Raw genomic sequence first — 57,671 nt, 5'->3', positions numbered from 1 at the left:
CTGTAAAATATGTTGCTATTAATGCAGGTTACTGGATAATAACTTTAGCAATTATGGGTGGTATTTTATGTGAGTGGGCATAGAATAATTCCTTTTTTAAAAAATAAAACCACGCATTTTGCGTGGTTTTTACAAAATTAAAAATAAGTTTAGTAACCAATTTTTGCTCGAACCCTTTTTAAAACTCCATTAGCAACTATTGTTGCTTTTTCTGCTCCAATTTCTAAGGCTTCATCAATTTCATTTTTGTTTTCCATAAAATGATTATAACGTTCTCTTATTGTAGAAAACTGTTCAAGAATCAACTCATATAAAGCTTGTTTAGCATGGCCATAACCATAATTTCCACCTTCATAATTTGCTCTCATTTCGGCAATTTGCTCATCCGAAGCCAATAATTTATAAAGTCCAAATACATTATCTGTATCAGGGTTTTTAGGTTCTTCTAAACCTTTACTATCTGTTTTAATAGACATTACTTGTTTTCTTAACTTTTTGTCTGATAAGAAAATATTGATAATATTATTTCTAGATTTACTCATTTTTTCACCATCAGTTCCAGGAACTAATTTTGTGCCTTTTTGAATTTCTGCTTGTGGCGGAACCAATGTTTCACCAACAATATTGTTAAATCTATTAGCAACATCACGCGTCATTTCTAAATGTTGTAATTGGTCTTTACCAACAGGCACAATTTCTGCATCATACAATAAAATATCTGCGGCCATTAACATTGGATAAGTAAATAAACCTGCATTTACATCTCCTAATCTGTCTGCTTTATCTTTAAAACCATGTGCTAAAGTTAATCTTTGATACGGAAAAAAACAGCTTAAATACCATGTTAATTCTGTTGTTTGTGGTATATCACTTTGTCTGTAAAATATTGTTTTACTAATGTCTAAACCGCATGCAAGCCAAGTAGCAGCAACACTGTAGGTGTTTTCTCTTAATAAATCTCCGTCTTTAATTTGTGTTAAAGAATGCATATCTGCAATAAATATAAAAGATTCATTTCCTGGACTATTTGCCATTTTTATTGCTGGTAAAATAGCTCCTAATAAATTTCCTAAATGTGGTGTTCCTGTACTTTGGACTCCGGTTAAAATTCTAGACATTACGTTATTTTTATCTTTTTTTTTGATTGAGAGATTCTAATTGTTCTCTGCAAGGGCAAAAATAAGGTTTTGTTTAAGAAAATCAATAAACAAAAGAATATTACTACTTTTGCTCATTATTTTAATTACTATTTAATTCTATCTGTGAAGTTTATAAAAATTCCTTTTCTATTAATTTGGCGAATTTGGTTTTACATTTTAATGATTGTAACCATTTTAATTTTGTCTCCTTTTTTGTTGATATTCACTTTTAAAGAAGAACAATATCATAATTTTTGGAAAGTTGCCAGAATTTTATCTAAAATTTTAATTTACGGAATGGGATTTCGTTTAAAGGTACAAAATGATCAGATAACAGAAAGTGACAAGAGTTATATGTTTTGCCCAAATCATGCATCATTAATGGATGCTTTTGTGTTAATTGCTTTGAGTAAAAACCCAATAGTTTTTGTTGGAAAACATGAGTTGGGTAAAATACCAGTTTTTGGTTATTTCTACAAAAAAGTAGTTATTGTTGTTGATAGAAATAATCCTGAAAGTAGAAAAAGAGTGTATAAAATGGCTAAGAAAAGATTGCATGACGGCACAAGTATGGCAATTTTTCCTGAAGGATTAGTGCCAACTGAAGATGTTGTTTTGGCTCCTTTTAAAAATGGTGCTTTTAGTTTGGCTATTGAGTTTGAAACACCAATTGTACCGCAAGTTTATTACGATTGTAAACGCTTGTTTTCTTGGGATTTTTTTAAAGGAAGTCCTGGAGTTTTTAGAATCCATCAACATAGATTTATAGAAACTAAGGGTTTAAAAATGGAAGATATGGAGAACTTGAAACAAAAAGTTTTTAAAATTATTGAAGACGATTTATTGAGTGATAAAAAATTTATGAACGATACAAATAGACCAAATAATGAGCGAGAGTTTAAATCACCGTTATAGTAATACCGAAGAGAAGTTAAATGTAATTTCTCATGGTTTTGGCTTAGTTTTAAGTGTTATTGCTTTTCCTTTTATAATATTTAAATCTATTGAATTTACTGGTTTTTGGAAACCCGTAAGTTTTATTATTTACGGTTTAAGTTTAATTATTTTATATGCTGCGTCTACTTTTTATCATGCAGCTAAAAATCCGAAGAAAAGAAGAAAACTAAATATTTTTGATCATTCTGCAATTTATGTGCTAATTGCTGGTAGTTATTCTCCGTTTTGTTTAGTTGGTTTAGATTCTAATTTAGGCTGGTATATGTTTTTATTTGTGTGGCTTTTTGCTTTAACAGGCGTTATTTTAAAACTCTTTTTTACAGGTAGATTCGATAAAATTTCTACAGCAATGTATTTATTAATGGGTTGGCAAGTAGTTTTTTTTATAAAACCATTAATGCAAAGTTTAACGCCAGAAGGTTTACAATTTTTAATTGGTGGAGGTGTTTTTTACTCAATAGGTGCTATTTTGTATTCCATTAAAAAAATACCTTATAATCACTTTATTTTTCACGTTTTTGTTTTACTCGGTAGTATTAGTCATTTTATAGCGATCTATAATCTTTAAAAATTACCAGTTTTTAAAAGGATTTTTGCTTAAACTAGAATTGTAATATTTTATGTTTCCTGTTACTTCTTTGCCTAACCAAGAAGGTTTTTTAAATTCTTCGTTTTCTGAAGTTAATTCAATTTCAGCAACAATTAATCCTTTGTTATCGCCGTAAAATTCATCAACTTCATACATATGATTGTCGCTTTTTACATAAAATCGTGTTTTATCAATTATTGAAGGTTCACATAATAAAAGTAATTGTTCTGCTTCAAGAATATCAATTTCTTTTTCCCACTCAAAACGTGTTGTTCCTGTTTCGTTAGATTTTCCTTTGATGGTTATAAAACCTTTATCATCAGCAATTCTAATTCTAACAGTTCTATTTTTATCAGAATTTAAATATCCTTGTTTTACCAATTTTTTCTGATAACATTCTTTTTTAAAATCTTCATTTTCTACTAAAAATTTTCTTTCAATTTCTAAACTCATAAAAAGGGATTCATTTTTGTACTAATATACCTGTTTTTATCGTTATTCTACAATAATTAAATATCTTTGAATTTATAAACACAAACATGAAAAAGTTAATTTTTCTTTTCCTTTTTTTAAGCTCGATATCTGTTTCTGCTCAAGTAGATTACAGCGATTCTTGGGAAGATTTCTATTCTTACAACAACGTAAAAGATTTTGTAAAAGTTGATAATATTATTTACGCTTTGGTTGATAACGCCATTTTTACTTTTAATGAAACGACTTTAGAGACTAAAAAACTTTCATCAATTCAGGGTTTATCAGGCGAAACTACGTCTTCAATTCATTATAATGCAACTTTTAATAGGTTGGTTATTGGTTATCAAAACGGATTAATTGAAGTAATTGATGAAGATGACAGTGTTACAATTTCATCAGATATTATAAATTTTAATCAAACGGGAGAAAAAAGCATCAATCATATTTCTGAATTTGGAAATACATTATATTTATCAACACCATTTGCAATTGTAGAATATGATATTGAAAAATTAGAATTTGGTGATACTTTTTTTATAGGCAACAGTTCAACATCATTATTAATAAATAAAACTATTATTTCTGATGGAAAAATTTATGCAGTTACAGAAGATGGAATTTTTATTGCAACTGTTTCTAGTAATCTTTTAATTGATTTTAAGAATTGGGACCAACAATTTAATGGTCGTAATTTTAGTAATATATCTGTTTTTAATACTAAAATTTATGTTACAGAAGGCTCTAGGTTATTCTGGCTTAACAATGGTGTTCTAACTCAAATTAGAGATTTTTCCGAAACCATAATTGGTTTAAAATCGTCGAGTACTAATTTAACAATTGCACTAAATAAAAAAGCAATTGTGCTTGATGTAACAGAAAATCAAATTGCAGAATTTATCTCAAATGTAGATTTCGATTTTACATTATTAAATGCTTTTTTTGAGAATAATAACATCTATTTAGCAACTAAAGAATTCGGAGTTTTAAAAACGAGTATAAGTCAAATAAATTCGTTTCAAGAAATTCATCCAGAAGGACCTTTGTCTAATGATGTTTTTTCAATAGCAGTAAAAGATGATAATCTTTGGGTTGTTTATGGTGGTTATGATGTTACTTATACGCCAATACAAAACAAACAAGGATTTAGTCATTTTAATGGAGAAAATTGGATAAACACAAAATTCAATCCAGATTTTCCTCTTATGGATTTAAATTACATCACTATAGACCCTAATGCAGAGAATAAAGTTTATATAAGTTCTTTTGGAGATACTGGCGCTATAAATAGTGTTTCAACCGGAGGATTATTAGTAGTAGAAAATGATGAAATTGAAACATTCTATAACCATTTAAATAGTCCTTTAGAAGATATACGATTAAGCGATCCAGGTTCTGTTACTATTAGAATAAGTGGTACTGCTTTTGATAGCCAAGGTAATTTGTGGGTTACTAATATTGGTGTTACAAACGAGTTAAAAAAACTTTCGCCTTCTGGGCAATGGTCTAGTTATGATATGTCATCTGTAAAAACAAGTACTGCTTTTGGTTTAAGTGAAATGGTTGTAGATAACTCTAACAGCATTTGGTTTGGTTCAAGAAGAAGTGGAGTTTTTGTTTTTAACGAAAATGGCAGTAGAAAAAAGGCGTTAATTGCAACGGAAAATCTTGGTAATTTACCAGATACGGATGTGTTAACTGTAGCTGTAGATAAAAGTAATAGAGTTTGGTTAGGTACAAGATCAGGAATGGTTGTGTACAGAAATGCTTCCGGAGTTTTTGATGCTGATGTGCTAAATGCAGAACCAATTGTTATAGAAGAAAACGGAGTTGGAGAACGTTTATTAGGAGATCAAAGAATTAATTCTATAAATGTTGATGGTGCAGATAATAAATGGTTTGGTACAGATAGTGGAGGTGTTTTATATACTAATCCGTCTGGGCAAACTACTTTAGCAAATTTTAGTAAAGTAAATTCACCTTTACCATCGAATCAAATTTTAAAAATTAGAACAGATACTTCTAACGGAAAAGTATATTTTGCTACAGAAAAAGGCATTGTTGCTTATAATAGTAAAGTAGCAACTTTTGGTGAGGTTTTAGGAGATGTGTATGCATATCCAAATCCTGCTTTAAAAAATCACGAAACTATTACTATTGATGGTAGAAACGGAACACATTTACCAAACGGAACCAACGTAAAAATACTAGATGTTGCTGGTAATTTAGTTTATGAAACCAATGTGGTAGAAGGGCAAGAATTGCAAGGAGGTAAAGTAGTTTGGAATAAAAAAAACTTAGCAGGTAAAAAAGTAGCCTCTGGTATTTATATTGTGCTTTTAGTTAACGATGATGGCTCAGAAACGTCTACAACTAAAATTGCAATTGTAAATTAATGGCAATTGTAACTACAAAAGCAATTGTTTTAAGTGCACTAAAATTTGGTGATACAAGCTTAATCGTAAAATGCTACACGCAAGAAGAAGGTGTTAAAAGTTATTTAGTAAGAGGTATTTTAAAACCCAAAAAATCTGGATTAAAAGCAGCGTATTTTCAACCATTAACACAATTAAGAATTGTTGCAAATCACAACAATAAGAACACTTTAAATTCTATAAAAGAAGTACAAGTAATTCATCCTTATAAAACATTTCATACAGATATTGTAAAACAATCTGTTGTACTTTTTTTATCAGAAGTTTTATCTAGCTCAATTCAAGAAGAAGAACAAAATTCTGCACTTTATAAATATTTAGAAACCGCTTTTATATGGTTAGATATGCATGATAAAGTTGCCAATTTTCATTTGTTATTTTTATTAAATTTAACTGGTTTTTTGGGCTTTTATCCTGATACATCAGAAATAAATAAAAAAGGATTTGATTTGTTAGATGGTGTTTTTTCTGATAATATTTATGAAAAAAATGTGATTTCGAAGAATGATTTTAATCAATTTAAAAAGCTATTAGGCATAATTTTTGATACACTAGAAAATGTTACTTACAGCAAAGTTGAAAGGCAATTAGTTTTGCAAGTAATTATACAATATTTTAAATTACATTTGGGTAATTTTAGAACCCCAAAATCTTTACAAGTCTTAGAAACCGTTTTTAGTTGATAATGAAGTATATTTTTTTAGTATTTATAGTTTTTTTTAGTAGTACAACTTTTGCACAAGAAATAAAAGTTTTAGACAAAAAAACAGGTAAGAAAATAAATAATGTTACTATTTTTAATAAGGATAAAACTATTAGTTTAACCACAAATTATTTAGGTTTAGCTGATGTTTCCTCTTTTAAAAAGGATGATGTAATTCTTTTTTCTCATTTATCTTATGCAAATTTTAGCTTAAAAAAATCAATTTTAAAGCAACAAAATTTTATAGTTTATTTAACCAAACATTCTGAGCAATTAGATGAGATTGTAATTTCTGTTTTTAAGAAAGAAGAAAAATCGAAAAGAATTGCAGAACAAATTGCTGTGCTTTCATCAAAAGATATTCAAAAAATTTCTGCACAAACTTCTGCGGATTTATTAGCTGAAATTCCAGGAATTAAAGTTCAAAAATCACAATTTGGAGGAGGAAGTCCGGTAATTCGCGGAATGGAATCTAACAGAGTTTTGTTAGTAGTTGATGGTGTTAGAATGAATAATGCTATTTATAGAAAAGGGCATTTGCAAAGTTCAATTACCATTGCGCCAAATTTATTAGATAAAACGGAAGTTGTTTTTGGACCTTCTTCTGTAATTTATGGTTCTGATGCTTTAGGTGGCGTGATTCATTATTATACAAAAACGCCTAAATTATCCGAAGAAAATAAAGTTTCTAGTCAATTATTTTCTAGGTATTCTACCGTAAATCAAGAAATTACAACCAATGTTTCTTCAGAATTAAGTTTTAAAAATTGGGCATCTTTTACAAGTATTTCGTATTCAGATTTTGGCGAGTTAACAGCTGGTAAAAACAGAAATCATGGTTTTTCTGATTGGGGAAAAGTGTTTTACTATTCAGAAAATGTAAACGGAAATTATAATGAAAATCCAACTAAAAACGCTAATCCAAATACATTAAGAAATACAAATTATAATCAAACAGATGTGTTGCAAAAATTCTTTGTTCCGTTATCTAAAAACACAGATTTAAAAATTAATTTACAATATTCTACTTCATCAGATATCCAAAGATTTGATCGTTTAACGGAGTTAACAGATTTAAACGATGTCTCTTCTTTAAAATTTGCAGAATGGTATTATGGCCCACAAAAAAGGTTGTTAATATCTTCTAGATTAGATATTAAACCTTCTGAAAATTGGTTAGAAAGTGGTTCAATTACCGCTGCTTATCAGAATTTACAAGAAAGCAGAATTCAACGAAAATTTGGTAGTTTAGATCGTTCTTATAGAGAAGAAAATGTAGATGTTTTTAGTGTGAATGGAGATTTTTCTGTGCCTTTAACAGAAGATAAAACAAGAACTTTATCCTATGGTTTTGAGGTTGCTTATAATGAAGTTTCATCCAACTCATATGGTAAAACTTTAAACATTTTAAACGGAGAAATAAATGGTTTTTCTGATGATTTTAAGGTGCAATCTCGTTATCCAGATGGTGGAAGCGATTATTTAAGTTCTGCATTATATGTAGATTACAGGCAAGATATTAATCCTAAATCAACTTTAAATTCAGGAATTAGATTTACAAATACAAACTTACATGCAATTTGGATAGATCAAACCTTTATACAGCTTCCAGAAATAGAAATTAGCTCAAACAACTCGGCAGTTACAGCAACTTTAGGTTACGTTTATAAACCTTCTAAAAATTGGCAATTAAACAGTGTTTTATCTTCTGGATTTCGCTCGCCAAATATTGATGATGTTGGTAGAGTTCGTGAAAAAAGTGGAGATGTAACAGTACCAAATATTGATGTAAAACCAGAATTTGCGTATAATGCCGAAATCGGAATTCAGAAATATTTTAATAATAGGAAATTTCGTTTAGGAGCAAATGTATTTTATACGTTATTAGATAATTATATTATTAGAGACAGTTTTACAATCAATGGAAGTGATCAAGTTTTATTTGATGGAGAATATGGCAACGCAGTTGCAAATCAAAATAGAGGAAATGCGTTTATAACAGGATATACAATTAGTTATTTAGGTAAACTTTCTAATACTTTTAATACATCAGGTTTTATTACGTACACAAAAGGAAGAACTTATGATACAGAAGAACCAATGTCATCAATTCCGCCTTTATTTGGGCAGTTTGAAATCAATTATAAAAAAGAAAAAATAGAAGTTGGAGCAGCTTTAAGATTTAATAGTAAAAAAGATATTTCTGATTTTAATTTTACAGAAGGAATTGATAATCATGATTTAACACCAATTGTTGATGCAAATGCTACGGATGATGTTGATATTTATTTTGGTACGCCAAGTTGGGTTACTTTTGGTGTAAATAGCCGCTATGCTGTAAGTGAAAATTTTTCTGTACAAGCAAGATTAAGTAATTTATTTGATGAACATTATATAGAATTTGCTTCTGGTGTTTCTTCTCCAGGAAGAAATTTATCGGTTTCTTTTGTTGCTAATTTTTAAATAAAATAGATAATTTAAAATAATTGATATTTTCAAGTTATGATAAGGATCTTACTTTCTTTTTCCTTCTTCGGTAAAATTATCAGATAAAGATCTTTCTGTTTTTATAATACTTACTAAAAGCGATAACATAACTAAAACCATTGGTTGCCAAGTTAATTCTTGCACAGAAATAGTTGCTAAAATTAAGGCCGCTAAAAATGAAATACCTGCATAGATAAGGAAATTTTTGTTAAATGTGCTGTTAGCAAATTTCCAAATATCATCATTTTGCATTGCCTTAAAAGTTCTATAACCATAAATGTTATTGATTTTTTTTGGCGGAAATTTCCAAAAAATAACACTCAATAAAAACAATAAACCATTTGTGGTTAAAACATATGTAATTGGATTCATTTTTTTCTAAATTTTTTAATTTTACTACTGCTACTGCTTACTTTTTAATCGGCCTTAACAATCCTTCTTGAGCAACCGAAGCAACTAATTTACCATCTCTTGTAAAAATATTTCCTTTGGATAAACCTCTTGCACCAAAAGCATTTGGAGATTCTACAACATACAACATCCAATCATCAAAATCGAAATCTCTAAAAAACCACATAGAATGATCTAAACTTGCCGTTTGTGTATTGCCAAAATTATATTCGCTTGCATTTGGATTAAATGCTGGATTTAGAATATTATAATCAGAAATATAGGTTAGGATTTCTTGTTTTGTTCTAAAATCCATTGCTTGTTTTTCGCCTTTTAAACGAAACCAAACTTGCTCATTTGGCGGTAAATTTTCTGGTTGTAAAGGATTCGGAATTCTAACAGGTTTAAATTCTATAGGTCTTTCTATGCTTAAAAAGTATTTCATAGGTTTTGGTAAAAAATCACCAAATTGTGCTAACATATCATCCCAACTTAACAGTTTTTCTGGCTGTTTTATGTTTGGATCAAATGTTGTTTGATGCTCAAAACCATCTTCTTTTCTGTGAAATGAAGCTGCTAAAATAAAAATAGTTTTTTCATTTTGACTTGCAGTAACTCTTCTCGTAGAAAAACTGCCACCATTTCTTACTTCTTGCACATTGTAATTTATAGGAATCGTTAAATCGCCTGCTTCTAAAAAGTAGGAATGTAAAGAATGTAGAAAACGATTTTCTGGTATTGTTTTATAAGCAGCATTTATAGCTTGTGCTAATACTTGACCGCCAAAAACATGCGGACTTCCAATAGTTACACTTTTACCGCTAAAATTATGGTTTCCTAAATCGTCTAAGTCTAAAAGGGCAATTAATTCTTTAGTGTTTTTCATGAGAAATTTCTAAATTTTTAAATGGAAATTTTTGTTGAAATGGAGTTGGTTGAACTCTTTGCAAAAATAACTTTAAAATTTTGTTTTTAATAGTTTTCTTGTGACGAAGATACATGGTTAAATCTTGCGGAACTGCGCCAACCGAACTTTTTATTTCGCTAGCAGTTCTACCAAAATTAATAATTTTCAGCTTTTTACTGATGGCAATTTCTATATAATCGTACAGCATTCTTTGGTAAATGGCGTGTTCTCTATTTAGTTGATAATCGATACCAACAAAGTGAGCGTCTAAAGAGTTTTTATTGATAATGCCCGAAATAAAACCTACAACTTTGTCATCTAAACAGTAAGATTTTAAAATGTAATTATCACCAAAATTTTCTTTTAGATTTCTATAAGTTTCTAAATTAAAAACACCTAAATTAAAACCAGCATTTAAAGCAACTTTTGTATACAAAGCTGTCATTTTTGGTAAAATTTCATCAAGATTTTCTAAAGTGATTTCTTTAATTATAATTGATGAACTTTGTTTAAAAGCTTTTTTTGCTTTTACTCTAAACTTTGTTTTCATTGAAGCCAAATAATCATCAAAATTTTGCCAATTTTCATGGATTTGAAGCTTCATGTTTGGTTCTACAGAAAATGGGTGATAACTAAAATCCTTTAAAGCATCCGTAATAAATAACGATTCTTTTGCAAAATCTTTTACAAGAAAAGCATCAATTTGTTTTTTTAGTTTTTTATCAGAATTTACAAAATGATTCATACTTTCTGCAAGTTCTTTAACAATGGCTTTTTTATCTTGATTTTCCTTTATAAAAACACCGTGTTCTCCACTCACAAATGTGTTTCCACAAATTAATAATTTTAAGGGTTTTTTATCTGGAAATACATGTAGTTTTCTACCAATATCTTTTAAAAATTCGAAATCATTTTTAATAGAATTTATATGGAAATCAATTAGTTTTAAACTAGCAAAAGCAGTAGGTTGATTTTCGTTATCAACCAAAACAATATAAGAAAAGCTGATTTCTGGATGGTTTTTTTCTAAGGATTTTAAAAAATCAGGATGAAAATAAATGTTTTTTGTACAACCTAAAGTCTCCCAAATTTGGGAAGGAATTTCATCAATTGAAGAGAAAAATAACGCGGTATTTGTGTTTGTGCAGCAAATCAAATTAATTCATATAATGTTTTAAGTTTTCTGGACCTTCTAAAACGGTTCTTTTTATTTGCAAAGTTCCGTTTTCTAGAGTAATAATATGCCATTTTATCAAACAGATTTCATTGTTTTCAATTTCTATTCCTGTAATTGATCTTGGATGCACACAGCTTCCATCATTAAAAAAAGGAATTTCGTTTTTAGCAGGAAAACGAGGTCTGTGTGTGTGTCCTGTAATCATCATTTGATTATTATTTTCTTGAATCCATTTTTCTAATTTATATTCTACTTTTATGCGTTCTTTAAAGTTTTGAGCGGGACTTGTTGGATCTGAAAAACCTAGAATTTGTAAGGGTTTCCAAAGTACTTTTACTAAGAAACTGCTAAATTTCCAAAAAACATAATTAAACCAATCTGCTTGATGACCATGTAATAAAAAAATCTTCTTTCCAGAATTTTCATCCTCTAAAATAATTGCTTCAGAAAATGATGCGCCAACTAATAATTCTTTTTTGGTGTCTGATATTGAGTCGTAATAATAGTGTAAGTTCTTACGAATTGTTTTGGGATATTTATATTTCATGTCATGATTTCCCCAAATGAAGTGTAATCTGTCATTTTCATGAAACTTTTTAAGCCACATATAAATATGTTTATTGGCCTTAAAAATATTTGTAAAGTTTCTGTTTTCCCATAATTCATCTCCATCACCTAATTCTATATAGGTAAAATCGTTGTTATAGTAATGTTCTAAAGCATGTTTAAACATGTTTCGGTTGTGCGCAAAATCGTCTGCAAAACCATTGTTTCCTCTGTGAGAATCGCTAAAAAATACAAACTTAGAATCAGTATTAAAACAAATTCTTTTGGCATTTTTAAAAGCACGAGAAATTCTGAAATTAGAAGACATCTTTATATTTTTTTGAAGATATAAAGATGCTAAAAAAAAGTGGTACTATAAATTTTACTTTATAGTTGGTGTTTTATTCTTCTTATATTTTCTTCCAAACCACAATAAAACGCCAGTTACTGGTAAAGTAGCTGTTAGTAAACTAACAAAAAAAGCAATAATTTTTCCTGTAATTCCGCCAATTGCACCAATATGAATGTCATAATTCATTCTTAATATTTTATCAGGAATTGTAGCATTTTCATATTTACCATAAATAGCTTCTGTTTCTATTTCTTTTAAAGAGTTTTGATCAAAAAAGCGAAAATCAGAATCATAAAATAAACCTTTACTTTTAGATACTTCTACGTAAATACTTTCTTCTTTTGTTTTTGGATAATGAAGCTCAAAACCATCTGCATTTGGACTCTCCTTTTGTAACCTAGGAATTAATAAATCTATTGGTTTTGTTGTGCTTGCTATTGCAATTGAATCTCTATTTTCGGGTACTTTAAAAACTACTGTTCGTTGTCCTCCAGTAGATTTATAAACCACATATTTAAGCCAGTCATAAGACATAAAAGAACCTGTAAATGCAATTATAAAAGCTAGTGAGCAAATGTAAAAACCAGTTACAGTATGCAAATCAAAATTTTTGCGTTTCCATTTTGTAGTTTTTTTCCAATCGAATTTTATGCGTTGTTTTAGGTTTTTACGTTTTTTAGGAATCCATAAGATAAAACCAGAAATAATAATTAAAATAAAAATTAAGATAGATGCTCCAACTACATTCTCACCAATTTTTTTTGGCAACCAAACACGCATGTGTCCTTTTAAAATAAAAGCAAAAAAACCAGTTAAATGATTATCAATTTGTATGATTTCTCCAGAATATGGATTTAAGAATACACTTTGATAAAATTCTGGTTCTGCATCATAAAAAATAACTTCTACAGCATCATTTTGCTTTTTAAAAACAGTGCCATGAACAGTGTTTTCAGGGAAAATTTTTTGCGCAATTTTTTTAGCTTTTGTAACGGTAATTATTGTCCCTTCTTGTTGTGCAACAGTTTTATAATCATCGTATAAACTTTCAATTTCTTCTCTAAAAGTCCAACAACAACCTGTAATTGCCACAATAAAAACGACAATACCTGTTGTTAAACCTAGTATTTTATGAAGCTGAAAGATTATTTTTTTTGTTTTCATAGAGTGTAATTATAACCACAAAAGAGCATCAAATAAATGATGCTCTTAATTGTTGATTTTTTTAAAATGTATATGTAAAGTTTGCTAAAACTGCTCTTGGAGGTTGTGGGTTTATCGTTGTCCAACCTTTGTAATATTCTTTATCAAATAGATTGTTAACTTTTAAACTAAGTCTGTATTTTTCTGCTTGATAAAAAATGGTTGAGTTTGCAATTGTATAACTTGGCAACATAAAATCGCCCGTTGAAACATAGTTGATAGCAAATCGTTCACTTGCGCCGTTGAAGCCAAAACCAATTCCAAAACCTTCTAAATTTCCTTCTTGAAATTCATAATTTGCCCAAAGATTATATAAAGTTTCAGGACCCGCTTCTAAAGGTCTTTTATTTAAAATTTCTGTGTTATCAGATTTTGTAGTTTCGCTATCATTATTGCTAAAACCAGCTCTAATATTTAGGCCATCAACAGGATTTGCATTTAATTCAATTTCAAAACCTTTACTTTCTACTTCACCACCTTGTATTTTGTTAAAAGGCGAAGAAGGATCTGTTATAACTCTGTCAATTACCTTAATATTATAGTAACTAATAGTTGCGTTTAATTTGTTTTTAAAAAGATTTGTTTTAATTCCGAATTCAAATTGATTTGCTTTTTCTGGTGTAAATGTTTTTAAAGTTTGCGCTCCAGCACTAGGATCTCCAACTAATTGTGGCGCTACATTTGTAAAACCATTTTGATAATTTGTAAAAAGAGATAGTTTTTCTTTTATCGGCTGAAACAACAATCCAACTTTTGGAGATAATGTAGTTTGATTATAATTATCATCATCCGTTGTAACATCGCCTTCGTTTACAAATCTATCTAATCTTAAACCAACCATTGCCGAAAAATTATTTGTTAAATCGATAACATCCGAAGCATATAAACTATAAATTTCGTTTCGAGATTTTGAATTGTTAACGCCTTGTGAAGCTAAGGCTGCATCTACACCAGAAGTTGATAAAGGATAAGCAGTTGTTTCTACAGCAGCCGTAAAAGGATGATCTCCATTTGTAGTTCCATCAGGATTTACGTTTCCATAAAAAGCATAACCAGTTCCATTATCTGTTTGCGTTGCAGAAAAATAATCTAAACCAATAACCATTCTGTTTCTTAAAGAAGCTATTTTAAAATCGCCAATAAAATTTTGTTGAATATCAGTAGTTTGTGTGTTTGCATTTTGCTTGTTGATGTATCTTGAAAAAGTATCTGTAGCAAAGGTCCCAAAATCATAAACATAAGAGTAATATCCTTTTGTAGAAGTTGTGCTTTTAGATAATAAAGTTTGTGATTTCCAGTTTTCTGATAATTTATAATCCATTTCTACTCTATAATTCTGATTCGGATTTTCTAGAGTTAAATCGTTACTTGTAAAGGATAATGAATTGTTGTATCCTAAATCTTCTAAATTTGTATTTTTTTGTGGAGCAGCCCTATTTAAGAACAAAAATGTAGGATTTGTTTGTTCTGCTTGTGTAATTTCTGCATAAAAAGAAAATGATAATTTATTATTTACTTTATAAGAAATTGAAGGAGCCACAAAAAAAGATTTCATAAAACCAGCATCTTGCCAACTTTGTTGAGAAGTATAAGCTGTGTTTAATCTAAAATAGATATTATCTTCTTCACTTAAAGCGGTGTTAAAATCTCCAATTATTTGATTCAATCCAAAAGAACCAGAAGTGAAAGAAATTTGTCCTCCAGTGCCAACAAAAGGCTTTTTAGTAACCACATTTATCAATCCTCCGTAAGAACTTACTGTGTTACCAAATAAAGTTGCAGAAGGCCCTTTTAAGACTTCAATTCTTTCAATATTAGCAGGATTTATTGTTCCGTTTGTTAAGCCGGGCAAACCATTTACTAATTGTGGTTGAACAGAAAAACCACGTAAAGAATAATATCCAGCGCCATCGCCACCACGTCCTGTAGAAGTCCAAAGTTGTTCTACACCAGCAGTATTTTTTAAGGCATCATCAAAATTTGTAACTAATTGAGATTCTATTAATTCGCTTGTAATTGTGCTGTAAACTTGAGTATTTTCTATATCTTTAAGTGGAAGTTTAGCAACATAAGCTGTTTTTTTTCGCGAGAATTTATTCGTTCTTTTACCTTCGATAATTACTTCGCTTAGAATTTCATTTCCTTCAAAGAGTATAATTGTTCCTAAGTTTTTAGTTTCTTTTTTTAAGATTGAAATTTTAATTTCTTTTGTTTTATAGCCTAAGTAAGAAATTGATAGAGTATAGTTTCCGTTTTCAATATTTTCTAATTTAAATTCTCCTTTTTCATTTGTTTGTGTTCCTTTGGTTGTTCCTTTTGCTGATATTGTAACTTCAGACAAGGCGTTTTTAGAGTTGTCTTTAATGATTCCTGTAATTGTTGAATTCTGACTAAATGTTATAAAAGTGGTTAAAAGTAATAGTGTGGTTAGTAATTGATATTTCATTTGTTTTTATTTAGATTAAATATAAATAACTTTTTTTTTGGCAAATATATTTTACAATAATGATGTATGCAAGTTATTTATAATAAATCTAAATAATATTTTTAAAGCTTGTGTTTTGAGGGAATATTGCCAATGTAATTTTCAAAAAAAGAGAAAAGAGTATATGATAGAAAAAATGCAAATGTTAAAAAAAGTGCTCCATTCATAAGACTTGGCTAAAAATAAGGAATTATAACATTTCTTTAACAATCTTGTCTTATAACTATCCAACATTCTCTATGTCATAAAACTATATTTGCAAAAATCATTAAAACTTCTTTTTTAAAGAAATTTAAACGAAACCAATTTATGAGAAAAATTATTCTTGCTAGTCTAGGAATTTTAACAATTATAGGCGCTATTTTTTTAGGAAAATATCTTGTTGATAAAAATCAAAAGCCAAAGCCTACATTTAAAAGACAAATAAAAACTGTTTTTGTAGAAAATGTTATAAATAAAGAAATTCCTATTATTTTAACTGCAAGCGGAAATTTAACTGCAAAAAATAAAATTGAAATTTATTCTGAAGTTTCTGGTGTATTAAAAACATCTATTAAACTATTTAAAGCAGGTACAAATTATAACCGTGGCGAAACGTTATTAAGTATTAATAGTGATGAGTTTTACGCTAGTTTACAATCTCAAAAAAGCAATTTAAATAATTTAATAACTGCTATTTTACCAGATTTACGTTTAGATTATCCGTCAGACTTTAAAAAATGGGAAAACTATGTAAATGAGTTTGATATGAATAAGTCTACACCTAAATTACCCAATTTTTCTTCGGATAAAGAAAAGTATTTTATAAACGGTAGAGGTATTGTAACAGCATATTATAATGTTAAAAATTTAGAAGTTCGTTTGTCTAAACATCAAATAAGAGCTCCTTTTACGGGAATTTTAACAGAAGCTTTAGTAAGCCCAGGAACTTTAGTAAGAGTTGGTCAGAAATTAGGAGAATTTATAGATCCTAAAGTTTATGAAATGGAAGTTTCTGTAAATTCTGAATTTGCAGACTTATTAAAAGTTGGTAATTCTGTTGCTTTGTCTAATTTAGAAAAAACAAAAAAATATACAGGAAAAGTAGTGCGTGTAAATGGTAAAGTAGACCAAGTTACACAAACTATAAAAGCTTATGTAGATGTTTCTCATAAAGATTTAAAAGAAGGTATGTTTTTAGAAGCAGATTTAGTAGCAAATTCTGAAACTGATGCTATTGAAATTCCTAGAAAATTATTAGTAGAAAATTCGGCAGTTTACACCGTAAAAAACGATAGTATTTTAACATTGGTAAAAATAAATCCAGTATACTTTGGTGCAGAAACAGTTGTTGTAAAAGGATTAAAAAATAACGATAAAATCTTATCTCAAAATTTACCGGGTGCCTTTGACGGAATGATTGTAACCATAAATAAAAAGTAATTAGATGAAAAAAATAATTACCTATTTTATAAAATACCCCGTTGCAGTAAATGTATTTATTATTGCATTTCTAGTTTTTGGTTCTATTGGTATTTTAAGCATGAAATCTTCATTTTTTCCACTTGTAGATTCAGAGTTGATAAATATTTCTTTAACATATCCTGGTGCTTCTCCACAAGAAATGGAAGAAGGCGTTGTTTTAAAAATTGAAGATAATTTAAAAGGAATTTTAGGTGTAGAACGCGTAACATCTGTATCTAGAGAAAATTCTGCTACGGTAAGTATAGAGATAGAAAGAGGAAAAAATATTGATATTGTTTTAACTGATGTAAAAAATGCAGTAGATCGCGTTCCTTCTTTTCCTTCTGGAATGGAACCTGCCGTAATTGCTAAAGTAGAAAATATAAGACCTACTATCAGTTTTACTGTAAGTGGAGATGGTATTCCTTTAAAAGCCATAAAACAATATGCTAGAGGTGTAGAAAATGATATTAGAGGAATAGAAGGAATTTCTCAAGTTTCGCTTTCTGGATTTCCAGATGAAGAAATAGAAATTGCAGTTAGAGAAAGTGATTTACGTGCTTATAACATGTCTTTTGCTGAAGTTGGAACTGCTATTCAAAATTCGAATCTTTTAATAACTGGTGGAAATATAAAAACCGCTCAAGAAGATTATTTAATTAGAGCAAGTAATCGTTCTTACTATGGTATTGAATTGCAAAATTTAATTGTAAGAACAGAAACTAACGGAAACATTATTCGTTTAAAAGATATTGCAGAAGTAAGAGATACTTGGTCAGAAACACCAGATAGATTATATTATAATGGCAATTTAGCTATAGATGTTACGGTAAGTAATACTAATAATGAAGATTTACTTACTACAGCAGATAAAATTAAAGAATACATTCATAAATACAATCAAGAAAATCAAAATGTACAATTAAATATTACGAGTGATTCTTCGATTTCTTTAAATGGAAGAACAAGATTATTAGTAGAAAATGGTATTGTTGGTATCTTATTAGTCTTATTCTTTTTAGCACTCTTTTTAAACTTACGTCTAGCAATTTGGGTAGCTTTTGGTTTACCTGTTGCCTTTTTTGGAATGTTTATTTTTGCTGCTCAATTTGATGTTACCATTAATATTTTATCGCTCTTTGGGATGATAATCGTTATCGGGATTTTGGTTGATGATGGAATTGTAATTGGAGAAAATATTTACCACCATTATTACGATTTAGGAAAATCTAAAATACAAGCAGCAATAGACGGTACGATGGAAGTAATTCCGCCAATTGTATCTGCAATTTTAACTACTATTATAGCATTTTCTACCTTCTTTTTTGTTGATGGAAGAATGGGAAATTTCTTTAGTCAAGTTTCTACTATTGTACTTTTAACTTTAAGTGTTTCTCTAATAGAAGCATTAGTTATTTTACCTGCACATATTGCACATTCTAAAGCTTTAGATAGAAAAAGATTAGAAAAAGGAGAAGAAAAAAAGAAAAATGTTATTGATACGTTTTTTAATAAAATAAACAAATTTGCAGATGGTTTATTAATGAAATTGAGAGATAAATTATACATACCATTTTTAAAGTTTGGTTTAAAATATAAAATATTAGCCTTTTCTATACCAATTGCATTAATGATTTTTACCAAATTTGCTATGGATGCTGGGGTAGTTAAACAATCATTTTTTCCAAGAGTTGCAAGTGATAGAGTTCAGATTGTACTAACAATGCCACAAGGAACAAATGATCAAATTACAGATTCTATTATTTCTTCTATAGAAGAAAAAGTTTGGCTTATTAATAAAGAATATTCTGCAAAACAATCGGGAGATTTACAAGTAATAGAAAACGTAATAAAAAGAGTTGGTCCGGGAAGTGCAAACGCTACCTTAACAGTAAACTTATTACCTGGTGAAGCTAGAGATTTTTCATCACCAGAAATAACAAATTCAATAAGTGATAAAGTAGGAAAAGTACAAGGAGTAGAAAGTTTAGTTTTTGGTTCGGGAGGAAATTTTGGAGGAAGTCCTGTAGCAGTTTCTCTTTTAGGAAATAATATAGATGAATTAAAAGCTGCCAAGCAAGAACTAAAACAAGAATTAGAAAGTAATATACTTTTAAAGGATATTGCTGATAATGATCCAGCAGGGATTAAAGAAGTTAGTATTACATTAAAAGATAATGCATATTTATTAGGACTAAGTTTACAATCTGTAATGGCACAAGTACGTAATGGGTTCTTTGGTATGCAAGCACAACGTTTTCAACGAGGGCAAGATGAAATAAAAGTTTGGGTACGTTATAATAGAAACGACAGATCTTCTATTAAAAATTTAGATGATATGCGTATTGTAACACCAACAGGAGTTCGAATTCCGTTTTCAGAAATTGGAAACTACACCATAAAAAGAGGTGATATTGCTATTAATCACTTAAACGGAAAAAGAGAAATACAAATCACGGCAGATTTAAGAGATTTAGAAACAAGTGCCGCAGACGTTTTAGATGATATTAAAGTACGTATAATGCCTAAAATTATGTCTAAATATCACTCTATTTCTGCGCTTTACGAAGGTCAAAATAGAGAAGCAAATAAAACAAAAGATTCATTAAATATTGTTTTACCAATAATATTATTATTAATTTATATTGTTATTGCATTTACATTTCGTTCTTATAGTCAGCCAATTTTATTAATTATTATGATTCCTTTTAGTATGATAGGAGTTGCTTTAGGACACTATTTTCATAATTTTCCTATTGGTATTTTATCCTTTTTAGGAATCATTGCCTTAATAGGTATTATGGTAAACGATGGCTTGGTCTTAATAGGGAAGTTTAATAATTATTTAAAAGAAGGAATAAAGTTTGATGATGCTTTAATTAAAGCAGGTCAATCTCGATTTAGAGCAATTTTCTTAACATCTTTAACTACAATTGCAGGTTTGGCACCTTTATTATTAGAAAAAAGTAGACAAGCACAATTTTTAAAACCTATGGCAATTTCTATTTCTTACGGAATTGCAATTGCAACCGTTTTAACATTGATTATGTTACCATTATTATTGTCTGTTTCCAATTCTATAAAAGTGGGTATAAAATGGCTAAAAACAGGAGAAAAAGTAAGTAAAGAAGAAGTAGAAAGAGCTATAATCGAATCTAAATTTGACGAAAATGAAGATCATTAAAAATACAATATTAGTAGTCGGTTTTTTATCGACTTTACAAGGATTTTCTCAAGAAATTCTTACAAAAAAGGAAGCGCTAGAAATTACCTTAGAAAATAATTTCGGGATTAAAATAGCAAACAATAATTTAGAAGTTGCAAAGAATAATACTAGTATTTATAATACTGGTTTTTTACCAACAGCTTCTATTTCGTCTGGTGCAAATTATAGTAATAATAATCAAACAAATACTCCGCAACAAGGAGACGCAACATCTACAACTGGTGCTGTAACCAAATCTTATAACGCAAGTATTGGTTTAAATTACACTCTTTTTGATGGTTTGGGCAGAAAATACAATTATCAGCAATTAAAAGAAACTTATAATTTAACCGAATTACAAGCCAGAGAAACAATCGAAAACACATATTTACAATTGTTTACTTCGTATTTTCAAATTGCAAGATTATCAGAAAATAAAACAAATTTAAACGAAGCATTGTCTATTTCTAAACAACGTTTATTGCGTGCAAAATATCAATATGAATATGGACAATCTACCAAATTAGAGTTGTTAAATGCAGAGGTTGATGTAAATAATGATAGTATTACTTTAGTAAATGCCAATCAGGAATTAAGCAACGCAAAACGTAGTTTAAACATTATTTTGGGTGTTGAAAAAGAGGTAGCTTTTATTGTTGAAACTGAGGTTAGTTTTAATAAAATGATGAATTTTCAAGATTTGAAACAAAAAACAATTTCCAATAACTCTACTCTTAAACAAAATGAAAAAAACATTGCAATTAGTGAGTTTAATATCAAAATAAATAAGGCAAATTATTTACCAACTTTAGACTTTAATACATCTTATGGTTGGAATCAGAATGATAATGAAAATCTTGCCAATGCCTTCCAGCCTAAATCTACATCATCTAACGGATTAAATGCTGGTTTAAGTTTGTCTTGGAATCTTTTTGATGGCGGAAGCACAAAAACAAGTGTAGCAAACTCGAAAATATTACTAGAAAATCAGCAAATATTATTAGAGCAACAAAAAATAACGATAGATAATAACTTAAAAAATACTTGGGAAAATTATCAAAACCAGTTGTTTATTTTATCAGCACAAGAAAAAAACGTGTTAACAACTCAAAATAATTTTGAAAGAACACAAGAACGTTATAATTTAGGGCAAATAACTTCTATAGAATTTAGACAAGCACAAATTAATTTACTAAATTCGAAAACGGCTTTAAATAATGCAAAATTTGATGCGAAATTAATAGAATTACAATTGTTGCAGTTAAGTGGAGATATATTAAACGTTAAGCTGTAAATAAAAACAACTCCTTAGATTAATCCCCCAATTAACCTAAGAAGTTGATAATATATTTCAAAAAAAATTCAATAATTAGTAATACGATGCAAATTTAAAGCGTAATAAAGCTATAAAGAATGATTTTTATCATATATTATAAAAACTTAACATATTAATTTTGCATTTTAATAAAAGACTTGATAATGAATTACTTAAACTTACCTTTGGTTTCTTGGATAAATGGAACAATAATGATTGGAATTTTTGCTTTAGTTGTTGTTGGCTTAGTTGCTGCTATTTTTCTATTGATGAATAGTGATAAACCTAAAAAAACTAAAGAATAATTTTATTATCTATCTAAAGTTAGATTCACTTTATTATTAGGTTTTGTTTTCTTAAATTTATAGAAATTATTCTAATAATAAAAATAGACTTAATGAATCAACTTTCTATAAATTTTGGGTATTTATTTGAAGATGCTCTTATCGAAGAAATAAACCAAATAGGTACTTACAAAAAGTTTGTTTCTGATACTACAATAATTGAAATTGGCGATTACATAAAATCAATGCCATTATTACTTAATGGTGCTATCAAAATTTTACGAGAAGATGAAAATGGAGATGAATTAGTTTTATATTATTTAGAAAAAGGAGATACCTGTGCAATGACACTTTCTTGTTGTTTGGGGCAAACAAAAAGTAAAATTAGAGCAGTAGCAGAAACAGATGTTGAGCTATTGATGCTACCGAAAGAGAAAATGGCAGAATGGTTAAGTACTTATAAAACTTGGCAATCTTATATTTTACAAAGTTATCATCATAGAATGGATGAACTTTTAGAAGCTATAGATACAATTGCTTTTTTAAAAATGGACGAACGTCTTTTTAAATATTTAAAAGACAAGGCAATGGTTACACATAATGATGTTTTACATGTAACTCATAAAGAAATTTCTGAAGACTTACACACTTCAAGAGTAGTTATTTCTAGACTATTAAAAAAAATAGAAAACGAAGGTAAAATAATCCTTTTTAGAAATAGTATAAAAGTTTTAGAATTGTAACATAAGTTACAGTATATAAGTTAAATACTTCTTATTTTTGTAATAAAAGATGAAAATATTTGTTCTTTTAGTTGCATTCGTTTTTTTGTTTAGTTGTAAGGATTCTCAAAAACCATCTTATGCTACTAAAAAAGTAACTTCTATTACTTCTGATGAAATAACTACTAGTTCTCAAGATCATTTAGGAAAAAAACTAATGCAAACAAACTGTTATGTTTGTCATAGTGTAACTGCAACTGAAGAAAACAGAATTGCGCCACCAATGATTGCCATTAAAAAACGTTATTTAATGGGTAATACTACAAAACAAGAATTTATCAATTCGTTGCAAAATTTCATTAAAAACCCAACAGAAGAGAATGCTAAAATGTATGGAGCAGTAAAGCGTTTTGGATTAATGCCAAAACAAGCTTTTCCTAAAGAAACCATAAAACAAATTGCAGATTATATGTTTGATTATGATATTGAAAAACCAGAATGGTTTGAGGATCATTATAATGAAGAACATGGAAATAGTAGAGGAATGCAAAATGGCAATGGAAAGCAGAATGGTAAAAGGAAAAAACAGCAAGGAAATGTTATTAAAAATCAATCGTATTCAGAAAGAGGGTTAAATTATGCTTTGTCTACAAAAGCAGAATTAGGCAAAAACTTAATGAGTAAAATTCAAAAAGAAGGTACTTTGGCTGCGCTTAAATTTTGTAATGTAAAAGCGTATCCTTTAACAGATAGTATGAGTGTTGTTCATAATGCAATCATAAAAAGAGTTTCTGATAAACCTAGAAACCCCAAAAATATAGCAAATTCTAAAGAGAAAGCATACATAAATATTTTTAAAGATGATGCAGCATTAAATAAAGAATCAAATCCAATTGTTGTAGAATCTGCAGAGAATGTAAAATTCTATTATCCAATTAAAACAAATAGTATGTGTTTGCAATGTCATGGTAAACCATCATCAGATATTAAGCCTGTAACTTTAGCAGAAATTAAAAAATTATATCCAACTGATTTAGCTGTTGGATATGAGGAAAATCAAGTTAGAGGAATTTGGAGTATTTCTTTCAATAAATAAAATATTCTTAGATATGAGTAATTTTACAGAAATTATAAATAAAGATAAACCAGTTTTAATAGATTTTTTTGCAGATTGGTGTGGGCCTTGTAAAATAATGAGTCCTATTTTAAAAGACGTTAAAGATACTTTAGGAGAAAAAGTTTCTATTATTAAAATTGATGTTGATAAAAACAAACCATTAGCAGCAAAATATCAAGTTAGAGGTGTACCAACTTTAATCTTATTTAAATCGGGTAAGCAAGTTTGGAGGCAATCTGGTGTAGTTCAGAAAAAAGAATTAGTTTCTATTATAAATAATAATTAGGGGGATTAATTGTCTATAATAGTGTTGGTTAGAAAGCATCTGAAATTATTCAGGTGCTTTTTTATTTAGTAATACAATCTAAACTATAAAAACCACCACAATTTTCAGTTCTTTTTTTAGAAAACTGTGTAATTAAATATGCGGTTGTTATAAGGTTTCTTAATTCGCATAAATCTACAGAAAGTTCAGAGTGATCATACAAACGTTTGTTGTCTTCATAAAGTACGCGTAATTTTTTCTCTGCACGTCTTAAACGTTCATTAGATCGCACAATACCAACATAATTAGTCATAATAGTTTTTACTTCATTTCTATCATGAGCAATTAAAATCTTTTCCATGTTTTTAACAACTCCACTATCGTTCCAAACAGGAACGTCTTTAGGTAATTTAGCTTTTTTAAACTTTTTAGAAACATTTAAAAAAGCATTATGAGCATAAATTAAGCCTTCTAACAAAGAATTAGAAGCCAATCTATTTCCGCCATGTAAACCAGTTCTAGTAACTTCTCCACAAGCGTATAATTTTTTGATAGATGTTTTTGCTTTTTTGTTGACATTTACACCACCACATATATAGTGTGAAGCCGGAACAACAGGAATATAATCTTTTTCTATATCTATATTTAAAGAAGCACATTTTTCTGTAATATTAGGAAAATGCTCTTTAAATTTTTTCATATCCAATTTAGTACAATCTAAATAAACATGAGGTTTACCGCTTTTCTTTAATTCATTGTCAATGGCTCTTGCAACAATATCTCTAGAAGCTAGTTCTTCTCTTTCATCATAATTATGCATAAAGAAGTTGCCGTTAAAATCTCTTAATTTTGCACCAAAACCTCTTACTGCTTCTGATATTAAAAAGGCAGGATATTCGCCTGGATTATACAAAGCTGTTGGGTGAAACTGAATAAATTCCATTTCAGAAATTTCTGCTTTTGCTCGGTAAGCAATTCCTATTCCATCGCCAGTAGCAACAGATGGATTTGTTGTAGTTTCATATACCTGTCCATTTCCTCCAGAAGCTAAAATGGTAAACTTACTTACAAAAGTTTTTACTTTGGCATTTTTTTCATCTAAAATATAAGCTCCATCACAAGAAATTTTGCCATTTCGTTTTGTCTTTCTCTTTTTTGTTTGATGTTCTGTAATTAAATCAATTGCATAATGATGCGTTAAAAAATCAATATTTGTTTGTGCATTAACTTGTGCTAGTAATGCGCGTTCTATTTCTGCACCAGTAATATCGGTATGATGTAAAATTCTATTTTGAGAATGCCCACCTTCACGACCTAAATCGTAATCTCCATTTTTGTTTTCATCAAATTCTGTTCCCCAATTTATAAGTTCTTGCAGTCTATCTGGAGCATTTTTTACAACCATTCTAACAACTTTTTCATCACACAAGCCATCACCAGCAATTAAAGTGTCGTTTATATGTTGTTCAAAAGTATCTACAGTTTTGTTGTAAACGGTTGCAATACCACCTTGTGCATATTTTGTGTTAGATTCACTTTGTTCGTCTTTTGTAACGATTGTAATTTTTGCTTCAGGAAATTTTAATGCTGTTTTAAGAGCGAAAGTTAATCCAGAAATTCCAGATCCAATTACTAGAAAATCTGTAGAAATTATATTTTTATCAGGTAACATTTTAAGGCGTTATTTAGAAAGTTCTAACATTCTATTAATAGGAATAATTGCTTGTTTTGCTAATTCTGCTTCCACTTCTATGTTAGGTAGTTCGTGTTTTAAACATAAATACAATTTTTTCATTGTATTCATTTTCATGTAAGCACATTCACTACAAGCACAAGTATTATCTTCTTTTGCTGGCGCAGGAATAATTATTTTATCAGGATTTTCTTGCAACATTTCATATAAAATACCAACTTCTGTTGCTACGATAAATTTCTTTTTATCGCTATTTTTTACATAATTTAATAAACCAGAAGTAGAACCAATATATTTGGCAACTTTAAGCATGTGTGCTTCAGATTCTGGGTGTGCAATTAATTCTGCATCTGGATGTTCTTTGTACAAATCTATCAATTTTTCCATAGAAAAAGCTTCATGAACCATACAAGCGCCATCCCAAAGTAACATTTCTCTGCCGGTCTCTTTATTTAAATAATCACCTAAATTTCTATCAGGAGCAAAAATAATTGGTTGTTCTTTAGGTATAGAATTTATAATTTTTAAAGCATTAGAAGAGGTACAAACGTAGTCGCTTAATGCTTTAATTTCTGCAGAACAATTTATATAAGTTACTACAACATGATCAGGATGTTGTTTTTTAAATGCAGAAAAATCTTCTGGCGGACAAGAGTCTGCTAAAGAACAACCTGCTAATAAATCTGGTAATAAAACTTTTTTATCCGGATTTAAAATTTTTGCAGTTTCTGCCATAAAATGCACTCCTGCAAAAACAATTACATCTGCATCTGTTTTAGCAGCTTGTTGAGCTAAGGCTAAACTATCACCAACAAAATCTGCAATTTCTTGTATTTCATCAATTTGATAATAATGGGCTAGGATAACTGCATTTTTCTCTTTTTTTAGTTTTAAGATTTCCTCAACATAATCAATATTAGGAGTTTCAATATCTAAAAATCCTTTTTCAGTTAGATTTTTCTTTGCAACATCTAAAATTTCCATAAAAAGTGTTTATTTTGAACTAGACTACAAATATAACCTCTATTTTGTAGGTAGTGAAACTATTCATGTTATTCTATGAATTTATAACGATAAAATAAGAAATGTTGAATTTATCTGAAGATTTTTGGGAAAATAAGTACAAAACAAATAAAATTGGTTGGGATTTGGGTGATGTTTCTCCGCCTTTAAAAGCTTATTTTGATCAATTAACCAATAAAGAGCTTAAAATTTTAATTCCTGGTGGTGGAAATTCTTATGAAGCTGAGTATTTATTTAAAGAAGGTTTTAAAAATGTTTTTGTGGTTGATATAAGTAATATTCCTTTAGAACACTTAAAAGAAAGAGTTCCAGATTTTTTAGAATCACAATTAATTCACGCTAATTTTTTTGATTTAGAAGGTGATTTTGATGTGATTATTGAACAAACTTTTTTTTGTGCAATAGATCCTGATTTAAGGGTAAAATATGCATCAAAAATGAAAGATTTATTAAATGAAGAAGGAAAATTGGTAGGATTACTTTTTGATGCAAAACTAAATGAAGATCATCCACCTTTTGGTGGAAATAAAGAAGAATATGTGTCTTATTTTAAACCGTATTTTTATGTTGATATTTTAGACTTATGTTACAATTCTTATCATAATAGACAAGAAATGGAGTTGTTTGTAAAACTGATAAAAAAATAAAAAAGAGCGAATCAATATTTGATTCACTCTTTTTAAAATTTCTTTTATTAAGTTTTTTGATTAAAATTTATACTGTAAAAAAGCAGAGAAATTACGACCAGGTTCTGTTACTGGAGTTCTTCCAAAGTTTGCTTGGTTTGTAAAAGAAAAATTTAAATGACTATTATAACCTTGGTCAAAAACATTTAAAACGGCTAAACCTAAAGTTACATTTTTAAAAGGTTTTCCTCCAAAACGTAAATCTAAAGTTTGATAACCATCTGTTTCTGTTTCTCCAAAACTTTCAGAAATATTATCTTGTTTAGAAACTAAATTATACTGTGCATTTGCCCAAATATTTTCTTTTTCGAAACCAAAAACAAACTTGGTTGTAAAAGGAGGTGTTAATGGTAAAGATTCGTCTAAATCTTTGTTTTTTGTGTGCACATAAGAAAACTCAGTTTTAAAGTTATAATTCTCTAAAAAGTTTAATTGAGTCATTGCCTCAAAACCTGTTTTATAAGCTTTGTCTAAGTTTTGAAAAACTTTTACATTTGTAGGATCTGTAGTTGGGTTAAACTTTCTGGTAATTGTTGGATCTACGATACCAACAATATAGTTTTCGAAAGCAGAATAATAAACAGAAGTTTCGAACTGAAAACTATCAAATCCGTTTTTTAATATTTCTAAACCTTTAATTCCTACTTCAAATTGATTATTTACTTCGGCTTTTAAATTAGGATTTCCAACATATTCATAAGGATCTTGACCAACAGTAAAATGATTTATAAAACGTTCAATCATATTTGCAGTTCTTGTTCCACGTCCATAAGCAGCTTCTAAGGTATAGTTTTCAGACAACACTTTTTTAAAAGAAACTGTTCCGCTAAAAGTGTGTTCTGTACGTTTTTCTAAATCATACATTGCTGCAAAATCTGCTTCAGGATCTTTTATGTCTGATGTTACATTATCATAACGAATTCCTGCTGTTAAAATAGATTTTGGAGATAAATTGTATCTTGCTTCTGTAAAAAAACCAAGGTCTGTAATTTGTGAATCTTGCCAAACTTTGTCGTTAAAAGTAACAGGAGTTGCTAACGTGTTTCCATTCATCATTTTTACAATTCTTGTTCTTCCTCCATCTCTTGCAATGTTCATTAAATCTATTCCAGAAAATACATCTAAATCTTTATTTGGTTGCCAATTCATTTCAAATTTTCCACCAATTGTTGTTGCTTCAACTGCAGATTCAGCTTCCATCATCATAAAAGTAGGTCTGTTGTTATTGCTCATTAAATGATCTACGTAACTATGATACCCTTTAACTGAAATTGATTTTACTACATCAGCAATATTTTCAATTTTGTAATCTACAGAAAGTATACTACTGTTATCATATTCTGTATCCATAGGTAAAGCTGCGTGTAAAACATCGCGTCCAAAAGATTGTCTCCAATCTAATTTTAAACGTTGATTTTTAGTGAAATTATAACCTAATTTAATTCCGTAATCAGAACTTTTAAAAGACGAAGGAATTTCTGTACCAAAACCATCTTTATAGTTTCCAAAATCGCGATAGCCAGCATTGGCAACAATGTCAAATTTCTCATTGATATATTGCAATTCAGCTAAATTTACTAAAGAGTTTCCATTACTTTCAAATCCGGAAGAAACTTTACCGTGAAAACCATAATCTTCATAATTTGGTTTTTGTGTAACCAAGTTAATAATTCCTCCAAAAGTTGCTCCATATCTTACTGTATAGGGTCCTTTTATAATTTCTATTTTAGAAATTTCTTCAGGAATTATATGTGTTGTAATTGGATCCATTCTGTTTGGGCACGCATGCATTGCTTTTGTACCACCATCATATTGAATGTTTAATTGTTCATATTGTGCGCCTCTAAAAGAAGGATCTATTGCATAGTTTCCTCTTTTAATTACTGAGAAACCGTTGATATTGTTAAATAAATCAGCAACATTTTTAGGTTGTACAATTTTCTTAGCATAATTGTTAGATGAAGAACTAAAAACAGGATCTTTTTTTAATTTACCTGTAATTATAATTTCATCAAGTTTTACTGCTTTTTTAATACTATCATTTTTAGTATTTTCTTTTGCTTGACTATAACTTGTAGCAGAAATTAACGCGCATAAAAGCACGCTATAAAATATTTTCATTGTTAATTGTTTTAATTATAAATATTTATTGTTTTATAGGAATTCTATAAAAATTAAAAAACAATTATACGTTTGGCGGATGAAAATAAGAATCTAATAATCTAAAATTATATAGATTTAAATAAAAGAAATTAGATTTTGTTTGAAAAATATTTGTATCTATTTCATGTGAAGAAATGTTTTGATTATATAGTAAAATGTCTTTAAAATCTATAAGTTGTATTGGTTGATTTTTTTCTTCGTCTGTAGTTTTAGTAACCTTTTTTAAGTGGCATTTACCATTACACTGCAATTCTGGTTTGTCTTTGTTTTCGCAATAAGCTTCAATAAAACCTTTGGTGTCTAAATTATAATATAAATACGTTATTGACACTCTTAAACTATTGTATAGTATAAGCGTGCTGAATATTATAGATAAAATTACTTTCCAGTTTTTCACAAATGCAAATTTAAAAGATGTATTTATCTTTTATTATGACTTTTATCATTATTGATTTTTATAAATACTATTTTATGTTTTCTAAAAATGATTTAAATTCATCTGTGTTATAATTTGCCATTCCTTTATGTGTTAATACAATATTTTCTTCAGTATCAATTATATAAGTAGTTGGCAACGCAGATGATTGTAACATTGTAGGTAAGTTTCCAATAAGCGTATAAATTGGTAAATTATAACCTTTACGTTTGTTAAAATTTTTTGCTTTTTCAAAATCTTTATCGAAAGATAAGAGTATAAAAGCCACATCATTGCCCATTTCTTTATGTAATTTGCTGATGCTTGGCATTTCGGCAATACAAGGCGGGCACCAAGTTGCCCAATAATTTAGAAATATTACTTTGTCTTTTAAATCTGATAAAGATGTAATTTTTCCATTGCTATCCATCAACTTTAAATTTAAATCTGCCTTTATAGTGTTAGAAATTGTTTTAGGAGTTTTTGTGTATGTAATTTCCTCAATATCAGGATTCATTAAACCAGTTGCCAATACTCCTCGTTGTACAAAACCAATAACCTCTGTATGTAAACCTGTTGCATAAAGCGTAATTATTATTAAGATAAAAACTCCATTCTGAATCCAAGTTTTCTTGGTGTTTTTATTTTTTTTCATGTTATTGGGTTATAATAAGTCTAATTTTAAATAAAGTATAATTTCTTTTCTCTACACGGTTTTTACAAAAATAATCATATAAAATTTTCTTCTAAGTAACATTTGTTGCATTTATAAAAACTATTGTTTTTTAAATTTGCATAAGTAAAATTAATGTTGATTACAGAAGTTGAAAAAGTAAGTCGAAATTTTAATAGATTAAAAAATAAAGATATGAATGTTATACAATTTGAAGATAAACCATTAGCACATTATTCTTATGCAATTATTAGTGGTAATGAAATGGCTTTGGTAGATCCGTCTAGAGATCCAAAACCATATTATGAATTGGCAGAAAAGCATCAAGTAAAAATTAAAGCCATTTTTGAAACACATCCTCATGCAGATTTTGTAAGTAGTCATTTACAATTGCATAAAGAAACTGGAGCTAAAATTTATGTTAGCAAATTAGTTGGTGCTAATTATAAACATGAATCTTTTGATGATGGTACTTCTATTACTTTAGGTGATGTTACTTTTTCTGCGATAAATTCTCCAGGGCATTCGCCAGATAGTATTACCATAATTGCTGTTGACAAAGAGAAAAATCACGCAATGTTTTCTGGAGATACTTTATTTATTGGTGATGTTGGAAGACCTGATTTAAGAGAAAAAGCGGGTAATATGAAAGCTAAAAGAGAAGAGCTTGCTAAAAATATGTATCATACAATGCAACATAAATTTACGCAATTACCAGATGCAACTATTGTGTATCCGGCTCATGGAGCGGGTTCTTTATGTGGTAAAAATATGAGCACAGATTCTCAAAGTACTTTAGGCAAAGAAAGAAAAGAAAATTGGGCTTTTCAAGATATGACAGAGTTACAATTCGTTAATCATATTTTAAAAGACCAACCTTTTATTCCTTCTTACTTCGGATTTGATGTTGATATCAATAAAAATGGTGCAGATAATTTTAATGCTAATTTTGGTGATATTCCAGTTCAATTTGGTATTACAGATTTTCCTTCTGATGATACATTAATTATCGATGTAAGAAATGCGGATGATTTTAAAAACAATCATCTAAAAGGAAGTATCAATATTATTGCAGAAACAGAAGATGATAAAATAGAAACTTGGTTAGGATCTATTGTAGAGCCAAATGAAAAATTCCATTTGGTACTAAATTCTATTGATGATTTAGATACTTTATTAAGTAGAATTGCAAAAATTGGATACGAAAAGCAAATACAATCCATCATTACTTTAGGAGCTCATAATTTTGAAACGAATAAATCATTAGATCTTCAAGATTTTAAAAAGAATACAGACCAATACACAATTATAGATATTAGAAATAAAAGTGAAGTTGATGAAGGTAAGATTTTTGAAAACGCTATTTCAATTCCACTAAATCAGTTAAGAGCTTCAAAAAATAAAATACCTACAGATAAACCCATTGTAGTGCATTGTGCAGGAGGCTACAGAAGTGCAGCAGGAAGCAGCGTTATTAACAATTTATTACAAAGTGATAACGTGTATGATTTAAGTGATAACGTAAACGATTTTAAATAAATAAAATCCTTTTTTTAGATGTTTTAATTAGCTTATAGATAAGAGAATACGTTAAATTTTTTACCATTAGTAATTGCTATATTAGTATAAAGTTTCGGTATGGCTTAAGTTACAAATGTTACAAAGCAAGTAGCATTTCTAAAGTAATTTTACATCAGATAACAATTAAAATAAACACACAAATTAAATTAAATACATTATGAATACTCAAGAAACAAATCAAGAACAAGAAACATTTGCAATGCCAAGAATTGGAGATAAAGCACCTCAATTTACGGCAGTAACAACTCAAGGAGAAATTAATTACCCTTCGGATTATAAAGGAAAATGGTCTATTTTATTTAGTCATCCAGCAGATTTTACGCCAGTTTGTACATCAGAATTTATGACTTTTGCACATTTAGAAGAAAAATTTGAGAAAGCAAATTGTAGTTTGATTGGTTTATCTATTGATGGTTTATACAGCCACATTGCATGGTTAAGAACTATTAAAGATAAAATTGAATTTAACGGAATGAAAAACATAGAAGTTAAGTTTCCTTTAATAGAAGATATTTCTATGAATGTTGCTAAAAAATACGGAATGATTCAGCCAGGAGAAAGTAAAACACAAGCCGTTAGAGCTGTCTTTTTTGTAGATCCTAATGAAACTGTAAGAGCAATTATTTATTATCCGTTAAGTTTAGGTCGTAATTTTGATGAATTATACAGAGCTTTAATTGCGATGCAAACTTCGGATAAATTTAATGTGGCAACACCTGCAGATTGGAATCCTGGTGATGATGTAATCGTTTCTCCTGCGGGATCTTGTGGAGTAGCAGAAGAAAGAATGACATCAACAGAAGACTTAGATTGTAAAGATTGGTTTTTCTGTACTAAGAAATTAGACAAAGATTTAGTTTTAGATAGTATCCTAAAAAAATAAATTTCCCAATTTTTTTTAAAAGAGGCTGTTTTTTAAAAGACAGCCTCTTTGTAATATAAGTTACAGATAGCTTTTAATAAAGGCTATAAATTTGACAAATAAATTTTTTTAAGATGGCAAAAGAACATTATTATCAAGTAAAAGTAAATTGGCTAGAAAATAGAAAAGGTGCTTTATCTTCTGATGTGTTAGATGAAAAAATAACAATTGCAACACCGCCAGAATTTCCTAAAGGAGAAGCAAATATTTGGACTCCAGAGCATTATTTTGTGGCAGCAATTAATGGTTGTTTAATGACTACATTTTTAGCGGTTGCAGAAAATTTTAAACTAAATTTTGTAGATTTTGAATCTGATGCAGAAGGAAAATTAGAAATGATTGATGGTAAATTTATGATGAGTGAGGTTATTTTAAAGCCAATTGTAACTATTTTTAATGAAGATGATGTAGAACTTGCTAAAAAAGTGGTAGCAAAATCAGAAAAGGCATGTTTAATTTCTAATTCTGTAAATTCTAAAATAAAATTAGAGATTACAATTAAAGTAAAAAAAGGTTAAAAATATAGATTTGAAAAGCACCTATTTCAAGTGCAAATTTCTTATTTTTATTGACGCTTAGAATAATTAATATTTTTATAATAATTTAAAAAGTTTTCTATGGAAGACATGCTCTTTTACGATAGAATGCAGTTTGCATTTACAATTACATTTCACTATTTATTCCCACAATTAACAATGGGATTATCACTTTTGATAGTTTATTTTAAATGGAAATTTCTGAGAACTAAAATTGATAAATACAATAATGCAGCAAAATTTTGGATGAAGATTTTTGCACTTAATTTTGCAATGGGTGTGGTAACAGGAATTCCGATGGAGTTTCAATTTGGAACAAATTGGGCAAAATTTTCTGAACTTACAGGAGGAATTATTGGTCAAACTTTAGCAATGGAAGGAATGTTTTCTTTCTTTTTAGAATCGTCCTTTTTAGGACTTTTTTTATTTGGTGAAAAACTCTTAGGACATAAACTCCATTTTCTCACAGGTTTTCTGGTCTTTTTAGGTTCCTGGGCAAGTGGTTATCTAATTATTGCCACACATTCTTGGATGCAATATCCTGTTGGTTATGAGATTTTAGAAAACGGAAAATTTGTATTAAATAATTTTGGAGCTTTATTTTCCAATCCTTGGTTATTACCTTCTTATTTACACAATCAAGCAGCTTCTTTAGTAACTTCATCATTTGTAGTTGCTGCAATTGGTGCTTTTTATTTATTGAATAATAAACATCATGATTTTGGGAAATTATTTGTAAAAACAGGCATTATTTTTGGTTTAGTTTCTAGTTTATTGGTGGCTTTTCCAACAGGTGATTTAGCTGCTAAAAATGTAGCAAAACATCAGCCAGCTGCTTTTGCTGCCATGGAAGGAATTTTTGAAACTGAAGAAGGAGGTTCGGAAATTGTTTTGATTGGGCAACCAAATATTTTAGAGAAAAAATTGGATAACAAAATTGCAGTTCCAAATATTTTAAGCTTTTTAACATATCAAGATTGGAATGCTGAGGTTAAAGGTTTAAATGAGTTTGACGAAAGTGTTCATCCAACAAATATTCCTGGGTTATATTATTCTTATCATATAATGGTTGGTTTAGGAACCATTTTTATAGGTTTAATGTTGTTAGCGACAGTGCAATTATTCCGAAGAAAACTATACAAAACAAAATGGATTTTATGGGCATTAATGTTTATGTTGCCATTTCCATATATCGCAAATACTACAGGTTGGTATACAGCAGAATTAGGTAGACAACCTTGGTTGGTGTATAATTTATTAAGAACATCTGCAGGAGCGTCGCCAACAGTTTCATCAGGAAATACATTATTTACTTTATTAGGTTTTATTGGTTTATATCTCCTTTTAGGAATGTTATTTTTAATGTTAGCAGGAAAAATTATAAATAAAGGTCCAGAACTAGAAAAACACTAATAAATTATGGAATTATTTTGGTATATCGTTTTAATGACAATGTTAGCTGTTTATGTAATTTTAGATGGTTATGATTTTGGCGCAGGAATTATTCATTTATTTTTTGCAAAAAAAGAAAAAGATAAAAAAGCAATTACAAATGCAATTGGTCCTTTCTGGGATGCCAATGAAGTTTGGTTAATTGCAGCAGGAGGTGTTTTGTTTTTTGCTTTTCCTACTTTATATGCATCTTCTTTTAGTGGTTTTTACTTACCATTAATTATGATTTTGTGGTTGCTTATTTTTAGAGCAATTGGTTTAGAATTAAGAGGGCAAGTACATAACAAAATGTGGGAATCTATTTGGGATAAAGCTTTTGGAATTTCTAGTTTATTGCTAGCTTTATTTTTTGGAGTTGCTTTAGGTAATGTTGTTAGAGGTGTAAATTTAGGTAATGTTGTAAATGGAGTTTCTACACACGAAGCGCATTATTTCTTTTTACCACTTTGGAATCCAACTTTTAGTCCACAAACAGAACAACTTGGTATTTTAGATTGGTTTACTGTTTTATTAGGTGTAATTGGTGTGGTAGCTTTAACAATTCATGGTGCTAATTGGATTATTTTTAAAACCAATTCAGACATTAATGAAAAGCTAAAAAAAGTTATTTTTAATTTGAATTTTGTGTTATTAGGTTTGGTAATTATTTCGCTTTTTGTTTGGCATATTATCGAGCCAAAACCGTTTCATAATTTCTTAGATAAACCTTGGTTATTTATTTTTCCAATGATCACTTTTACGGGATTATTTGGTCTTTTTAAAGTGAAATCATTTAAAAAACACGGATTAGGATTTTTATTTAGTTCTTTATTTTTACTTGGCGGATTAACTTCAACAGTAGCATCAATTTTCCCCAAAGTTTTGCCATCAACAAACAATATAAATCCAGATTTAACTTTATATAATGTTGCCGCAGAAGAATACGGATTGTCTGTTGGTTTATATTGGTTTCCAATAGCAGTTGTTTTAGTGGCCATTTATATGGTGATTCAGTATCGAGTTTTTAAAGGAAAAATGGATAATGTTGGTTATGGAGAGCATTAATTAACGTAATAAATGATATAATGACAGATACACTTATTTCAATCATTAGTATTTTTGTTGGAATGATTGGTGCAAATCTTTTAGCTGTTTTTTTAAAGAAATACTCGTTACAATTTATAGGAAATACAATAACAGGTATTTTTGGAAGTATATTTTTTATTAAAATGTTTAGTAGACTTGGTTTTGACCCGATGACAATTATGAAAACAGGAAATGTAAATATTGCTTTATTTACTGTAAATATGATCGTATCTCTTTTTGGTGGTGTAATTGGTTTATTATCCGCAAAATGGATAATTGCCAAAATGAATAAATAATTAGAAAAATAATCAAACATAAAGTGAGTTTGATTATTTTTTGTACATTTGTTAACCAATTGGTTAAACTGTTTAGTTAATGATGAAAAGTAAGAAAAACGAAAATACTGAAGGTCTAATTTTAGAAGCTGCAAAATCTATTTTTCAAACAAAAGGGATGGATGGTGCTCGTATGCAAGAAATTGCAAATGAAGCAGGTATCAATAAGGCGATGCTTCATTATTATTATAGAAGCAAACAATTGCTTTTTGAGGCGGTTTTTAAAAATGCCTTTTCATTATTAGCACCTCAATTAAATACTATATTAAACGATGATTCATCTATTGAGGAAAAGGTGAGAAATTTTTCATCAAACTATATTTCATTTATTGTAGAACATCCTTATCTACCAAATTTTATTATTCAAGAATTGAACAGAAATCCTGATTTTATTTTAAAAATGAAGGAAAATAGTGCATTTCCAAATCTTGAAAAATTTAAAAAACAAGTTGATTTTGAAGTTGAAAAAGGTGTTATCAAAAAGATAAAAGCAGCACAATTGTTTATTAATATTTTGGCATTAAATGTATTTCCTTTTATAGCGAAACCATTAATTCAAAACTTAATAAATGCAGATGATACTGCTTTTCAGCAAATAATAGAGGAACGTAAAACTGAAGTTGCCGATTTTATAATTAATTCAATAAAAAAATAAGATGAAAAAAATAGTATTCATTTTAATGCTAACAATTCTAAGCTTTGGTGCATTTTCACAAGAAAGTTTAACGCTAAATGAGTGTTACAATTTGGTAGAAACAAACTATCCTTTGATAAAACAACATCAACTATTAGAAAACCAGCATCAAATAGATAAAGAAATTATCTCGAATTCTAAATTGCCTCAATTTAATTTGGATGCACAAGCAACTTATCAATCGGATGTTATTGAATTTCCTGCAGCAATGTCTGGTGTTGAACCTTTAAATAAAGATCAATATAGAGCAACATTTTCTATAAATCAGCTTATTTATAATGGAGGTTTAACAGATGCTAATTTAAAAATAAAACAAGGGCAGTTAAAAACGAAGCAAAAACAGATTGATGCGAATATGTATCAATTAAAAACACAAATTAATCAGCTGTATTTTTCAATTCTATTAGCGCAAGAATCTTTCAAATTATTAGAAGCGAAAGAGCTTCAGTTACAATCTAAATTAAAGGAAGTAAAATCGGGTATTAAATACGGAACATTATTACCTGCTTCAGATAGTGTTTTAGAAGCCGAATTGTTAAAAATTAAACAGCAGTTTATTGAGGTTGAAAATAGAAAATCATCTTTAATCGAAACGTTATCAAGTTTGATAGGAAAGCCCTTTAATAGTTTAACAAAATTTGAAAAACCTTTAATTAGAACACAATTACAAAACGAAATTAACAGACCTGAATTAGAATTATTTCAATTGAAGAAAGAAGAGGTGAATAATTATGAATCGCTTATTTCAAAGAAAAACTTACCGAAATTAAATGGTTTTGCAACAGGTGGTTATGGTAATCCAGGATTAAATATGCTTGACAACTCTTTTCAAACATTTTATACAGTTGGCGTTAAATTACATTGGAATGTTTTTGATTGGAACACCAATAAAAAACAAAAAGAAGTAGTTGCAATAAATAAAGATTTTATTGAAAATGAAACGGAAGTTTTTAAACTAAATACCAATATAGAACTGAATAAACAACAAAAGGAAATTGAGAAAATTTCTGCATTTATAAATTCTGATTTAGAGATTATTAAACTTCGTAAAAAAGTATTGAAAACTTTAGAGTCTCAACTTAAAAATGGGGTCATTACTTCTTCTGTGTTTGTTACTGAATTCACAAATTTATTTGAAGCAGAAAATACCTTATTAAAGCACAGAATACAAATAGAATTAGCAAAAGCAAATTACAATACTATAAAAGGAGATTAAAAATATCCCGCTGATTTCGCAGATTTTCGCGGATAGGAAGAGAAAGAAATCTGCGAATATTTGCGGAATCAGCGGGAGCAAAAAATAAACAAAATGAAAAATTACATATTAGCAGTAAGTATTATTACTACAACACTATTTTCTTGCGGAAAAGACAACGGAAAAGCAGATGGTTATGGAAATTTTGAAGCAACAGAAATAACAATATCAGCAGAAAATAACGGAAAACTGATTCAGTTTACTATTGATGAAGGTGATAAATTGAAAAAAGATCAATTTGTTGGTTTTATTGACACTGTGCAATTGGCTTTAAAGCGTGAACAATTAGTCGTTTCTAAATCTGTAGTTAGTTCAAAATCCAAAGGAGTTTTATCACAGATTTCTGTGTTAAAATCAAAATTGAAAACTGCTAAAATTAATAAAGTTAGAATAGAAAACTTACTTAAAGAAAACGCTGGTACACAAAAACAATTAGATGACGTTTCTGGAGAAATTGATATTATTAAAAGTCAAATTAGGAGTGTCGAAATTCAGAATGCACCTGTTGTAAACGAGTTGAAAAATATTGATGTTCAATTAAAACAAATTGATGATCAAATTAAAAAAAGTAAAATTATTAATCCTGTAAACGGTACCGTTTTAACCAAATATGCAGAACCAAACGAGATTACTGCTTTTGGAAAACCTTTGTATAAAATTGCCGATTTAAGTACTATGGAATTGCGAGTTTATGTAAGTGAAACGCAATTATCAGACATTAAAATAGGACAGGAAGTGAGTGTTAAAATTGATGGTGAAGACATTATGAAAACGTATAAAGGAGTTGTGAGTTGGATAGCTTCTGAAGCTGAGTTTACGCCTAAAATTATTCAAACCAAAGAAGAAAGAGTTGCGTTGGTTTATGCAGCAAAAATTAATGTTGTAAACGATGGAAGTTTAAAAATTGGAATGCCAGCAGAAATGTGGATAACAACCGCAGAATGAGTATTAAAATAACGAACATATCAAAATCATATAAAAAAGTAAAAGCTTTAGAAAACATTTCTTTTGAAGTGAAACCTGGCGAACTTTTTGGTTTAATTGGTCCAGATGGGGCTGGTAAAACAACGCTTTTTAGAATTTTAACTACGCTTTTAATCGCTAATGAAGGTGAAGCAAGTGTTGCTGGTTTTGATGTTATTACAGATTATAAAAGTATAAGAAAGAATGTTGGCTATATGCCAGGGAAATTTTCATTGTATCAAGATTTAACCGTTGAAGAGAATTTAGATTTTTTTGCTACTATTTTTGGAACAACTATAGAAGAAAACTACGATTTAATTAAAGATATTTATATTCAAATAGAACCTTTTAAAGATCGTAGAGCGGGGAAACTTTCTGGTGGAATGAAGCAAAAATTGGCTTTGTGTTGTGCTTTGATTCACAAACCAAAAGTGTTGTTTTTAGATGAGCCAACAACAGGAGTTGATCCTGTTTCTAGAAAAGAGTTTTGGGAAATGTTGAAGCGTTTGCAACAAAAAGACATTACAATTTTGGTTTCTACACCTTATATGGATGAAGCTGCTTTGTGTGACAGAATTGCGTTAATTCAGGATGGAAAAATCCTAGAAATTGACACGCCAAAAGCAATTGTAAAACACTATCCAAAGCCAATTTATAATGTTTCCGCAAATAATATGTATCAATTAATAAATTGTTTAAATGATTTTGAATCGAATCATAGTGTATATCCATTTGGAGAATTTGTACATTATACAGATTGTAAATTAGATTTTAATCCGAATAAATTAAAGGAATATTTAGAATCTAAAAATCTAACTGATATTCAAATTGAAGAAACAGAAGCAACTATTGAAGATACTTTTATGGAATTAGCAAAATAAATTTCAGTTTGAGATAAGTAGAGGTTTATTAAGACATTTCGAATGTGTTCTATGAGACAAAATAAAAAATGAAAAAAACTAATAAAGTTATACAGGTAGAAAATTTAACCAAAATATTTGGTGATTTCACAGCAGTTAATGCTATTTCTTTTGATGTTGAAAAAGGAGAAATATTTGGTTTTTTAGGAGCAAATGGAGCAGGGAAAACAACTGCAATGAAAATGTTGATAGGTATTTCCACCCCAAGTTTTGGGAAAGCAAATGTTGCAAGTTTTGATGTGCATACACAAGCAGAAGATATCAAAAAAAACATTGGTTATATGAGTCAGAAATTTGCTTTATATGACGATTTAACTGTGAAAGAAAATATTACCTTTTTTGGAGGAATTTATGGTTTGTCAAGAAAGAAAATAAGAGAAAAAGCTGCACTTCTAATCGAAGAATTAGGTTTAGAAAAAGTTGCAAATTCTTTGGTGGGATCATTACCATTAGGTTGGAAACAAAAATTATCGTTTTCAGTTGCTTTAATTCATAACCCAAAAATTGTTTTTTTAGATGAACCAACAGGTGGCGTAGATCCCATTACTAGACGACAATTTTGGGAGCTAATTTACAAAGCAGCACACAATGGAACAACCGTTTTTGTAACTACACATTATATGGATGAAGCAGAATATTGCGATCGTGTTTCTATTATGGTAAATGGTAAAATTGAAGCTTTAGATACACCTAAGAAATTAAAAGAACAGTTTAATGCCGCAGATATGAATGATGTGTTTTTAAAATTAGCTAGGAGCCCATCCCCAACCCTTCCCAAAGGGAAGGGAGCAGAATAATAAAAAACACTATAAAATTAGATAAATGAAAAAATTAAAGATACAGAAATCACGTAATACGTTTTTTCCCCTTTGGGGAAATTAAAAGGGGCTTATGAAAAGATTTATAGGCTTCATAAAAAAGGAATTCTACCATATATTTAGAGATAAACGTTCGTTGTTTATTCTATTTGGAATGCCAATTGCTCAAATTTTATTGTTTGGTTTTGCCATTACAAATGAAATCAATAATGTTGATATTGCTATTTTAGATCATTCAAAAGATGCAACAACAAAAGAAATTATCAATAAAATAGCTGCTTCAAAATACTTTAGCATCAATCAATTTATTGAAAAAGAATCAGACATCGAAGTTGTTTTTAAGAAAGGAAAAGTAAAAGCTGTTTTAAATTTTGAAAAAGATTTTAGTAAAAATATCATCAAAGAAAATAATGCAAATATTCAAGTAATTACGGATGCTACAGATCCAAATACTGCAAATACAATTAGTAATTATGTAAACGCTATTCTTCAAAGTTATTTAAAAGAACAGAATAAAAGTATCGCGCAAGTTTATCAAATTGTACCCCAAACACATATGGTTTACAATCCAGAGTTAAAAAGTGTGTATATGTTTGTTCCTGGTGTTATGACTATTATTTTGATGCTTGTTTCTGCAATGATGACTTCTATTTCTATCACCAAAGAAAAGGAATTAGGAACTATGGAAATTTTATTAGTATCTCCATTAAAACCATTTCAAGTAATTATTGGTAAAGTTTTTCCTTATATTTTTCTTTCTATAATTAATGCGATTGTTATTATTGTTCTGAGCATATTTATTTTCAAAATGCCAGTTCAAGGAAGTTTATTTTTATTAGGAATGGAAAGTGTTTTGTTTATTATAACAGCTTTGGCGTTAGGTATTCTAATATCAACAGTTTCTGCAACACAGCAAACAGCAATGATGATTTCTTTAATGGGATTAATGTTGCCTGTAATTTTACTTTCGGGCTTTATTTTTCCGATTACAAGTATGCCATTACCATTGCAAGTGATTAGCAATATTATCCCTGCAAAATGGTTTATCATCATTATAAAAGGTATTATGTTAAAAGGTGTTGGACTGCAATATATCTGGAAAGAAACCTTAGTTTTATTAGGAATGGCAGTGTTTTTTATAGCCTTAAGTGTAAAAAAATATAAAATAAGATTGGAGTAATATGAAAACTATTCTATTTATTATTCAGAAAGAATTCAAGCAAATATTTAGAAATAAAGGAATGTTGCCAATCATTTTTGTAATGCCTTTAATTCAGTTGATAATTTTATCAAACGCAGCAACTTTTGATGTTAAAAACATAAAATTCGGGTATGTAGATCACGATCATACATCAACATCTAGAGCATTAGTAGAGAAATTTAATGCTTCAACTTATTTTAATGTTTTAACAGATTTTCCTTCAGAAAAATTAGCAAGTCAAGCAATGTTAAATGGAGAGGTTGATGTGATTTTAGAAGTTCCATTGTCTTTTGAGCGTGATTTTCAAAAAGAAAAAAAAGCAGCTTTAGGAGTTACTATTAATGCTATTGATGGAGCAGCAGCAGGTGTTGAAAATGTGTATGTAACTCAGATCATTCAACGTTTTAATAAAGATTTAAAAGTAAATGTTTCTCAATTTGATAAGCAACAAAATCAACCCATACAAATTACTACAATTCCTTCATTTTGGTACAACAACACTTTGAATTACAAAACATATATGGTTCCAGGTATTCTAGTTTTATTGGTTACAATGATTACACTTTTTCTTTCTGGGATGAATATTGTTAGAGAAAAAGAAATAGGAACCTTAGAGCAAATTAACGTAACTCCAATTAAAAAAAGTCAGTTTATAATAGGAAAACTTTTTCCGTTTTGGGTGATTGGATTGGCTATTTTAAGTGTTGGATTAATTATCGCAAAAGTTATATTTAATGTGCCAATGGTTGGTAGTTTACTATTGATGTATTTTTATACAACTATTTATATTTTAGTGGTTTTAGGTATTGGTTTATTCATTTCAAACTTTACAGATACACAGCAACAAGCAATGTTTATAGCGTGGTTTTTTATGGTAATTTTTATTTTGATGAGTGGTTTATTTACACCAATAGAAAGTATGCCAAAATGGGCACAAACGTTAACAGATTTTAATCCTATTAAATATTTTGTTCAGGTAATGCGAATGGTAATGTTAAAAGGCTCTGGTTTTATGGATATTTTACCACAGTTATTAAAAACGTTGTTTTATGCATTTGTTATGAATGGTTTAGCTGTTTGGAGTTATAAGAAAACGAGTTAAAATTATGTAACATTAGTTACTGTGAGTTTATATTAAAAATAGAATCTTTACAAAGTAATTGTAAGATGATCTAAGTCATTTTATATTATGCTTTTCTAAAGTAATTTTGTTAATGTAAAATCAAAATAAAATGTCTAAAATTGTCATTTTAGGAGCAGGGATTTCTGGTCACGTTGCAGCTTCTCATTTAAGAAGAAAGTTGTCTGCAAAACACGAAGTTGTTGTGGTTTCTCCAAATAGTAATTATCAATGGATTCCATCAAATATATGGGTTGGAATAGGAAGAATGAAATCAGAAAAAATATTATTTCCTTTAGCGCCTTTATATAAAAAGAAAGGTATTGGTTATAAACAAGCAAAAGCAATTTCCTTTTTTCCTGAAGGTGATAAAAATGAAGCAAAACCTTATGTTTTAGCAGAATATGTTGTTGGTGAAAACAAAGGAACTCAAGAAAAAGTTACCTACGATTATTTGATAAATGCTACAGGTCCAAAATTAAATTTTGAAGCTACAGAAGGATTAATTCCCGGAAAAAACAAAACTTATTCCGTTTGTACATATACACATGCAGATCATGCTTGGCAAGGTTTAGAAACTTTAATCCAAGAAATGAAAAAGGGTAAAAAGGCTAAGATTTTAATTGGTACTGGTCATTCAAAATCAACTTGTCAAGGTGCAGCTTTTGAGTATATTTTAAATGTAGAGCAAGAATTACACAAACATAATGTGCGTGATATGGCAGAAATTACCTGGATTTCTAATGAGTATCAATTAGGTGATTTTGGAATGGATGGAATGTTGTTAAGTTATGGTAGTTTAACAATGAAATCTCATGAAATGATTGAAATGATTTTTGAAGATAGAGGAATAAAATGGATTCTTGAAGCTGGAGTAAATAAGATTGAAGACGGGGTTGCTTATTATGAGAATTTAGATGGAGAACACAAAACAGAAACTTTTGATTTTGCGATGTTAATTCCTTCATTTTCTGGTCATGGGTTTAAAGCTTACGATAAGAATGAAAAAGACATAACAGAAAAACTCTTTAAAGGTTTTATGCTTGTAGATGCAGATTATACACTAAAACCTTATGAAGAGTGGTCTGTAAAAGATTGGCCAGAAACATATCAGAATCCAAATTATAAAAACATTTTTGCGCCAGGAATAGCTTTTGCTCCTCCACATGCAATTTCAAAGCCTAGAAAAAGTAAAAACGGAACAGCTATTTCTCCTGCTCCACCAAGAACAGGAATGCCTTCTGGAATTACTGCCAAAATAGTAGCAGATAACATTATAGATTCTATCAAAAAAGGGAAAGAATCATTGAATCATAAAGGATCTATGGGAAATATGGGAGCAGCATGTATTGCTTCTGCTGGTTATGGTTTAACTTCTGGAAGTGGAGTTAGCATTACAACATTTCCAATTGTGCCAGATTATGAAAAATATCCAAATACTCAGGGTAGAAAATTAGGAAAAACGTTTGGAGAAATTGGTTTAGCAGGCCATTGGTTAAAACTAGCTTTACATTATGCGTTTATTTATAAAGCTAAAATGCGCCCTTTTTGGTGGTTAATTCCAGAATAAAAAATATAAAATTATGACACAAAGAATATCAAAATATCAAAGATTTAAAATGATGAATCCAATCATTCAGTTTTTCAAATTCATTTATTTAAGTATAAAAATAATGATTGTTGTAGCTGGTGGACATGGAGGAACTAGAAAAGTAAGCTGATGTGGTTATCAGTTTTGGTTGGTTTAGATGTTAAGTGGTTTTAATATCTTGAAAGAAGAGAGCTTAATGCTCTCTTTTTTTGTTTTATTCTCTAAAATTTTTCTTCTGACCAAGGTCATTGTAGCTACTTTATTTAATAAATATCTTTAAAAGCAAATTGAGTATTTGATTTTGGAAATATATATACATTATAATTTTTGGGTAATAAGCCTAAAAATACAGTCTTTTAAAAAAGGAAAAAGGATGCCAAGTAACAAAGGTTACAAATAGAGATTTATTCTAAACTTACTTTTGCAATAGATAATTGAAAACTATATGAAAAACACATTATACATAACAATAATTTCTTTGTTTGCAAGTACATTGTTTTTACAAGCACAAGAAATTATACCGATTTCTAAAGCTGATGTATTTGCTAAAGTAAAAGAGCATAATACAAGTATTAAAATTTCTGAAGAAGAATTTAACGCAGCTAAAGCAGATTACAGTCAAACAAATGCGGTGTTTTTGCCAAACATAACTGCGAGTCATACAGGTATTTCTACAACAAATCCGTTAATGGCTTTTGGGTCAAAATTAAATCAAGAAATATTAACTGCAAACGATTTTAGTCCTGCATTACTAAATGATCCAACAACAACAAGAAATTTTGCTACTAAAATAGAAATTCAGCAACCTCTTATCAATTTAGATGGTTTTTATCAAAGAAAAGCAGCCAGATCAAAAATGGAAGCAATGTCTTTAAAAACAGAAAGAACCCAAGATTATATGGTTTTTGAAGTTGATAAGGCTTATATGCAATTACAACTAGCATACAAAGCAGTTGAAGTTTTAGAAAAAGCTTTAGAAGCAGCAAATGCCAATAAAAAAATGGCAGATAATAGTTATAAAGAAGGTTTTTTACAAAGAGCAGATGTTTTAAATGTAGAAATACGCGTTACCGAAGTTAAAAACCAACTACAAACTGCAAAAAGTAATGTACAAAATGCTTCTAATTATTTGTCTTTTTTAATGAATGACAAAAGTGATTTTATTTATAAACCAACAGAAAATTTATCTGTTGTTAGTTTAAATGTTGCTGATAAAAAAATATCAGAAAATAGAAGTGATATCAAAGCAATGGAACTTGCTTTAAAAGGATATGAACAAATGAATAAAGCTGATAAAATGGCTTTTTTACCAAGATTAAATGCTTTTGGAAGTTACGAAATGTATGATAACAAAGTTTTTTCTGGTGATGCCAATGGTTACATTATTGGTGCACAATTAAGTTGGGACATTTTTCAAGGTTCTAAACGTTTTGGAAAAACCCAAAAAAGTAAAGCAGAATTAGAAAAATCAAAATTAGAATACAATCAGTATGTTTCTAAAAGTAATTTAGAATTAAACAAAGTAAAACGACAATTGATTGATGCTAAAAACAGATTAGAATTAACAAGTTTAGCAGTGCAACAATCTGAAGAATCTCTAAGAATTAGAAAAAATAGATTTAAAGAAGGTTTAGAAAAAACATCAGATTTGTTAATGGCAGAAACGCAATTTTCTCAAAAGCAATTAGAGTATTATCAAACTATTTTCGAATACAATTTTACACAAACTTATTTAGAATTTTTAACCAAACAATAAAACCTCTAGAATGCGCTACCAGATACAGAATCTTGTCTGTTAAGCGTAGTCGAAACCTAATTTAAAATAAATAAAATGAAAAAACATATCAATATAATTACACTAATTGCTTTATCAATTTTTATAACAAGTTGTGGTAGTGAAGATAAAAAAGCAATCGTTGATAATTCGCCAGCAATCAAAGTTGTTGTAAATAAAATTACAACAAATAATAACAATCAGTTTTTATCTGTAAGCGGAAAAATACAAGCAACAAATAGTGCTGATTTAAGTACTAGAATGATGGGTTTTGTAAACAAAGTACACGTAAATGTTGGCGATAAAGTAAAAAAAGGTCAGTTGTTAGTTTCTATTAATAATACAGATTTACAAGCAAAAAAAGCACAAGTAGATGCAGGAATTGTACAGGCACAAACTGCTTTTACAAATGCAGAAAAAAACTACAATCGTTTTAAAAATTTAATGGCAAGTAATAGCATTTCTCAAAAAGAAATGGATGATATGACAGCAAATTACCAAATGGCAAAAGCGGGTTTAGAATCTGCAAAACAAATGAAAAATGAGATTAATGCACAGTTTACATACAGCAATATTACTGCGCCTTTTAGCGGAATAATTACAAGTAAAAATATTGAAACTGGAGATATGGCAAACCCGGGAATGCCTTTAATTAGTTTAGAAACACCAAATAATTTTGAGGTAATTGCAATGGTGCCAGAAACAGAAATTTCTCAAATTAAAAAAGGTGCTGCAGTTAATGTTTTGGTGAAATCTATAGATAAAATGATTAAAGGAAAAGTTACAGAAGTAAGTTCTTCTGCTAAAAATACTGGAGGACAATATTTAGTAAAAGTGGCTTTAGAAAAAACAGATGTTCATATTTTATCTGGTATGTTTTCTACGGTTCAGTTTCCTGTAGAAAGAAAAGTGAAATCTGAGTTGGTTTTAATTCCTACAAAAGCAGTAGTTAAAAACGGACAATTATCTGGAGTTTATACGGTAAGTGAAAGTAATACAGCACTATTACGTTGGTTACGCTTAGGTAGAACTTACGGAAATGAAGTTGAAGTTTTATCTGGTTTAAATGCAGATGAATCTTATATAGTTTCTGCTGAAGGAAAATTATTTAACGGAGCAAAAATTACAATTCAATAACTAACATTCCGCGTTAAGGATAGCAATGGAAATCCTTTTTTTGCTGCCATTTATGGCAAAAAAAGATTGAAATGGATAGCCTGTTAAAACGCCCAAAAAAATAAAAAAAATGAAAGAAGGTTTAGCTGGTAAAATTGCAAAAGTCTTTATAGGATCTAAACTTACAGTCTTGCTAATGATCGTTTTTATGGTTGTTGGTGTGTACAGCTCGTTTTTAATTCCGAGAGAAGAAGAGCCACAAATTGATGTGCCAATGGCAGATATTTTTGTGGGATATCCAGGAGCAAGTCCTACAGAAGTAGAAAATAGAGTTGTAAAACCTTTAGAGAAATTAATTTCTAATATTAAAGGTGTAGAGTATGTGTATGCCACTGCTATGAACGAAAAAGCAATGGTAATTGTGCAGTTTTATGTGGGCGAAGATATTGAGCGTTCGTTTGTAAAACTGTATAATGAAATTAACAAACATATGGATCAAATGCCGCAAGGTGTTACGTTTCCGTTAGTTAAAACACGTGCTATTGATGATGTGCCAATGTTAGGTTTAACGTTGTGGAGTGAAAACTACAGTGATTATCAAATTAGCCAAATGGCGCAAGAGTTAGAAACAGAAATTAAGAAAGTAAATGATGTTTCTATTACACATAAAATTGGAGGAAGAAATCGTCAGTTAAGAGTTGTTTTAGATAAAGATAAATTGGCTGCTAGTGGATTAGATTTCTTATCTGTTTCCGAAATGATAAAAGCCAATAATACACAATTAAGTTCTGGTAGTTTTGATAAAAATGATACCGAATTTTTAGTAAATACGGGTAAATTTTTAGCTTCTGTTACAGATGTAGAAAACTTAGTTGTTGGTGTGCAGCAGAATTTGCCAATTTATTTAAAACAGATTGCAACTATTGTTGACGGACCAGAAATTCCACAAAACTATGTGTCTTTAGGTTTTGGTCAAGCAAGTGATAAAGCTCAAACTTATAAATCTGAATATCCTGCAGTAACGATTTCTGTTGCTAAAAGAAAAGGAGCAGATGCAATGAAAATTGCAGAAGTAGTTTTAGATAAAGTAGCTCATTTAAGAACTACTTTAATACCAGATGACGTTCATGTAGAAGTAACAAGAAATTATGGAGAAACAGCTTCTCATAAAGTATCAGAATTATTATTACACCTTATTGGTTCTATCATTGCAGTAACACTTGTAGTGATGTTAGCTATGGGTTGGCGTGGTGGATTGGTAGTGTTTTTATCTGTGCCAATTACATTTGCTTTAACATTGTTGAGTTACTACATGTTAGATTATACTTTAAACAGAATTACACTTTTTGCATTGGTTTTTGTTACAGGTATTGTAGTTGATGATTCTATTATTATTGCAGAAAACATGCACAGGCATTTTAAAATGAAACGCTTGCCTTTTAAACAAGCGGCTTTATATGCGATTAATGAAGTTGGTAACCCAACAATTTTAGCAACATTTACTGTAATTGCTTCTGTTTTACCAATGGCTTTTGTGTCTGGTTTAATGGGGCCTTATATGGCGCCAATGCCAATTGGAGCTTCAATTGCAATGATTTTATCTTTATTTGTAGCATTAACAATTACACCTTATTTAGGATATATTTTCTTAAGAGAAAAAGATAAAAAAGGAGGAGAAGAAAAAGTTGAAAAACCGTTAGAAGAAACGTTTATTTATAGAGTATACAATAAGTTTGAGAGACCTTTATTAGAAAATGCAACCAAAAGATGGTTGTTTTTAGGAGGAACATTCTTTGTTTTAATTGCAACTATGGGATTATTTGTAACCAATTCTGTTGCAGTAAAAATGTTGCCTTTTGATAATAAAAACGAGTTTCAGGTGGTAATAGATATGCCAGAGGGAACAACTTTAGAAAGAACAGGCGTTGTTACACAAGAAATTGCTCAGTATTTATCTACAAGACCAGAAGTAGTAAATTACCAAAACTATATTGGTACTTCTGCGCCAATTACTTTTAATGGTTTAGTGCGTCATTACGATTTACGTGGTGGAAGCAATATGGCAGATATTCAAGTGAATTTGGTTGATAAAGGAGAACGTGAAATTCAAAGTCACGGAATTGCAAAATTGTTAAGACCAGAAATTCAGAAAATTGCTAAAAAATATAATGCAAATGTAAAGTTGGTTGAGGTGCCACCAGGACCTCCAGTTTTATCAACCATTGTTGCAGAAGTTTATGGACCAGATTATAAAGAGCAAATTGAAATAGCGAATCAGGTTCAGAATATTTTAAATAATACAGATGATGTAGTTGATGTTGATTGGATGGTTGAAGCTGATCAAAAAGAATATCAATTTGAAATAAATAAAGAAAAAGCCATGTTGTATGGGGTTGCTCCACAGCAAATTGCATATACAATGAATATGGCTTTGTCTAATAGAGCAATTACAAACTTGTATGATGAAAATGCAGTAAATCAAATTGGCTTAGTTTTAACTTTGGATGAAAAAGAAAAATCTACTATTTCTGATATTTCTCAATTGAAAGTAAAATCAAAAATGGGAAATATGGTTCCAATTGCAGATTTGGTTGAAATTAAAGAAACGATTGCTCAAAAAAGTATTTATAGAAAAAACCAAAAACGTGTTGTTTATGTAATGGCAGATATGGCTGGGGAATTAGAAAGTCCTGCATATGCAATTTTAGGAATGGAAAAAGAGTTGAATAAAATTGAGCTTCCAGAAGGTTATAAATTAAACGAAATATATTTAGGTCAGCCAGATTTTGAAGACGATTACACCGTTAAATGGGATGGTGAATGGCAAATTACTTTAGAAGTTTTTAGAGATTTAGGAATCGCTTTTTTAGGCGCAATTATCTTGATTTATATTTTAATTGTTGGATGGTTTCAAAACTTTAAAGCACCTGTTGTAATGATGGTTGCTATACCATTATCATTAATAGGAATTATTATAGGACATTGGATTATGGGCGCATTTTTTACTGCAACATCGTTTATTGGAATGATTGCCTTGGCAGGAATTATGGTACGAAACTCCGTTTTGTTGATTGATTTTATCAACTTAAGGCTAGAAGAAGGTGTTCCGTTAAAACAAGCTGCAATTGAAGCAGGAGCTGTAAGAACAACTCCAATTTTATTAACTGCAGGTACCGTTGTAATTGGAGCTTTTGTAATCTTATTTGATCCAATTTTTCAAGGATTGGCAATATCATTAATGGGAGGAACCATTGTTTCTACAGTATTAACATTATTGGTTGTGCCTCTTGTTTATTATATGATAGAAAAGAAGAATTATAAATAGTTTTTCAGGTCGAGTGCAGTCGAGTTCTCAATAGCTTTGAGTTTTTTAATTAATTCTCGACTGTACCCGAATTGATATTAAAAATTTAATGATATGAAATTAGTTTTAGTTACAGCAGTAGAAGAATATCAGAAAGATGTTTTAAACATTTTTAAAAAAGCAAATATTGAAAACTTTAGTAGTTCTGATATTGATGGTTATAAAAATGTGTCTTCATTATTAATGGCTTCTAGTTGGTTTTCATCAGAAAAAAGTGGTAATGAATCTACAATGTTTTTCTCTTTTACAGAAAAAGAAAAGATTGATGGTTTGTTTATTTTGATAGATGAATTCAATAAAAATTTAAAAACAAACAATCCTTTAAAGGCGATTGTTTTACCCATAGAAAGATTTATATAAATTTAAAAAAAAGAATAGAAATGTTAAATAAATATTTTAGAATTATTGTAGGATTTATGGTTTTACTAATGGTGGCCTTAACCTATTATGTAAATATAAATTGGTTGTGGTTTGGTGTGTTTATTGGTGTAAATTTAATTCAATCTGCATTTACAAAATGGTGTTTGTTAGAAACTATTTTGATGAAATTAGGCATTAAAAAAGAAGGTGCAGGTTGTTCTGTAAAATAAATACAGATATTAAAATAATAAAAAAACTCACCAATCGGTGAGTTTTTTTTGTTTAGAAAAAAAACGAACATCTTTAGAAAAAACAAAATATTTATAATTAATTAAAATATTAAGTTTGTTTTTTTGTAAACGATGCTTAAAATTTATAAAAATATTGTATTTGTAGTACTACTAAGTTTTAGTGCTTTATATTCTCAAAATCCAGTTGTTGAGAACATGTCTAGTATCTCTAACCTACCAGACATTGAGTTTTATGATGTATTAGAAGACCAGGACCATTTTATTTGGTTAGCAGCAGATAAAGGATTGTATCGTTATGATGGAAAATCGTACAAGCATTTTAGTAATCCTATACAAAAATCGAATTCGCTTTTTCAACTAAAATTAGATAAAGAAGGGCGTTTGTGGTGTAACAATATAAATGGACAAATCTTTTATGTTGAAAAAGACCGTTTAAAACTTTTTTATGATGCAAATCTATTTGTAAAAGCACAATTATCACTTTATGTTATTTTAGAAAATAAGATTCGATTATTTACTACTCAAGGTGTTTTTGATATTTATAAAAAAGATAAAAAAGTTTCTAAAATACTTGATGGAATGGCATTAAGCATGGGTGAATATCAAAACGAAAGTTTTTGTTTTGCTGTTGATAAAGAAAAAAACAGAAAATTAAATAGAGTTTATAAAATTACAGAAAATTCTGTTAAAATAATTTTTGAGGTCGAGGGTAATAAACATATTCAATCACCAAAGGTATTTGCTTTTAAAGAAGAAGTTTTATTTACTTTTAAAAAAGAAGACTTTAATCAAATTTATCATATTAATAAAGAAAATGAAACATCTAAATTACTTATAACACCTTCAATTCTCAAACATTTAACTATTTATAATATAGTTAAAATTGAAGAGCATTACTGGTTTTTAACAACTTCTGGGGTGTTTGTTTTTAAACTTGAAGCAAAAAAATTAAAATTTGTAGAGCAACTTTTTGAAACAGAATCGATAACAGATGTTGAGGTTGATTTTAATAAAAATTATTGGTTTACTACCTTAGATAATGGCGTATTTGTTTCTCCGAGTTTAAGCATTAGGCGAGTTGCATTAACTACGTTAAAAGATAAAATTACTGCAGCTTGTACTTTAAATAAAAACAATTTCTTGTTGGGGACTAATACAGGTAAGTTGTTGTTGTATAATCATTCTAAGTTGGTAAAAACAATAGAATTACCAGGGTCAAAAATAATTGGAAATCTATTTTACGATGCAAATAAAGAAAAATTAATTGTAAGTATTAATGCATCAGAATCTTATATTGTAAATTTAAAAAATAATGCTGTTAAAGATGTGAAAAATAAGTTTTCTGTTGCAAAATCTTTTGCAAAAGTAGACCATCAAAATTTGTTTTATGGCAATTACAAAGAAGGTATTGTTTATAAAAACCCATATTTAACATCAGAAAAAAAGAGTATCCGTTCTAGTCGTGTAAAAACGTCTATGGTAACTAATAATAGCCTTTTTGTTTCTTATATTGATGGATTGTTTATCTATGATTTAAATACGTTTTCTTCGAAAGAGCTAAAGTTTAACAATAAAAGTGTGCTTGTAAATTCGATAGTAAAAACCAATAATACCATTTGGTTAGCAACACAACATAATGGTTTGTTACAATTAAAAAATAACAAATTACAACATGCGCCTTTTGTGGTTTCTGATAAAATTCAAATTAATGAGATGAAATCTGATGGCATTGTTCTTTGGATATCTACCGATGATGGATTGCATTATTATTCTTTGTTAACTCATCAAATTAAAAGGTTAAGTGCACAAGATGGTTTAAATGTTCTGATAAATAAATTTCTTGTTTTAGAAGATTATTTAATTGTATTATTATCCAATTCATTTTATATTTTACCTAAAAATGAAAGGTTTTTTAAAACCTATAAAACCGCAGCTATTAACATAGAGGCTGTTGCAATTAATGATAAAGATACCTTAGTGACCTCTAATTATAATTTGGCGTATTATAATAATAAAATTAGGTTAGATTTTAATTCTAATGGTTTTCAATCTAACAAACATGTGTCTTATCGATATAGAGTAAAGCAATTAGATACCGTTTGGAGCAAAGTACCTTTAAATAATCATTTTGTTACTTTTAACAGTTTGCCAAGCGGTACTTATACTTTTGAGCTTGAAGCAAAAAATATAAGTTCAGAAAAAGCCGTCTTATCTGATCCAATAACCTTTGTTATTCATAAACCTTTTTGGGAAACATATTGGTTTTTTACGATTGTTTTACTGTTGTTTTTTGGATTAATTTGGTTTTATTTTAAATGGAAATTAAAACAAAAAGAAAAACAACGTATTCTAGAAATTGATAAAATTCTAATTGATAAAAAAATAGCACATTTAAGATTAGAAAATTTACGATCGCAAATGAATCCGCATTTTATTTTTAATGCGCTAAATTCTATTCAAGATTATATTGTTTCTAACAAAAAAGAACTGGCAAGTTCGTATTTAGTAAAGTTTAGTAGATTGATTAGAATGTATTTAGATTACAGTCAGCAAAACGAAATTACTTTACAAGAAGAATTAAGCGCCTTACAATTGTATTTAGAATTAGAAAAAGTGCGTTTTGAAGACGAGTTGTCTTATAAAATTAAAATAGATAAACGTTTGCAAATACATCAAATTAAAGTGCCGTCATTGTTTATTCAGCCTTATGTAGAAAATGCATTAAAGCATGGCTTGTTACATAAGCTAAATAATAGAAAGCTAATGGTTGAAGCAAAATTAATATCGCAAAATAAAGTACAAATTTTAGTTGAAGATAATGGTATCGGTCGACAGCAATCAGCTAAAATAAAACGACAAAATCAAAAGCATAAACCATTTGCCACAAAAGCAAACCAAGAACGAGTTCATTTGTATAAAAACAAGTTAAAACGAGATATTAACATACAAATTAAAGATTTAAAAGATAAAAATAAGTTGTCATTAGGAACGAAAGTGATAATAAATATTTCTATACAATAAGCCTATGAAAGCCATAATTATTGATGATGAAAAACGGGCAAGACATTTATTGTCTAACCTAATTACGCAAAATTGTGCCAGCATTACAAGTATACAAGAAGCACAAGATTTAGCCTCTGGTGTTGATTTAATAAAAAAAACAAAACCTAATTTGGTGTTTTTAGACATAGAAATGCCCAATCAATCTGGATTAGATATTTTAGAATATTTTCCAAATCAAATTGATTTTAAAATCATTTTTGTAACTGCTTATAATCAATATGCTGTGGAAGCTTTTAAACTTTCGGCGGTAGATTACTTATTAAAACCTGTAGATATCATCGAATTAAAAGCGGCAGTTACTAAAGCAGAAAAGGCTATAAAATCTAATAATTTAAATGATCAGTTAAATAAATTGAGAGATTCATTAAAGCAACTTTCAATAGATAAAATTGCTTTAGAAATTCCAAAAGGAATTATGTTCGCTTCGCATAGTGATATCTTATATTTTGAAGCAGATGGTATGTATACAAATGTTCAATTAATTTCGGGTAAACATAAAACTATTTGCAAGCCTTTAAAACACTTTGTAGAACAATTAGAAAACAATGTTATGTTTTTTAAATGTCACCGTTCTTACTTAATAAACATAAAATATGTAGATGAATTGGTGAAAGATGATGGAAATTATTTATTGATGAATAATAAAAAAAAGATTCCTATTTCAAAATCAAAACATGATCATTTTTTGGAGATTATAAAAGAAACATTTATGTAATTGGTTAGCAAGCAGTACTCTGTAAATAGTGTTTTACTTCATTTTTTTGATGCCACTTATGTATTACAACTTTGTTTTAAACAATTTAATTCAAATAAAAACATTCAGAAAAAAAATAGGCTTATTCAGAAAAAAACCAATTGAAAGCCTATAGTATTGTAGTTGTTTTGTAGTTAATTAATAAAAAAATAACTACAATGAAAAAAACATTACTATTTTTATTGAACTACTTTTGTTTAGGCTTACTGTTAGTCTCTGCTCAAAATGTTACGATACCCGATGCCGCATTTAAGTCGCACTTACTAGCAAATACAGCTATTAATACGGATAATGATACAGAAATATCTGTTGCCGAAGCACAAGCGTTTTCGGGCGAATTATTAATAAATGGACTATCAATTTCAGATTTAACAGGTATTGAAGCTTTTATTAATATAACGCGTTTAGATTGTTACAGTAATAATTTAACAGCTTTAGATGTTAGTAGTAATTTGGCATTAACACGTTTACATTGTTCTAATAATCAAATAGAAACATTAGATATTAGTGCAAACACACAGATTACAGATATTCAATGTCATAACAATGGTGTTTTATACCAATTAAATATAGCTAATGGTAATAACAGTAACTTTAGCTATATGAAAGCCTATGGAAATAGTTTGTCGTGTATTCAAATAGATGCTGGTTTTACACCGCCAGCAGAAGCAGGTATATACAGTCAAGGTTGGACCAAAGGGAACTCTGCAATTTATGGTGTCGATTGTGTTGCGCTTAATCAAGAAGTAAACATTCCTGATGCCAATTTTAAAAACTTTTTAGTAAGCGATAACACTATCAATTTAAATGGAGATTCTGAAATAACGCTGGCAGAAGCTCAAGCTACAACCGAGTTAATTATGGACGGTATTGGTATTGCAGACTTAACAGGTATTGAAGCTTTTACCAATTTAACGCGTTTAGATGTACCAAATAATAGCCTAACTACTATTGACGTTAGTAACAATTTATCTTTAACACGTTTACATGCTGGTTTCAATAAGTTAACAAGTTTAGACATCCGTTTAAATACAAATATTAATGAATTGTTTTGTCATGAAAATAGTGGGTTAGAAACCTTGTTAATCTCTAACGGAAACAACAGTAATTTCATCTATATGAAAGCGTATAGTAATGCAAGTTTAACATGTATTCAAGTTGATGCAGGCTTTTCACCACCAGCAAACAGCGGTCAGTACGTAGTAGGTTGGACTAAAGATACTCAAGCAAGTTATAGCGAAAACTGTATACCAGCAGTATATTATGTAGATGCTAATGCAACCGGTGTTAATGATGGTAGCTCATGGACAGATGCTTTTACAAACGTAACAGACGCTTTAGCAAGTACCAATTTAAATGATGCTGTTTGGGTAGCAAAAGGAACGTATACATTGGCAGATAAAAATACACCAATAGCGGTTAGTACAAACGAAGTAGATATTATTGGAGGTTTTACAGGGACCGAAACAACCTTAGCAGATAGAGACTTAACAGCCATTCATACTACAAATGCAACCATTTTTACTGGTGATATTAATGGTGATGATGTTGATGGAGATTTCACTTCAAATAAAACAGATAATGCAGAGCGTTTATTTGAATTAAGAACAAGTAACGTCACTTTTGATGGTATTATTTTTGAAAACATTTACGATACTTCACAGTCTGGTGGTGTAGAAGAAAACGGTGTG

At 29.0% G+C, this 57,671-nt stretch carries 50 protein-coding genes (2 of these 50 running past the window's edge); 37 read left to right on the top strand and 13 right to left on the bottom strand.

Translation table 11 applies throughout. The features are described 5' to 3' along the window. A protein-coding gene (locus tag BLT70_RS14325; RefSeq protein ID WP_091895787.1) for a DUF1761 domain-containing protein crosses the window boundary here: on the top strand, positions 1 to 83 show its end. 412 nt of this gene lie to the left of the window's left edge; the window shows 83 of its 495 coding nt (coding positions 413-495); its start codon lies off the left edge, out of view; its stop codon occupies positions 81 to 83. 66 nt (positions 84 to 149) lie between these two features. Here BLT70_RS14325 and trpS read toward each other — a convergent pair whose 3' ends face one another. Continuing rightward, positions 150 to 1,118, bottom strand: coding sequence for a tryptophan--tRNA ligase (gene trpS / locus BLT70_RS14320; protein ID WP_091895784.1), 969 nt, complete (start codon positions 1,116 to 1,118; stop codon positions 150 to 152). Positions 1,119 to 1,262: 144 nt separating this feature from the next. Here trpS and BLT70_RS14315 point away from each other — a divergent pair, with 144 nt between their 5' ends. Together BLT70_RS14315 and BLT70_RS14310 are read left to right on the top strand one after the other, a co-directional pair. Then, positions 1,263 to 2,054, top strand: coding sequence for a 1-acyl-sn-glycerol-3-phosphate acyltransferase (locus tag BLT70_RS14315; RefSeq protein ID WP_091895781.1), 792 nt, complete (start codon positions 1,263 to 1,265; stop codon positions 2,052 to 2,054). Beyond that, positions 2,026 to 2,664, top strand: a complete 639-nt coding sequence (locus BLT70_RS14310) for a hemolysin III family protein (RefSeq protein ID WP_091895778.1) — start codon at positions 2,026 to 2,028, stop codon at positions 2,662 to 2,664. The genes BLT70_RS14315 and BLT70_RS14310 overlap by 29 nt, the downstream gene beginning before the upstream one ends. A 3-nt stretch (positions 2,665 to 2,667) precedes the next feature. On the opposite strand, the gene BLT70_RS14305 is transcribed toward BLT70_RS14310, so the two are convergent. Further along, positions 2,668 to 3,138 carry a CYTH domain-containing protein gene (locus tag BLT70_RS14305; RefSeq protein ID WP_091895775.1) on the bottom strand — a complete coding sequence of 157 codons (471 nt, stop codon included), beginning with the start codon at positions 3,136 to 3,138 and terminating at the stop codon, positions 2,668 to 2,670. Between the two features lie 86 nt (positions 3,139 to 3,224). Between BLT70_RS14305 and BLT70_RS14300 the strand changes: the two genes are divergently transcribed. From BLT70_RS14300 to BLT70_RS14290, 3 genes are read left to right on the top strand one after another with little or no spacing between them, the layout of a single operon-like run. Next, positions 3,225 to 5,552: a hypothetical protein gene (locus tag BLT70_RS14300; protein ID WP_091895772.1), complete on the top strand. Its 2,328-nt coding sequence runs from the start codon at positions 3,225 to 3,227 to the stop codon at positions 5,550 to 5,552. Beyond that, complete coding sequence (gene recO, locus BLT70_RS14295) at positions 5,552 to 6,274, top strand: DNA repair protein RecO (RefSeq protein WP_091895769.1); 723 nt, start codon at positions 5,552 to 5,554, stop codon at positions 6,272 to 6,274. The genes BLT70_RS14300 and recO overlap by 1 nt, the downstream gene beginning before the upstream one ends. A 2-nt stretch (positions 6,275 to 6,276) precedes the next feature. Beyond that, positions 6,277 to 8,757, top strand: coding sequence for a TonB-dependent siderophore receptor (locus BLT70_RS14290; protein ID WP_091895766.1), 2,481 nt, complete (start codon positions 6,277 to 6,279; stop codon positions 8,755 to 8,757). Between the two features lie 51 nt (positions 8,758 to 8,808). On the opposite strand, the gene BLT70_RS14285 is transcribed toward BLT70_RS14290, so the two are convergent. The 6 genes from BLT70_RS14285 to BLT70_RS14260 all read right to left on the bottom strand — a co-directional run bounded on the left by BLT70_RS14285 (position 8,809) and on the right by BLT70_RS14260 (position 15,802). Next, positions 8,809 to 9,153 (bottom strand): SdpI family protein, encoded by a 345-nt coding sequence (locus BLT70_RS14285; protein WP_091895763.1) that lies wholly within the window; start codon positions 9,151 to 9,153, stop codon positions 8,809 to 8,811. Between the two features lie 37 nt (positions 9,154 to 9,190). Next, the gene (locus BLT70_RS14280; protein ID WP_091895760.1) at positions 9,191 to 10,057 is read right to left on the bottom strand and encodes an acyl-CoA thioesterase II; all 867 of its coding nucleotides are present in this window, start codon (positions 10,055 to 10,057) and stop codon (positions 9,191 to 9,193) included. Then, positions 10,044 to 11,234 carry a peptidogalycan biosysnthesis protein gene (locus tag BLT70_RS14275; RefSeq protein ID WP_231962739.1) on the bottom strand — a complete coding sequence of 397 codons (1,191 nt, stop codon included), beginning with the start codon at positions 11,232 to 11,234 and terminating at the stop codon, positions 10,044 to 10,046. The genes BLT70_RS14280 and BLT70_RS14275 overlap by 14 nt, the downstream gene beginning before the upstream one ends. Position 11,235: 1 nt before the next feature. Continuing rightward, the gene (locus BLT70_RS14270) at positions 11,236 to 12,129 is read right to left on the bottom strand and encodes a metallophosphoesterase family protein (protein ID WP_091895757.1); all 894 of its coding nucleotides are present in this window, start codon (positions 12,127 to 12,129) and stop codon (positions 11,236 to 11,238) included. A gap of 54 nt (positions 12,130 to 12,183) precedes the next feature. Continuing rightward, on the bottom strand, positions 12,184 to 13,317 hold the full coding sequence (locus BLT70_RS14265; protein ID WP_091895755.1) for a PepSY domain-containing protein: 1,134 nt from the start codon (positions 13,315 to 13,317) through the stop codon (positions 12,184 to 12,186). Between the two features lie 61 nt (positions 13,318 to 13,378). Continuing rightward, positions 13,379 to 15,802, bottom strand: a complete 2,424-nt coding sequence (locus tag BLT70_RS14260; RefSeq protein WP_091895752.1) for a TonB-dependent receptor — start codon at positions 15,800 to 15,802, stop codon at positions 13,379 to 13,381. A gap of 348 nt (positions 15,803 to 16,150) precedes the next feature. Between BLT70_RS14260 and BLT70_RS14255 the strand changes: the two genes are divergently transcribed. From BLT70_RS14255 to trxA, 7 genes are all read left to right on the top strand, one after another. Continuing rightward, positions 16,151 to 17,263, top strand: a complete 1,113-nt coding sequence (locus BLT70_RS14255; RefSeq protein ID WP_091895749.1) for an efflux RND transporter periplasmic adaptor subunit — start codon at positions 16,151 to 16,153, stop codon at positions 17,261 to 17,263. Between the two features lie 4 nt (positions 17,264 to 17,267). Beyond that, the gene (locus BLT70_RS14250) at positions 17,268 to 20,468 is read left to right on the top strand and encodes an efflux RND transporter permease subunit (RefSeq protein WP_091895746.1); all 3,201 of its coding nucleotides are present in this window, start codon (positions 17,268 to 17,270) and stop codon (positions 20,466 to 20,468) included. After that, a complete protein-coding gene (locus tag BLT70_RS14245; RefSeq protein WP_091895743.1) occupies positions 20,455 to 21,783 on the top strand; it encodes a TolC family protein in 1,329 nt (442 codons plus the stop codon). Before BLT70_RS14250 ends, BLT70_RS14245 begins: the two co-directional genes overlap by 14 nt. Positions 21,784 to 21,968: 185 nt before the next feature. Continuing rightward, positions 21,969 to 22,109, top strand: a complete 141-nt coding sequence (locus BLT70_RS17265) for a hypothetical protein (RefSeq protein WP_091895741.1) — start codon at positions 21,969 to 21,971, stop codon at positions 22,107 to 22,109. Between the two features lie 92 nt (positions 22,110 to 22,201). Beyond that, the gene (locus BLT70_RS14235; protein WP_091895738.1) at positions 22,202 to 22,831 is read left to right on the top strand and encodes a Crp/Fnr family transcriptional regulator; all 630 of its coding nucleotides are present in this window, start codon (positions 22,202 to 22,204) and stop codon (positions 22,829 to 22,831) included. 49 nt (positions 22,832 to 22,880) lie between these two features. Beyond that, entirely contained in the window at positions 22,881 to 23,906 is a 1,026-nt protein-coding gene (locus BLT70_RS14230; RefSeq protein WP_091895735.1) for a DUF3365 domain-containing protein, read from the top strand. 13 nt (positions 23,907 to 23,919) lie between these two features. Further along, entirely contained in the window at positions 23,920 to 24,213 is a 294-nt protein-coding gene (trxA, locus tag BLT70_RS14225) for a thioredoxin (protein WP_091895732.1), read from the top strand. A 61-nt stretch (positions 24,214 to 24,274) separates the two neighbouring features. Here the strand turns inward: trxA and nadB are convergent, their stop codons facing one another. Both nadB and nadA read right to left on the bottom strand, forming a co-directional pair. Next, positions 24,275 to 25,864: an L-aspartate oxidase gene (gene nadB, locus BLT70_RS14220; protein WP_231962737.1), complete on the bottom strand. Its 1,590-nt coding sequence runs from the start codon at positions 25,862 to 25,864 to the stop codon at positions 24,275 to 24,277. Between the two features lie 9 nt (positions 25,865 to 25,873). Further along, complete coding sequence (nadA, locus tag BLT70_RS14215) at positions 25,874 to 26,869, bottom strand: quinolinate synthase NadA (protein ID WP_091895729.1); 996 nt, start codon at positions 26,867 to 26,869, stop codon at positions 25,874 to 25,876. Positions 26,870 to 26,973: 104 nt separating this feature from the next. Between nadA and BLT70_RS14210 the strand changes: the two genes are divergently transcribed. Next, a complete protein-coding gene (locus BLT70_RS14210; protein ID WP_091897725.1) occupies positions 26,974 to 27,555 on the top strand; it encodes a methyltransferase domain-containing protein in 582 nt (193 codons plus the stop codon). Between the two features lie 60 nt (positions 27,556 to 27,615). Here the strand turns inward: BLT70_RS14210 and BLT70_RS14205 are convergent, their stop codons facing one another. The 3 genes from BLT70_RS14205 to BLT70_RS14195 all read right to left on the bottom strand — a co-directional run bounded on the left by BLT70_RS14205 (position 27,616) and on the right by BLT70_RS14195 (position 30,827). Continuing rightward, a complete protein-coding gene (locus BLT70_RS14205) occupies positions 27,616 to 29,715 on the bottom strand; it encodes a TonB-dependent receptor (protein ID WP_091895726.1) in 2,100 nt (699 codons plus the stop codon). A 64-nt stretch (positions 29,716 to 29,779) separates the two neighbouring features. Further along, the gene (locus BLT70_RS14200; protein ID WP_091895723.1) at positions 29,780 to 30,154 is read right to left on the bottom strand and encodes a MetQ/NlpA family ABC transporter substrate-binding protein; all 375 of its coding nucleotides are present in this window, start codon (positions 30,152 to 30,154) and stop codon (positions 29,780 to 29,782) included. A 67-nt stretch (positions 30,155 to 30,221) separates the two neighbouring features. Continuing rightward, positions 30,222 to 30,827, bottom strand: a complete 606-nt coding sequence (locus tag BLT70_RS14195; RefSeq protein WP_091895720.1) for a TlpA disulfide reductase family protein — start codon at positions 30,825 to 30,827, stop codon at positions 30,222 to 30,224. Between the two features lie 213 nt (positions 30,828 to 31,040). Between BLT70_RS14195 and BLT70_RS14190 the strand changes: the two genes are divergently transcribed. From BLT70_RS14190 to BLT70_RS14085, 23 genes are all read left to right on the top strand, one after another. Further along, on the top strand, positions 31,041 to 32,384 hold the full coding sequence (locus BLT70_RS14190; protein ID WP_091897722.1) for a rhodanese-like domain-containing protein: 1,344 nt from the start codon (positions 31,041 to 31,043) through the stop codon (positions 32,382 to 32,384). 199 nt (positions 32,385 to 32,583) lie between these two features. Beyond that, positions 32,584 to 33,309, top strand: a complete 726-nt coding sequence (locus BLT70_RS14185) for a peroxiredoxin (RefSeq protein ID WP_091895718.1) — start codon at positions 32,584 to 32,586, stop codon at positions 33,307 to 33,309. A 113-nt stretch (positions 33,310 to 33,422) separates the two neighbouring features. Then, positions 33,423 to 33,866 carry an OsmC family protein gene (locus BLT70_RS14180; protein WP_091895715.1) on the top strand — a complete coding sequence of 148 codons (444 nt, stop codon included), beginning with the start codon at positions 33,423 to 33,425 and terminating at the stop codon, positions 33,864 to 33,866. A 99-nt stretch (positions 33,867 to 33,965) separates the two neighbouring features. Further along, complete coding sequence (locus BLT70_RS14175) at positions 33,966 to 35,297, top strand: cytochrome ubiquinol oxidase subunit I (protein ID WP_091895712.1); 1,332 nt, start codon at positions 33,966 to 33,968, stop codon at positions 35,295 to 35,297. A 6-nt stretch (positions 35,298 to 35,303) separates the two neighbouring features. Continuing rightward, positions 35,304 to 36,380, top strand: coding sequence for a cytochrome d ubiquinol oxidase subunit II (cydB, locus tag BLT70_RS14170; protein ID WP_091895709.1), 1,077 nt, complete (start codon positions 35,304 to 35,306; stop codon positions 36,378 to 36,380). Between the two features lie 20 nt (positions 36,381 to 36,400). Then, the gene (locus BLT70_RS14165) at positions 36,401 to 36,697 is read left to right on the top strand and encodes a hypothetical protein (RefSeq protein WP_091895706.1); all 297 of its coding nucleotides are present in this window, start codon (positions 36,401 to 36,403) and stop codon (positions 36,695 to 36,697) included. 79 nt (positions 36,698 to 36,776) lie between these two features. Then, positions 36,777 to 37,391 (top strand): TetR/AcrR family transcriptional regulator, encoded by a 615-nt coding sequence (locus tag BLT70_RS14160; protein ID WP_368086340.1) that lies wholly within the window; start codon positions 36,777 to 36,779, stop codon positions 37,389 to 37,391. A gap of 1 nt (position 37,392) precedes the next feature. After that, complete coding sequence (locus BLT70_RS14155; protein WP_091895701.1) at positions 37,393 to 38,646, top strand: TolC family protein; 1,254 nt, start codon at positions 37,393 to 37,395, stop codon at positions 38,644 to 38,646. Positions 38,647 to 38,739: 93 nt separating this feature from the next. Further along, the gene (locus BLT70_RS14150; RefSeq protein WP_091895698.1) at positions 38,740 to 39,630 is read left to right on the top strand and encodes an HlyD family secretion protein; all 891 of its coding nucleotides are present in this window, start codon (positions 38,740 to 38,742) and stop codon (positions 39,628 to 39,630) included. Continuing rightward, positions 39,627 to 40,529 (top strand): ABC transporter ATP-binding protein, encoded by a 903-nt coding sequence (locus tag BLT70_RS14145; RefSeq protein WP_091895695.1) that lies wholly within the window; start codon positions 39,627 to 39,629, stop codon positions 40,527 to 40,529. Before BLT70_RS14150 ends, BLT70_RS14145 begins: the two co-directional genes overlap by 4 nt. A 68-nt stretch (positions 40,530 to 40,597) precedes the next feature. Continuing rightward, the gene (locus BLT70_RS14140) at positions 40,598 to 41,365 is read left to right on the top strand and encodes an ABC transporter ATP-binding protein (protein WP_091895693.1); all 768 of its coding nucleotides are present in this window, start codon (positions 40,598 to 40,600) and stop codon (positions 41,363 to 41,365) included. 94 nt (positions 41,366 to 41,459) lie between these two features. After that, positions 41,460 to 42,566, top strand: a complete 1,107-nt coding sequence (locus BLT70_RS14135) for an ABC transporter permease (RefSeq protein WP_091895690.1) — start codon at positions 41,460 to 41,462, stop codon at positions 42,564 to 42,566. A 1-nt stretch (position 42,567) separates the two neighbouring features. Further along, complete coding sequence (locus BLT70_RS14130) at positions 42,568 to 43,689, top strand: ABC transporter permease (protein ID WP_091895688.1); 1,122 nt, start codon at positions 42,568 to 42,570, stop codon at positions 43,687 to 43,689. Between the two features lie 130 nt (positions 43,690 to 43,819). After that, positions 43,820 to 45,277 carry an NAD(P)/FAD-dependent oxidoreductase gene (locus tag BLT70_RS14125; RefSeq protein WP_091895685.1) on the top strand — a complete coding sequence of 486 codons (1,458 nt, stop codon included), beginning with the start codon at positions 43,820 to 43,822 and terminating at the stop codon, positions 45,275 to 45,277. A 13-nt stretch (positions 45,278 to 45,290) separates the two neighbouring features. Continuing rightward, positions 45,291 to 45,428, top strand: a complete 138-nt coding sequence (locus BLT70_RS17260; protein ID WP_172824420.1) for a hypothetical protein — start codon at positions 45,291 to 45,293, stop codon at positions 45,426 to 45,428. Between the two features lie 315 nt (positions 45,429 to 45,743). After that, positions 45,744 to 47,054, top strand: a complete 1,311-nt coding sequence (locus BLT70_RS14120; protein WP_091895682.1) for a TolC family protein — start codon at positions 45,744 to 45,746, stop codon at positions 47,052 to 47,054. Positions 47,055 to 47,129: 75 nt separating this feature from the next. Beyond that, positions 47,130 to 48,209 carry an efflux RND transporter periplasmic adaptor subunit gene (locus tag BLT70_RS14115; RefSeq protein ID WP_091895679.1) on the top strand — a complete coding sequence of 360 codons (1,080 nt, stop codon included), beginning with the start codon at positions 47,130 to 47,132 and terminating at the stop codon, positions 48,207 to 48,209. A gap of 109 nt (positions 48,210 to 48,318) precedes the next feature. Next, positions 48,319 to 51,513, top strand: coding sequence for an efflux RND transporter permease subunit (locus tag BLT70_RS14110; protein ID WP_091895676.1), 3,195 nt, complete (start codon positions 48,319 to 48,321; stop codon positions 51,511 to 51,513). 93 nt (positions 51,514 to 51,606) lie between these two features. Next, positions 51,607 to 51,912, top strand: a complete 306-nt coding sequence (locus BLT70_RS14105; RefSeq protein ID WP_091895673.1) for a hypothetical protein — start codon at positions 51,607 to 51,609, stop codon at positions 51,910 to 51,912. Positions 51,913 to 51,932: 20 nt separating this feature from the next. Next, on the top strand, positions 51,933 to 52,142 hold the full coding sequence (locus BLT70_RS14100; RefSeq protein WP_091895670.1) for a DUF2892 domain-containing protein: 210 nt from the start codon (positions 51,933 to 51,935) through the stop codon (positions 52,140 to 52,142). A gap of 132 nt (positions 52,143 to 52,274) precedes the next feature. Then, a complete protein-coding gene (locus BLT70_RS14095) occupies positions 52,275 to 55,184 on the top strand; it encodes a histidine kinase (protein WP_091895667.1) in 2,910 nt (969 codons plus the stop codon). A gap of 4 nt (positions 55,185 to 55,188) precedes the next feature. Continuing rightward, positions 55,189 to 55,941, top strand: coding sequence for a LytTR family DNA-binding domain-containing protein (locus tag BLT70_RS14090; RefSeq protein WP_091895664.1), 753 nt, complete (start codon positions 55,189 to 55,191; stop codon positions 55,939 to 55,941). Between the two features lie 197 nt (positions 55,942 to 56,138). Further along, on the top strand, positions 56,139 to 57,671 hold the 5' portion of the coding sequence (locus BLT70_RS14085) for a T9SS type A sorting domain-containing protein (protein WP_091895661.1). It continues 1,002 nt past the right edge of the window; only the first 1,533 of its 2,535 coding nucleotides appear in the window; its start codon is at positions 56,139 to 56,141; its stop codon lies beyond the right edge, outside the window.

It is taken from the genome of Polaribacter sp. KT25b, assembly GCF_900105145.1.
In the GTDB taxonomy this organism is placed as follows: domain Bacteria; phylum Bacteroidota; class Bacteroidia; order Flavobacteriales; family Flavobacteriaceae; genus Polaribacter.
Note: the sequence above shows the minus strand (reverse complement) of the source record. Positions and strands in the feature narration are given on the sequence as shown.

Bases quoted from the DNA above. Each gene is read 5' to 3' on its own strand.
- trpS (WP_091895784.1), bottom strand. From the start codon at position 1,118: ATGTCTAGAATTTTAACCGGAGTCCAAAGTACAGGAACACCACATTTA.
- BLT70_RS14310 (WP_091895778.1), top strand. From the start codon at position 2,026: ATGAGCGAGAGTTTAAATCACCGTTATAGTAATACCGAAGAGAAGTTA.
- BLT70_RS14305 (WP_091895775.1), bottom strand. From the start codon at position 3,138: ATGAGTTTAGAAATTGAAAGAAAATTTTTAGTAGAAAATGAAGATTTT.
- BLT70_RS14300 (WP_091895772.1), top strand. From the start codon at position 3,225: ATGAAAAAGTTAATTTTTCTTTTCCTTTTTTTAAGCTCGATATCTGTT.
- recO (WP_091895769.1), top strand. From the start codon at position 5,552: ATGGCAATTGTAACTACAAAAGCAATTGTTTTAAGTGCACTAAAATTT.
- BLT70_RS14290 (WP_091895766.1), top strand. From the start codon at position 6,277: ATGAAGTATATTTTTTTAGTATTTATAGTTTTTTTTAGTAGTACAACT.
- BLT70_RS14285 (WP_091895763.1), bottom strand. From the start codon at position 9,153: ATGAATCCAATTACATATGTTTTAACCACAAATGGTTTATTGTTTTTA.
- BLT70_RS14280 (WP_091895760.1), bottom strand. From the start codon at position 10,057: ATGAAAAACACTAAAGAATTAATTGCCCTTTTAGACTTAGACGATTTA.
- BLT70_RS14270 (WP_091895757.1), bottom strand. From the start codon at position 12,129: ATGTCTTCTAATTTCAGAATTTCTCGTGCTTTTAAAAATGCCAAAAGA.
- BLT70_RS14265 (WP_091895755.1), bottom strand. From the start codon at position 13,317: ATGAAAACAAAAAAAATAATCTTTCAGCTTCATAAAATACTAGGTTTA.
- BLT70_RS14260 (WP_091895752.1), bottom strand. From the start codon at position 15,802: ATGAAATATCAATTACTAACCACACTATTACTTTTAACCACTTTTATA.
- BLT70_RS14255 (WP_091895749.1), top strand. From the start codon at position 16,151: ATGAGAAAAATTATTCTTGCTAGTCTAGGAATTTTAACAATTATAGGC.
- BLT70_RS14250 (WP_091895746.1), top strand. From the start codon at position 17,268: ATGAAAAAAATAATTACCTATTTTATAAAATACCCCGTTGCAGTAAAT.
- BLT70_RS14245 (WP_091895743.1), top strand. From the start codon at position 20,455: ATGAAGATCATTAAAAATACAATATTAGTAGTCGGTTTTTTATCGACT.
- BLT70_RS17265 (WP_091895741.1), top strand. From the start codon at position 21,969: ATGAATTACTTAAACTTACCTTTGGTTTCTTGGATAAATGGAACAATA.
- BLT70_RS14235 (WP_091895738.1), top strand. From the start codon at position 22,202: ATGAATCAACTTTCTATAAATTTTGGGTATTTATTTGAAGATGCTCTT.
- BLT70_RS14230 (WP_091895735.1), top strand. From the start codon at position 22,881: ATGAAAATATTTGTTCTTTTAGTTGCATTCGTTTTTTTGTTTAGTTGT.
- trxA (WP_091895732.1), top strand. From the start codon at position 23,920: ATGAGTAATTTTACAGAAATTATAAATAAAGATAAACCAGTTTTAATA.
- nadB (WP_231962737.1), bottom strand. From the start codon at position 25,864: ATGTTACCTGATAAAAATATAATTTCTACAGATTTTCTAGTAATTGGA.
- nadA (WP_091895729.1), bottom strand. From the start codon at position 26,869: ATGGAAATTTTAGATGTTGCAAAGAAAAATCTAACTGAAAAAGGATTT.
- BLT70_RS14205 (WP_091895726.1), bottom strand. From the start codon at position 29,715: ATGAAAATATTTTATAGCGTGCTTTTATGCGCGTTAATTTCTGCTACA.
- BLT70_RS14195 (WP_091895720.1), bottom strand. From the start codon at position 30,827: ATGAAAAAAAATAAAAACACCAAGAAAACTTGGATTCAGAATGGAGTT.
- BLT70_RS14190 (WP_091897722.1), top strand. From the start codon at position 31,041: ATGAATGTTATACAATTTGAAGATAAACCATTAGCACATTATTCTTAT.
- BLT70_RS14185 (WP_091895718.1), top strand. From the start codon at position 32,584: ATGAATACTCAAGAAACAAATCAAGAACAAGAAACATTTGCAATGCCA.
- BLT70_RS14180 (WP_091895715.1), top strand. From the start codon at position 33,423: ATGGCAAAAGAACATTATTATCAAGTAAAAGTAAATTGGCTAGAAAAT.
- BLT70_RS14175 (WP_091895712.1), top strand. From the start codon at position 33,966: ATGGAAGACATGCTCTTTTACGATAGAATGCAGTTTGCATTTACAATT.
- cydB (WP_091895709.1), top strand. From the start codon at position 35,304: ATGGAATTATTTTGGTATATCGTTTTAATGACAATGTTAGCTGTTTAT.
- BLT70_RS14165 (WP_091895706.1), top strand. From the start codon at position 36,401: ATGACAGATACACTTATTTCAATCATTAGTATTTTTGTTGGAATGATT.
- BLT70_RS14160 (WP_368086340.1), top strand. From the start codon at position 36,777: ATGATGAAAAGTAAGAAAAACGAAAATACTGAAGGTCTAATTTTAGAA.
- BLT70_RS14155 (WP_091895701.1), top strand. From the start codon at position 37,393: ATGAAAAAAATAGTATTCATTTTAATGCTAACAATTCTAAGCTTTGGT.
- BLT70_RS14150 (WP_091895698.1), top strand. From the start codon at position 38,740: ATGAAAAATTACATATTAGCAGTAAGTATTATTACTACAACACTATTT.
- BLT70_RS14145 (WP_091895695.1), top strand. From the start codon at position 39,627: ATGAGTATTAAAATAACGAACATATCAAAATCATATAAAAAAGTAAAA.
- BLT70_RS14140 (WP_091895693.1), top strand. From the start codon at position 40,598: ATGAAAAAAACTAATAAAGTTATACAGGTAGAAAATTTAACCAAAATA.
- BLT70_RS14135 (WP_091895690.1), top strand. From the start codon at position 41,460: ATGAAAAGATTTATAGGCTTCATAAAAAAGGAATTCTACCATATATTT.
- BLT70_RS14130 (WP_091895688.1), top strand. From the start codon at position 42,568: ATGAAAACTATTCTATTTATTATTCAGAAAGAATTCAAGCAAATATTT.
- BLT70_RS14125 (WP_091895685.1), top strand. From the start codon at position 43,820: ATGTCTAAAATTGTCATTTTAGGAGCAGGGATTTCTGGTCACGTTGCA.
- BLT70_RS17260 (WP_172824420.1), top strand. From the start codon at position 45,291: ATGACACAAAGAATATCAAAATATCAAAGATTTAAAATGATGAATCCA.
- BLT70_RS14120 (WP_091895682.1), top strand. From the start codon at position 45,744: ATGAAAAACACATTATACATAACAATAATTTCTTTGTTTGCAAGTACA.
- BLT70_RS14115 (WP_091895679.1), top strand. From the start codon at position 47,130: ATGAAAAAACATATCAATATAATTACACTAATTGCTTTATCAATTTTT.
- BLT70_RS14110 (WP_091895676.1), top strand. From the start codon at position 48,319: ATGAAAGAAGGTTTAGCTGGTAAAATTGCAAAAGTCTTTATAGGATCT.
- BLT70_RS14105 (WP_091895673.1), top strand. From the start codon at position 51,607: ATGAAATTAGTTTTAGTTACAGCAGTAGAAGAATATCAGAAAGATGTT.
- BLT70_RS14100 (WP_091895670.1), top strand. From the start codon at position 51,933: ATGTTAAATAAATATTTTAGAATTATTGTAGGATTTATGGTTTTACTA.
- BLT70_RS14095 (WP_091895667.1), top strand. From the start codon at position 52,275: ATGCTTAAAATTTATAAAAATATTGTATTTGTAGTACTACTAAGTTTT.
- BLT70_RS14090 (WP_091895664.1), top strand. From the start codon at position 55,189: ATGAAAGCCATAATTATTGATGATGAAAAACGGGCAAGACATTTATTG.